Here is a 55,302-nt window from a genome sequence, read left to right on the forward strand (position 1 = left end):
CGAGCACACCAGGATCGCGCCGTCCATCTGGGCGGCACCGGTGATCATGTTCTTGACGTAGTCAGCGTGGCCCGGGCAGTCAACGTGGGCGTAGTGACGGATCGGGGATTCGTATTCGACGTGCGCGGTCGAGATCGTGATGCCACGCGCCTTTTCTTCCGGAGCGGCGTCGATCGAGGAGTAGTCCTTGAACTCGCCACCGAAGCGCTCGGCACCGATCTTGGTCAGTGCGGCGGTCAGCGTGGTCTTGCCGTGGTCGACGTGACCGATGGTGCCGACATTGACGTGCGGCTTGGTGCGCTCGAACTTACCCTTGGCCATGGCTGCTTATCTCGAATTCGTCTGAGAGGTGATGCTTGAGATGGTGCTCACGAAAGGAATCGAACCTTCGACCTCTTCCTTACCAAGGAAGTGCTCTACCGACTGAGCTACGTGAGCCGAGTTTTGCATTATGACATGAACTCGATAATATTCAAAGTTCATTCAATGGAGCGGGAGACGGGAATCGAACCCGCACCATCAGCTTGGAAGGCTGAGGTTCTACCATTGAACTACTCCCGCGCCGGGAATGTCACAACGTGAAACTGGTGGAGGGAGGTGGATTCGAACCACCGAAGGCGTAAGCCAGCAGATTTACAGTCTGCCCCCGTTGGCCGCTTGGGTATCCCTCCTTACCACCCCAACCCGTTGCCGCCGAAGCGTTGCGGTGTGTGGTGGTGAGCCGCTTATTCTGCTGATGGGACGGGGGGCTGTCAACGCTTTTTTCCATTTTTTTCACACGCTGTCGCAAACCCATTGATACGCAAGGTTATTGCCCGGGAACCGGCAGGGTCTCGTTGGCGAAAATTGCGACATGAGGGACGCCGTCGCCGCCGATCCAGCCCCGATACATGCCCTGGGTGTTGAACGGCGTGGCCATTTTTCCGTCTGCGCCGAGCACGATCGCACCGCCGTCGCCGCCCATCTGCGGAATCGTCTCGTTGATCACGCCCTTGCCGGCCTGCTCCGGGCTCTGCCCCTGGTAGCGCATGCGCGCACAGATCTCGTGCGCGGCCGCAGTGCGGATGTAGTACTCGCCCCACCCGGTGCCGGACACCGCGCAGCGTGCGTCGGCCCAGGTGCCGGCACCGATGATCGGCGAGTCACCGACCCGGCCGTAGCGCTTGTTGGTCATGCCCCCGGTGGAGGTGCCGGCGGCCAGATGCCCCTGCGCGTCCAATGCGACCGCACCAACGGTACCGAAGTGCTTTGCAGTCTCCAGGTCGGCATGTGCCTGGCCACTGGCCTCTTCCTTGAGGGCGCGCTGCAGCTGTTGCCAACGCTTCTCTGTACGGAAGTAGGAGGGATCGACCAGAGGAATGCCCTGCTCGGCCGCGAAGGCTTCGGCGCCCTGCCCGACCATCATCACGTGGCGGGATTTCTGCATCACGGTCTGCGCCAGCAGGATCGGGTTGCGCACCCGTTGCACGCCCGCCACCGCGCCCGCCGCCTGGTTCGCGCCATCCATGACCGCCGCATCCAGCTCGTTGCGGCCGTCGTGGGTGAACACTGCGCCCTTGCCAGCGTTGAAGGTGGGATCGTCCTCCAGCACGGTGATCGCCGCAGTGACCGCTGCGAGCGCAGGGCGACCGGCCACCAGTTCCGCATGACCCTTCAGCAGTGCTGCCCGCAGCGCGTCACGTGCGGCCTTTTCCTCGGCCGGCGACAGGTCCTTGCGCTCGACGCCGGCGCCGCCGTGGATGACCAGCAGCGGTGAAGCGGCCGGTGCGGCCTGGGCAAGCATGGGCAGGGACAGCAGCATAGACAGCGCCAGGCGCAGTTTCATCGGATACGTCTCCAGCAGGTGGGCAAGGGAGGCATCATCGTAGAGCCGAGCCCATGCTCGGCTGATGCCTCGATTGAAGAGCAGCCGAGCGCGGGCTCGGCTCTACAGCATCCCATGCGAGGCCACAGGATCGCCGGGTCACTGGCGGATGACTTCGATCTCGCCATCGCTGACGTCGGCCACGGCCTGATAGTCGGCCTCGGCCTGGAAGTCATCCAGGCGCATGCGGCTGCCGCTGGCGACCACCGTTACCGGCACCGCGTGGAAGCGCAGCGGCTCACCTTCGACCAGGCGGTCGGCATCGCGGCCGGGGCTGACCACCCAGACCTTGCCCTCGCCGTCAGCACTGTAGACCTGCGCCTGGCCATCAGGCTCCACGCACAGGGCGGTGTCCTCGTCGACGCCGATGCCGACGATGCCGGGGTCGCCACTGTCCTGGGCTGCGCGCGCCACGAACACGATCAGGCGACCGAGCCGGTCGCGCTTGTCGAAGTGGGTGTCGGTGACCACGCGCTGCAGGTAGGGCATCTGCAGGAAGCCACTGTCCATGGTCACCGCACTGCCCATCGGGTCGGCCAGCGCACCGGCGGAGGTGATGCTGCCGCCGTCCATCGCGCCGTATGCATAGCCACCGAGGATGGCGAGCCCAGCGCTGGTACCGGCAATCGGCTTGCCGGCGCGCACATGGGCGTTCAGCGCGCGGTTGAGCGCAGTGCCCTTCCAGAAGCGGATGTAGCGCGACTGGTCACCACCGGCAATGAAGATGGCATCGGCGGCGGCAACCACGCGCAGCACGGCCGGATCGTCGGCGCCGCGGCGGCTGTCGAAGACCAGCGTCTGCACTGCGGTGGTACCGCCGATCTCGCGGTACAGGCGGTCCTGCAGCTCATCACTGCCAGAAGCGCGCAGGATCAGCACGCGGCCATTGCCAGCCTGCTTCAGCCACCAGTGGAAGGCCTCCGGCACCCATTCGCCACCGCCCATCAGCATCATGGCCGGTGCGCGCGGACCGGGCCGGGGCGCGTCGAGATCGCCGGCTTCGTAGTAGGCGAAGCCCGGGCCCTGCAGGTCCTGCGCAAGGGCGACCAACGGCACGGCCAAGACCAGCAGCGCCAGCCAGGCGAAGGGGGCACGCACGGTCCGATGGAGGCGTCGCATCTTGATCTCCCTGAACAAAATCGACTTGCAAGCGTTTCCACTCTTTGCCAGATAGGGACCCAGTAGTCAAGGACATGAAAAAGGCGTTAAATGCGCGCGCCCGTTCCGGAAATCTGAATGGGGGACAGGGCCCCTCCTCTGCGGGCCGGCTTCATTTCCGAGAATTCCTCATGCGTAGACAGGCGATGGCGTGGTCGATCCAGCTGGCGTTGATGGGCGTGGCTGCTTCCGCGGCGGCCCAGGCACCGGCTTCCTCTTCGGTGCAACAGCTGGACGCGGTGCAGGTCACCGGCTCGCGCATTCCGCGCGCCCAGGTGGAAGGCCCCGCCCCGATCACGGTGATCAACGCCGAACAGATCCGCTCCAGCGGCTTCACCAGCGTGCCGGACGTGCTGCGTGCAATGACCCAGAACGGCGGTGAGACGCAGAGCCAGCAGTCCTCCAGCGGCGCCGACTTCTCGCCCGGCGCCCAGCAGGTGGACCTGCGTGGCCTCGGCCCGAACCACACGCTGGTACTGGTCAACGGCCGCCGCATCGCCGACTTCCCGATGCCGTTCAAGGGCCGCAGCAACTTCACCGACGTCTCCAACATCCCGCTGGGAATGATCGAGCGCATCGAAGTGCTGACCGGCAGTGCCTCGGCCATCTACGGCTCGGACGCGATCGCCGGCGTGGTCAACTTCATCCTGAAGAAAAAGGCCGACGGCACCACGATCGACATGCGCATGGGCACCACCAGCGAAGGCGGTGGCGAGTCGTTCGACATGAGCCTGGCCAGCGGCTTCAGCCGCGGCAACTTCAACGCCGTGTACAGCGTCGAGCTGCAGTCGCAGACCCCGCTGTGGGCCTATGAGCGCGACATCCAGGATTCGACCCAGGACGGCCCCACCGAGGGCTCGCGCATCGCCCGCCGCGCTTACCTGCGTACGGACTACAACGACGACTACCTGGATCCGGGCGCGGCCACCTGCGAAGCGCTGGCCGGGCAGAACCAGGGCAGCACCTACCGCGCCTACCGCCCGCGCTACGGTTACTACTGCGGCAGCGACAGCTCGATCGGCTACGGCACCATCCTCAGCAAGCGCCGCGGCGCCAATGGCTACGCCTCGCTGAGCTACGACTTCGACAACGGCCAGCAATGGTTCGCCGATGTGCAGCTGGGCTACCACACGATGTCGCTGATGCGCGACGTCACCAAGTGGGGCCGCATGGACGCCAATGGCGATGAGTCGGGCTACTTCAACAACCAGGCCACCGGCGAGATCGAGTTCTGGCAGCGCCAGTTCTCACCCGAGGAAATGGGGGGCCTGCGCAATGCGATGGTACGCAGCGCGCAGAAGACCTTCAGCGTGACCACCGGCTTCAAGGGCAATCTGGCCGGCAACTGGGACTACGAAGCGGCGCTGAGCCATTCGCAGTACCAGTCGCGGATCAGCTGGGCGCAGATCATCGCCGCCAAGGCCAATGACCTGTTCCTGGGCCCGCAGCTGGGCGTGGACGACGACGGTTTCCCGATCTACAACGCCGACCCGTCACGCCTGTACCGGCCGCTGACCCGCGCCGAGTACGATTCGATCGCAGCGCGCACCACCTACACCCCGAAGTCGCGCACCGAGACGGCTGCGTTCACGCTGACCAATTCCGCGCTGTTCGGCCTGCCGGGCGGTGATGCCGGGTTCGCCGCGACCGTGGAAGTGGGCCAGCAGGCCTATGCGCTGAATCCCGATCCGCTGGCCACCCAGTACTACTACTACAGCTGGAAGGATTCGGACGGCCAGGGCTCGCGCAACCGCTGGGCGACCGCCGCCGAGCTGCGCATGCCGCTGCACGAGACGGTCAACCTGAGCGTGGCCGGCCGCTACGACCAGTACCGCTATTCCGGCCACACCATCGGCAAGGCGACCTGGAGCGGCGGTCTGGAATGGCGCCCGATCGACACGCTGCTGGTGCGCGGTTCGTATGGCACCGCGTTCCGCGCGCCGGACCTGCACTACGTGTTCGCCGGACCGGGCAACGACGAGACCACCGCCGAAGACCTGTACAGCTGCCGCGCCGATGGCGCTAGCGACTGTTCCGACTACGAGCGCAACCTGATCCGCAGCCGCACCGGCAACCGCCAGCTCGACCCGGAAACCAGCACCTCGTGGAGTGCAGGCTTCGTCTGGTCGCCGGCGATCGGCCTGGACCTGTCCGTGGACTGGTTTGACATCGACATGCGCAAGCAGGTGCAGGACATGGACGTTCGCACGCTCCTGGCCAACGAAGCCAACTGCCGCCTGGGTACTGCCGACATCAACTCGCCGACCTGCGTGGACGCGCTCGACCGCATCACCCGCACCGGTGATGGCCGCCTATACGGCGTGCGCGTCGCTCCGATCAACGTCGCCCGCGAATCGACCTCCGGTATCGACGTCGGCCTGCGCTACCGCATGCAGACCGGCATCGGCGATTTCATCCTCAACGGCACCCACACCTGGGTGAAGAAGCACGATTTCCAGCGCTACCCCGGTGACCCGACCCTGGACCAGTTCGCGGTCAACAGCGGATTCGACATCCCGCGTACCAAGACCAGCCTGAGCGTGACCTGGGAGAAGGACGCGTGGTCGGCGACGGTCTATGGCTCGCGCCTGGGCAAGCTGCCAACTTCGGACAGCTACGACCAGTCGTTCGACTGGGACAGCGGCGACAGCCCGTACGTGAAGGCGACCTACCGCTACAACGCCTCGGTGCAGTACCGCTTCGACGACCACTCGCGCCTGTCGCTGTCGGTGGTCAATGTGTTCAACAAGATGCCGCCGAAGGACACCACGTATACCGCGTACCCGTACTACGACGTGTCCTGGTTCGATAGCGTCGGCCGCACCATCAACCTGCAGTACACCCACAAGTTTGGCGGCACCGCGCTGTAAGGCGCGCCGCCTTGCAGGACGTGGACGACAAGGCCCGCCATTGGCGGGCCTTGTCATTTGCGCTCTGGTAGATGCCCACCTTGGCGGGCACTGTCTCGCCGCGCGCCCACCAAGGTGGGCGTCTATCAGAGCGGGCCACCGGGGTTTTCCACACAATGCGTGGAGAGTGATGGGAACTTGATGTGGACAAGTGGGTTCGAGCGTTGCGATGCAGGCATTTCCGGGCGTGGTTATTTTTTATCCACGCCTCCCGTTGTTTTCCACACCACGCGTGGAAAGCGATGGGAACTTGGTGTGGACAAGTGGGTGCGAGCATTGCAGCGCAGGCGTTTCGAAGCGTGGTGAAAATCTGTCCAGGTCGCGCGGGCGAGCCCCTTGTAGAGCCGAGCCCACGCTCGGCTCCGGCTGGCATCAGCCGAGCATGGGCTCGGCTCTACATCGGCTCGCCGGTTTTCCACATGCGGCGTGGAAAGCGATGGGAGTTTGCTGTGGACAAGTGCCGGCGAACATCACGCCGCAAGCGTTTCGCAGCGTGGTGATTTTTTATCCATATTCAGAAACGCGAACGCCCCACACGAGGCGGGGCGCCCGGGGTCGATCCGATGCCGCTGGATCAGACGTTGAAGCGGAAGTGCAGGATGTCGCCTTCCTGCACGCGGTATTCCTTGCCTTCCAGGCGCAGGCGACCGGCTTCCTTGGCGCCGGCTTCGCCCTTGTACTTGATGAAGTCGTCATACGCGATGGTTTCGGCGCGGATGAAGCCCTTCTCGAAGTCTGTGTGGATGACTGCGGCAGCCTGCGGGGCGGTGGCACCCTTGCGCACCGTCCACGCACGGACTTCCTTCACGCCTGCGGTGAAGTAGGTCTGCAGGCCCAGCAGGCTGTAGGCCGCGTTGATCACGCGGTTCAGGCCCGGCTCGCTCAGGCCCAGGTCGGCCAGGAAGGTATCGCGGTCTTCGTCGTCGAGCTGGGACAGCTCTTCCTCGATCGCGGCCGACACCGGCACCACCTGCGCGCCTTCTGCGGCGGCATGCGCGCGCACAGCTTCCAGGTGCGGGTTGTTCTCGAAACCGTCTTCCAGCACGTTGGCGATGTACATCACCGGCTTCAGGGTCAGCAGGAACAGGTCGCGTACCAGCGCCTTCTCTTCATCATCCAGGCCGACCGAACGACCAGCCTTGCCGTCGGACAGTGCCGCCTGCAGCTTGGCCAGCACCGGCTTGCGCGCCGCTGCATCCTTGTCGCCGCCCTTGGCCGCGCGCTCGGCACGGTTCAGTGCCTTCTCTACGCTGTCCAGGTCGGCCAGCGCCAGCTCGGTATCGATGGTTTCGATGTCCGAGATCGGGTCGACCTTGCCGGCGACGTGCACGATGTCACCGTGCTCGAAGCAGCGCACCACGTGGGTGATGGCATCGACTTCGCGGATGTGCGCCAGGAACTTGTTGCCCAGGCCTTCACCGCTGGCGGCACCGGCGACCAGGCCGGCGATGTCGACGAACTCGACCGCGGTCGGGATGACCTTCTGCGGGTTGATGATGCCCGCCAGCTCGTTCAGGCGTGGATCCGGCACCGGCACGATGCCGACGTTCGGCTCGATGGTGCAGAACGGGAAGTTCGCCGCGGCGATACCCGCCTTGGTCAGCGCATTGAACAGGGTCGACTTGCCGACGTTGGGCAGGCCGACGATGCCGCATTTGATACCCATGGGTTGAATCCGGGTTTGAGTGTAAGTGGATGATTCGGGATTCAAGGCTCGCCTGCGGGCATGCCCTCAATCCCCAATCGTCCTTCCAGTAGCCCAAGCTAGAACGCAGCGTACAGCTTGTGCTTCTCAGCGTAGGTCTGCAGTGCAGCAGAAAGTCCTAGCCTCTCCTCAGTCTCACAAAATCTCTGGCTCAAGCGGTCCAGCAGAGCTTCGACACCGTCCGCCAACTCATTATGCTGACCGTACATTCTCTCCCACCGGACACTTTCATCCTTGGGCACGGCGTCGTCACCGAACAGCACCATCTTGGCTTCTTTGAGCACGTCGCCCAATTCGACCAGCCCCATTTCTTCAAGACCTGCGAGCGTCTCTTCGTAATAGGCACCCGAGTAACTGTCGAAGTACGTACCAATGCCGCCACGCCAGACTTCGCTACTTGTCACCGAGACCGCGAAGTAGCGCTGATCTGGCGTCAGCATTCCTGAGAATCCACAGCCCGAACCGCCTTCCTGTTCCACCAGCCAGTTCCAATGGCGCCCTGCAGCGGAATTCTCGTATCGGTCCAGCTCTTCGCGCATTTCCTTGTTTCGCACCCTCGCCTCTTCCATGCGTTGCCGCGTGCCATTCCGGCACGGCATGCAGAGCCCATCGTTCCGGGCCGCCGTCGCCAGCAGGATCATGGCGCCACACACGGTGCAGGGAGTACGCGGGTCGGTCATGGTCAGCGCGGGGTATGCAGCCGCTTCATCGCTTCGTTGAAATCGCCCTGCACCGCCAGCGGCAGCACGTCGATCGCATCGTCGATGGCGCGCGCGATCAGCACGTCATCGTCCTTCGACGGGCGGCCGAGCACCCAACCCACCACGCGGTCCTTGTGGCCGGGGTGGCCAATGCCCACGCGCAGGCGATGGAACTTGCCATGGCCGAGCAGGCGGATGGTGTCGCGCAGGCCGTTCTGACCGCCGTGGCCACCGTCGAACTTCAGCCGTGCCGCGCCGGGCGGCAGGTCCAGTTCGTCGTGGGCCAGCAGGGTTTCCTCCGGCTCGATCTTCCAGAACCGCTGCGCGGCGGTGACCGACTTGCCGCTGAGGTTCATGAAGGTGGCGGGCTTGAGGAGCCACACCGTCTGCCCGGCGATCTCGACCTTGGCGGTCTCACCGAACAGCTTGCTGTCCACATTCCATCGCGCACCGGCTTTCTCCGCCAGGGCCTCAACGAAATGAAACCCGGCATTGTGCCGGGTCCGGGCGTGTTCCGATCCGGGGTTGCCCAGACCGACGATCAGTCGCAGTCCTGCCATGGTTCCTTCCAGTACGGTGCCTGCCCGCAGGCAGGCACCGTAGCGGTATTACTCGGCGGCAGCCGCTTCTTCGTCGGCCGCGTCGGCCTTGCCGGCCTTGGCGGTGACGATGGCGTCGTCGTGGTCCTTGCCCAGCGCCAGGGCCGGGATTTCCACGCCCTTCGGCAGCTTGATGTCGGACAGGTACACCACGTCACCGGCCTTCAGCTCACCCAGGTCGACTTCGATCGACTCCGGCAGGTCCTTCGGCAGGCAGGTGATGGTCACTTCCTTCAGTTCGTGGGTGACCACGACGTCGGCAGCCTTGCCGGCCGGCGAGGTGTCTTCGTTGACGAAGTGCAGCGGGACCGAAGCGGTCAGGGCTTCGTTCTCGTTCACGCGCTGGAAGTCCAGGTGCATGATCAGCTGCTTGTACGGGTGGCGCTGCATGTCACGCAGCAGGACCTTCTGCACCTGACCATCCAGGTTCAGGTCCAGGATCGAGGCATAGAACCACTCGTTCTGCTGGGCCAGCCAGATTTCGTTGTGGTCCAGGCTGATGGCGACCGGCTCGGCGTTGCCACCGTACACGATGGCCGGGATCACACCGGCGTGACGCAGGCGGCGGCTCGCACCCTTACGCTGCAGTTCACGCTTGGTGACCTTGATTTCATGGGTCTTCGACATTTTCGACTACTCAGGTTGTTGCCGCGCCCTGCGGCGTGGCGGTTGAAGATGCTTCCGCGACCAGAAGCACCCGGGGTATGCCCCCGCCGTTGCCGGCAGGGGCGAAAACTCAGTCGACGTACAGCGAGCTGACCGACTCACCGAAGGCGATGCGGCGCATCGTTTCAGCCAGCATTTCCGCCACGCTCAGCTGGCGGATCTTGCTGCACACCCGCGCCGCGTCCTTCAGCGGGATGGTGTCGGTCACCACCAGCTCGTCGAGCTGGGAATTGGTGATGTTGTCCACCGCCGGGCCCGACAGCACCGCGTGGGTGCAGTAGGCGGCGACCTTGAGCGCACCGCGCGCCTTCAGGGCAGCGGCAGCGGCGCACAGGGTGCCGGCGGTGTCGACGATGTCATCGACCATCACGCAGGTCTTGCCTTCGACGTCACCGATGATGTTCATCACGGTGGAGACGTTGGCGCGCGGGCGGCGCTTGTCGATGATCGCCAGATCGGCGTCATCCAGGCGCTTGGCCACCGCACGGGCACGGACCACGCCGCCCACGTCCGGCGACACAACGATCAGGTTCTCGGTGCCGTAGGCGCGCCAGATGTCGGCCAGCAGCAGCGGGGACGCATACACGTTGTCCACCGGAATATCGAAGAAGCCCTGGATCTGGTCGGCGTGCAGGTCGACGGTCAGCACGCGATCAGCGCCCGCGGTGCTGAACATCTTGGCCGCCAGCTTGGCGGTGATCGGCACGCGCGAGGAGCGCATGCGGCGATCCTGGCGCGAGTAGCCGAAATACGGCACCACGGCGGTGACACTGGCCACCGATGCGCGCTTGAGCGCGTCGATCAGCACCAGCAGCTCCATCAGGTTTTCCGCGCTCGGCGCGCAGGTCGGCTGGATCACGAACACGTCCTGCTTGCGGACGTTCTCTTCGATCTCCACCTGCACTTCGCCATCGGAGAAGTGCGAGACCAGCGCCTTGCCCGGGCGAACCCCCAGTTCCTTGCAGATGTTCTGCGCCAGACGTTTGTTGGCGTTGCCGGAAAAGACCAGCAGGTTCGGGGACTCTTGCATCATGATTGTCTCGGGCGGGGACGAGTGGCGGGGATCCGGAGTCGGCAAGGACCCCGATGGACCCTTGCTGCTGACAACACCGCGGTTGTTTCCACGTCCCGCGCGGGCGATGCGCTGGAAGGCGCGGACACAGCCGCTATTGGCAGGGGCGGTAGGATTCGAACCTACGAATGCCAGGATCAAAACCTGGTGCCTTGGGCCTCTTGGCGACGCCCCTGCAGTGATAAATCAGTGTTGCTCGAGTGCATCCAGCAGTGGCGAACGCGCTACGCCCGCTGCCACCCTTGCCCGCAACTCCTTCGGCAACTTCGACCGTCCCTGCTCTGCGGCAGACTGCGATGCGAACTCGACGAAACAACCACTTCCCGAACCGGTCAGCCGCGCCGTGCCGATGTCGCTCAACGCGGCGAACGCTGCCTCGACGGCAGGCTCACGGCGGCGCAGCACCGGTTCGAACGCGTTCCCGACCAGGGTCCCGGAAGCGAAGTCCTCTATTTTCGCCACTGGGCTGTCGCGCGTCAAATCCGGGTCTGCAAACAGTGCTGGCGTAGGAACATGAACGCCCGGTTCGACCAGCACGTACCAGGCCGGGGCCAGGGTGATCGGCTGCAGGCGCTCGCCCACGCCTTCGGCCCAGGCGTTGCGCCCGCGCACGAATACCGGCACATCTGCGCCCAGGCGCAGGCCCAGCGCCGCCAAAGCCTCTTCATCCAGACCCGCCCGCCACAGCCGGTTCAGCACCACCAGCGCCGTGGCCGCGTCGGACGACCCCCCGCCAAACCCACCCCCGGCGGGAACGTGCTTTTCGACGATGATGTCTGCACCTTGCTCGACCTTTGCCGCTTCCTGGAGCAGGCGCGCGGCACGCACCGCCAGGTCATCAGCCTCGGCCACGCCGGCCAGGCCCTCGCCCTCACGGCGCACCTGGCCGTCTTCACGCAGGCGCAGGCCAATGCGATCGCCCCAGTCCAGCAGGCGGAACACGGTCTGCAGCTCGTGGTAGCCGTCGGCGCGGCGGCCGGTGATGTGCAGGAACAGGTTCAGCTTGGCCGGGGCCGGCCACCAGGACCAGCCCGCGTCATCGTGCCCGGCACTCATGGGGCGCCCTGCCCCCACTGGTCCACCAGCAGGCGCACCTTGGCGTCGCCATTGCTGGCCTCGATCCGGCGCGGCAGCGCCGGGCGTCCGGCCTCGGCCGGGTACCAGTCCAGATACTGCACCTGCCAGCCCATCTGCTGCATGCGGCGCGGCCGGCCGTCAGCGTCGCGCTCGACCTTCTCCGGACCGGCAGCATCGCCGGCCACCAAGCCACGGATCCACTGCGGCAGCTGGTTGACCGGTATGTCCCACCCGGTCGCTTCCAGCAGCAGCTGCTGGGCGTCCTCGCCGTCACGCGGCCCGCCGGCCAGTCCTTCCAGGCGGCCGGCTTCGGAATGGGTATCGCCGGCCAGCTTCCAGCTCTGCCGGGTCACCGGCGCGCTCAGCTCGACCACATAGCGGCGTCCTTCCTGCTTCCAGTCGATGCGTCCGCTGCCGCCGTCCTTGCCCTTGCTGACCGCGACCCGGCCCTGGAAAGCCCAGTCCGGCTGTGCCTGCAGCGCGGCCACGCGCGCCGCCTCGGCCTGCGCCGCTTCGGCTGAAACAACCTCGACCACCGCCGGCGCCGGGGTCTTCTGCGTGCCCACGCTGGTACAGGCGGTCACCGCCAGGGTCACGGCCGCCAACAGCAGCGGCCGGATCAGGGAAACACTCATGGATTGAATTTCTCGCGGGCGCGCAGCAGCGCGCGGTTTTCAGGATCGAGCTTGGCCGCTTCTTCGAAGAAGTGGCGGGCCTCGTCATGCTTGCCCAGCACCCACAGCACTTCGCCAACGTGGGAAGCGATCTCCGGGTCCTTGGCCAGGGTCCAGGCCCGGCGCAGCTGCACCAGTGCTTCTTCCTTGCGGCCCAGGCGATACAACACCCAGCCATAGCTGTCGACGATGGCGGCGTTGTCCGGTTCGGCCACACGGGCGCGGTCGATCAGCTCCAGCGCTTCCTGCAGGCGGCCGGTACGGTCGGCCAGGGTGTAGCCCAAGGCATTCAGGGCCGGCACGTTTTCCGGGTCGGTCACCAGGATCTTGCGCAGGTCGGCCTCGGCGCGCGGGATATCGTCGCGGCGCTCCCAGGCGAGTGCACGGGCGTACAGCAGGCCGTTGTCATCGGGGTAGGCGGCCAGGCCGCGGGCCAATGCATCCAGTTCGCCGGCACTGTCATCGCCACGCTGGCGCAGTTCAGCCTCCAGCAGATAGGCGTCGCGACGCACATCGTCATCGACCACCGCATCGGACTGGATCGCGTGCACTTCATCCAGGGCCTGCGGCAGGCGCCCGGCCAGGGCCTGGGCATTGGCCGCGCGCAGGCGTGCTTCGCTCAGCTCATCGCCGCCGGGCACGCTGTGGTACCACTGCACCGCCTCCGGATAGCGCTTCAGGTACTCGGCGATCTTGCCCAGCAGCAGGCGCTGCGCCGGGTCCGGCTTGGCCGCCTGCCGCGACAGTTCGTTGTAGAGATTGGACAGCGCTGCCTTGTCGCCCTGCTTGGCCAGCAGCGAGGCGCGCATGCCCCAGGTCTGCACGTCCTGCGGGCCGAACGCCAGCACGCGCTCGGCCGCAGCAGGCTGCCCCAGGCTGTCGTAGGCGATGGCCACCGCATTGCGCAGTTCCTGGTCCTGGCGCGTCTTCGGCTCCACATCGTGCAGCAGCGACAGCGCCTTGTCGGTCTCGCCCGCTTGTTGCAACTGGCTGGCGCGCAGCAGTGCCACACGTGGCTCTTCCGGGAAGCGCTTGACCACCTCATCGATCATCCGCCGCGCCAGCTCGGGCTTTTCCATGCGCAGGGCCAGGCGACCGAACTCCTGCCAGGCCTCGATCTTCGGCGGAATCGCATTGGCATCGACCAGCTCGCCGAGCACCTGCGCCGGCACCGCCGGGTCGCGGCCACCGCCGATCAGCGCGGCCAGAGCGAACTTCCAGCCGCGCTCGTCGGGGTCGGCCAGCAGCGCCTGCAGCTCGGTGCGGGCAGCCTTCACATCGCCCTGGCGCATGGCCAGCGCACCGGCGGCGCTGCGCATGGTCAACGAGCGCGGGGCGCGCTGCTGCCACAGGGCCAGGCCCTTGGCGGCGCTGGCATCATCGTTGGCCAGCATGGAGATACGGGTCGCGCGCTCGGCCAGGCCGGCGTCGCCGTCGGTCTGCTGGGCCGCCTGCAGGTACCAGCGCGCCGCCTCGGCCAGCTTGCCGGCCTGCAGCGCGAACTCACCGGCCATCACCGGTTCCAGCGCCAGTTCCTCAGTGGCCGGGGCCCTTACAGGGGCCTTGGCCGGCACCGCCGCCAGGGCCTGGCTGCAGGCCAGGGACAGCAGCAGAACACTGGGGATGCGAATCAATGCGGGCATCGTCGGCATCGGGGCCTTAAAATGTCGTCCAATGGCCAGCAGCTTATCGCAAGCAACTGAACAATGACCCTGTGGGTGCTCGGACTGAATCACCAGACCGCACCGGTGGAGCTGCGCGAGCGCGCGGCCTTCGCCGGTGAGGCGTTGCCGCGCGCGCTCGGTTCGCTGCGCGATACCCCGCAGATTGCCGAGGCGGTGCTGCTGTCCACCTGCAACCGCACCGAACTGTACGCCGTGGCCGAGTCGGCACAGGCGCTGGACCAGTGGCTGCGCAGCCAGGCCGGTGACCTGCAGGGCTATCTGTACCAGCATGCCGATGCCGAAGCTGTGCGCCACCTGTTCCGGGTCGCCACCGGGCTGGACTCGATGGTGCTGGGCGAACCGCAGATCCTCGGCCAGGTGAAGGACGCCTGGTCGACCGCGCGCGACCATGGCCTGCTCGGCCAGCGCCTGGACCGCCTGTTCCAGCAGACCTTCTCGGTGGCCAAGCGTGCGCGGACCGATACCCAGATCGGCACCAACCCGGTGTCGGTGGCCTCGGCGGCCGTGCGCCTGGCACAGAACGCGTTCGCCCGTCTGGACGATTCCACCGTGCTGCTGGTCGGTGCCGGCGAGACCATCGAACTGGCTGCACGGCACCTGAGTGAAGGCAAGGTGCGGCGGCTGCTGATCGCCAACCGCACCCTGGCCCACGCGCAGGAACTGGCCAGCCGCCATGGCGGCGTGGCCCTGCCGCTGACCGAACTGGACCGCCACCTGGGCGAGGCCGACGTGGTGTTCTCGGCCACCGCTGCGCGCGAGCCGGTGATCCATCGCGAGATGGTGGCCAAGGCCCTGCGTGCACGCCGGCACAAGCCGATGCTGCTGTTCGACCTGGCCGTGCCGCGCGACATCGAAGCCGAGGTCGGCACGCTCAACGACGCCTTCCTCTACACCGTCGATGACCTGGAACGCGCGGTGGAAGACAACCGTCGTGGCCGCCGCGAGGCCGCTGCCGAGGCCGAGGCGATCATCGACCTGCAGGTATCGCGCTTCATCGAGACCCAGCAGGCCAGCGCCCACCAGGCACCACTGCGGCAGCTGCGCGCGTTCGGCGAAGCCACCCGTGCCGAGCTGCTGGAGCGCGCGCGCCAGCAGCTGGCCAACGGCAAGCCCGCCGACGAAGTGCTGGAACTGCTGGCCCACGGCCTGACCAACCGCCTGCTGCACCCGCCGACCGCCGCACTGCGCGCCGCCGCGCTGAGTGGCGATGCCGACCTGACCCGCGCCGCCGAGCGCCTGTTCCCGGCCACGCCGGGTTACCGCCACCCACCCGTGAGACCCGATGACGCCGACCCTGCGCCGTAAGCTGGAAGCGCTGGCCGAGCGCCGCGAAGAACTGGAACGCCTGCTCGCCGAACCCGATGTGGTCGCCGACAACACCCGTTTCCGCGACCTTTCGCGCGAATTCGCCCAACTTGAACCGGTTGCCACTGCACTGGCCGATGAAGCCCGTGCCAAGGCCGACCTGGCCGCCGCCGAAGGCATGCGCGCCGATCCCGATCTGCGCGAGCTGGCCGACGAGGAGATCGCCGCCGCGCAGGCGCGCCTGCAGGCGCTGGAGCAGGAGCTCGCATTGCTGCTGGTGCCACGCGACCCGCGCGACGAAGGCAACCTGTTCCTGGAAGTGCGCGCCGGCACTGGCGGCGACGAAGCCGCGATCTTCGCTGGCGACCTGTTCCGCATGTACGCCCGCTATGCCGAGCGCCAGGGCTGGAAGGTCGAGATCGAATCGGACAGCCCGGGCGAGCACGGCGGCTACAAGGAGGTGGTGGCACGCGTGGTCGGCCGAGGAGCGTTCTCGTGGCTGAAGTTCGAATCGGGCACGCACCGCGTGCAGCGCGTGCCGGCCACCGAATCGCAGGGCCGCATCCACACCTCGGCGGCCACCGTGGCAATCATTCCGGAGGGCGACGAAGTCGATGACATCGTCATCAACCCCGCCGACCTGAAGGTGGATACGTTCCGCTCGTCCGGCGCCGGTGGCCAGCACGTCAACAAGACCGAGTCGGCGATCCGCATCACCCACCTGCCGACCGGCGTAGTGGTGGAATGCCAGACCGAACGCAGCCAGCACGCCAATCGCGACAAGGCGATGAAGCGCCTGAAGGCGCAGCTGCTCGATGCCGAACGCCAGCGCCAGGACGCGGCGCAGGCCGAATCGCGGCGCCTGCAGGTTGGCAGCGGCGACCGCAGCCAGCGCATCCGCACGTACAACTTCCCGCAGGGCCGGATCACCGACCACCGCGTGGAAGGCCTGACCCTGTACGACCTGCCCAACATCCTGGCCGGCGACCTCGACCCGCTGCTGCAGCGACTCAGCCACGAACACCAGGTCGACGCCCTGGCGCAGTTGTCGGCGGACTGATCACGATGACGGCCTGGCAGCAGCGACAGCACCTGCAGCAGGCGATCGCGCGCCAGCCCGGCGACTTCGTGGCCTGGGTGATGCTGGCCGACCTGGAACTGGAAGCCGGCGACATCGCTGCCGGCGAGCAGGCCGCACGACGCGCACTGCAACTGCGCCCCAACCACCCCGAAGCGCTGGCGCGGCTGGGCCGCGTGGCCTGGATGGCCGGCGCACATGGCGATGCAGCGAAGCTGCTGGGCCAGGCTTCGGCACTGGCCCCGCAGCACCCGGGCATCGCGTTGTGGCTGGGCCATGCGCTGGAAGATGCCGATGATGCCGAAGGGGCGGCGACGGCCTATCGCCGCGCGCATGCGCTTATGCCGGGCGAACCCTATATCGCCGCCCAGCGCCTGGCCTGGCAGCGCCGCCTGTGCGACTGGCAGGACGTGGACGCACTGGCCACACAAGTGCGTGGCGCACTGGCCAGCGGCCAAGGTGTGGTCGAACCGTTCGCGTTCCTCAGCGAGGATGCCACCGCAGCCGAACAGCTGGCCTGCGCGCGCGCGCGCGCCGCGGTGATTGCTTCGGGGGTACGTCCCCTTCCTGCCGTGAAGGTGCGCGCGCACGGCCCCCTGCGCGTCGGTTTCCTTTCCAATGGTTTTGGCGCCCATCCCACCGGGCTGCTGACCGTGGCCCTGTTCGAGCAGCTGCGTCATGACCCGGCGTTGCAGCTGCATCTGTTCGCGTTGAACCGCGACGACGGCAGCCGCATCCGCCAGCGCCTGCAGACGGCCACACAGCTGCATGATGTGGCTGGCCTGCGCCATGCAGACACTGCCGCACGCATCCGCGCACAGGGCATCGACCTGTTGTTCGACCTGCGCGGCTGGGGCGGCGGCGGCACGCCGGAGGTACTGGCGATGCGCCCTGCCCCGCTGCAGTTGAACTGGCTGGCTTACCCCGGCACGTCCGGGGCGCCGTGGATGGATGCCGTGATCGGCGACAGCTTCGTTTTGCCAGTTTCACTGGAGCCGCACTACAGCGAACGGGTGCTGCGCCTGCCGCGTGCCTTCCAGCCCTCGGACAACACCCGCATGCTGGAGCCGGCACCGTCCCGCGCCGAGTGCGGGTTGCCCGGAAACGGCGTCGTGTTCTGCTGCTTCAACAACAGCTACAAGCTCAACCCGCGCAGCATGGGCCGCGCCTTCGCAGTGCTGCAGGCGGTGCCCGGCAGCGTGCTGTGGCTGCTGTCCGGCCCCGGCCACGCCGACGCCCGCCTGCGCAGCGCCGCACAGGCCGCTGGGCTGGACCCAACGCGGCTGGTGTTCATGGCCAAACTGCCGCATCCGCAGTATCTGGCCCGCTATCAGCTGGCCGACCTGTTCCTCGACACGCATCCGTACAACGCCCACACCACCGCGTCCGACGCGCTGTGGGCCGGCTGCCCGGTGCTGACCTGCCCCGGCGACACGTTCGCCGCGCGCGTGGCCGGCAGCCTCAACCACCATCTGGGGCTGGCGCGGATGAATGTCGCCGACGATGCGGCGTTCATCACCACTGCCAGCGCGCTGGGCAATGACCCGGCGGCGCTGGCCGCGTTGCGCGCTGAACTGGCACAGGCGCGCGAGCGCAGCGGGCTGTTCGACATGGGCGGGTTTGCCCGCGATCTGTCAGCGTTGGTGCAGCAACTGGCACGTGAGAACGGCTGGACGGGCGCAGCAGGGTAAGCGCGACCAGGTAGCGTCGACATCGCCTGGGCAGCCCCTGCGCTACGCTCGGGCTTCCTCCCCGCGGGTGTGACGATGGCCAAGCTCAAGCGCAAGGACTACGACGAACTGCTGCTGCCTTTGCAGCTGGAGCTGACCGCCATGGCGCGCTGGGTGCAGCACAGCGGGCAACGCCTGCTGGTGCTGTTTGAAGGGCGCGACACGGCGGGCAAGGGCGGCGCGATCCAGGCCATCAGCCAGCACCTCAACCCGCGCCAGTGCCGCGTGGTGGCACTGCCCAAGCCCACCGACCGCGAAGCCACGCAGTGGTACTTCCAGCGCTACGCCTCGCACTTGCCCGCCGCCGGCGAGATCGTGCTGATGGACCGCAGCTGGTACAACCGCGCAGGCGTCGAACGGGTGATGGGCTACTGCAGCGAGACCGAGTACCAGCAGTTCCTGCGCCAGGCGCCGGTGTTCGAACAGCTGCTGGTGGACGACGGCATCCTGCTGTTCAAGTACTGGCTGTGCGTGGACCAGGAGCAGCAGGAGAAGCGCTTCGCCGAGCGCCATCTCGATCCGCTGAAGGGCTGGAAGCTCTCCCCGGTGGACCTGAAGTCGCGCAGCAAGTACAGCGCGTACACCGAGGCCCGCGAGGCGATGCTGCGCGCGACGCATCGGGAGGCGGCACCGTGGACGCTGGTGGATTTCAACGACCAGCGACTGGGGCGGCTGACGCTGGTGCGCAACCTGCTGGACCGGTTGCCGGACACGCGCGTGGATGCGCCGTTGCCGGAGCTGCCGAAGCTGAAGGGCAAGCTGCATCGCGAGCACTACGATGTGCTGAAGCCGATCGAGGACTTCCCGGTCGAGGAATAGGGTGGGTTGGCAGGGCCTGCGGCCCTGCACCTGCTCAAGCAACGGCAACAGCAACAGCCAGAGCGGGATTTCCGTGGAATGGCGGGGCGGTGTCGGAGTGCGGGGACGCCGCAAGTACGTCCTTGTAGGCTTGGCAGCCGCATCCATGCGGCTGACACCCCGCACTCCGACACCGCCCCACCTCTGACAGATTCCGGCGATCTGGTAGATCCACGCCATGCGTGGATGAATCTCGATTGAAATCGAATATTTCGACAATTGAACGAAGAGCATCCACGCATGGCGTGGATCTACGTGTCGACCAAGGTCTACACCCACCAAGAGCAGGCCATGCATTCCGACAGCTCGCGGAGAACTGTCGAAGGCGGGGTGGGTCCGGTGGCGGGGGCGTGAGCCGCATGGATGCGGCGACCGAGCTTACATGGACGTACTTGCAGCGCCCCCCGCCACCGGACCCACCCCGCCTACCCACAGGAAACCCCGCTTGGGCTGTTGCTGTTGCTGCCGGCCAGCGGCCGGCACTACCGCGGGTGCAGGGCCGCAGGCCCTGCCGCCCAACCCCATTACCTGGCAGCCGCGATCTGCTTTTCGATGTCGGCGGCCGTCACCGGGCCGAGGAAGGTGTGCGCCAGCTTGCCCTGCGGATCCAGCAGGTGCGTCAACGGCAAGCCGCGTGGCGTGGCGAAGTCCGCCGGCGGATCGAACGGGTCCACGATCACGATCGGATAGGTCACCGGATGCTTGGTCAGGAACGACTGCATCTCCGGCACCTCGATGTCTTCATAGGCCAGGCCGACCACTTCGATGTTGCTGCGCATCGCATGCAGCGCCGACAGCTCGGGCATCTCCTTGCGGCACGGGGCACACCAGGTCGCCCAGAAGTTCACCACCACCCACTTGCCGCGATGCGCGGCCAGGTCGTAGTCGCTGCCGTCCACCGCCTTCATCTTCAGCGTCGGGAACTCGGCGGTGGTACGTTCGGCCGGGGTCTCCTCCACCGCTGCGGGGGTGGCCGGGGTCGGTGCCTGTGCCGGTGGCTGGCTGCTGGCGGGGGTGGGCTCCTGGGCCGGCTTGCAGGCCGACAGCGCCAGCAACAGTGCCAGCGGCAGCAGCAACGGGGTCTTGCGGGTCATGGCATGTCTCCGGAATCGGTGTAGATATCGCTGACCTTGCGCTTCAGGCGTTCACGCAGGGGCAGTCGCAGATCGTCCAGCGCCGCCAATGCGGCACGTCCCAGGCTGTCATCACGGTACGGCAGGTGCTGCTCGGCCACCGGGATGCGCAGCTGGGTGCATTCGTAAAGATCGGCCAGGCTGACCTGGTCCAGATCGCGCGACAGCAGCCACTCGCCGCGCTCATCGCGGCGCAGCAGGTCGATGTCCTGCAGATTGCAGATCAGGTCCTGCAGCAGTGAATCGGTCAGCATCGGCTCCAGCCGCAGGATCTCGTCATCGGCCAGGCCCTTGCCCTTCGCCCGTGCATGCTGGAAGCGGCCGAGCAGGCGAAGCAGTCCATAGAACTCATACCCCTGCGGCAGGCGCAGTTCCACCGGCTGGTAGCGGAAGGCCGCCATCGACGAAGACAATGATGCGCCCAGCAGCACCGCCACCCAGCACAGGTAGATCCACAGCAGCAGGATCGGCACGAAGGCCACCGTGCCATACAGCTTCTGGTAGGACTGGAAGCTGCCCAGATAGGCCCCGATGCCCCACTTCACCAGCTCAAGGATCACCGCCGCCAGAATCGCGCCGGGTATCGCGTGCCGCCACTTCACGGTGTGGTGCGGCACCACCCGGAACATCAGCGTGATGCAGACGAACTCGATCAGGATCGGCGCCAGCCGCAGGGCCAGTTCGGCCAGCCAACGGCCTTCCTGGGTACCGAACAACGGCAACGCGAACACCCGCGCCGACACCGCCAGCGACGCAGCGGCGAGCATCGCGCCCAGGGTCAGCACGGTCCAGTAGACCAGGAAGCGGGTCAGCTTGGGCCGGGTGGAGCCAACCCGCCAGATCTGGTTGAAGGTCTCTTCCACGCTGTTGAGGGTGATCAGCAGCGATACCACCAGCGCGATGAAGCCGGCGGCGGTGAGCTGGCCGGCGCTGGCCGAGAACTGCCGCAGGTAGCCCTCGGCCGCGCGCGCGGCGTTGGGCACGAAGTTGGAGAAGACGTAGTCGCTGAGCTGGTCGCTCCAGCGGTCGAAAACGGGGAAGGCCGAGAGCACGCCGAACACCACGATGGCCAGCGGCACCAGCGCGAACACCGTGGTATAGGCCAGCGCCGCCGCTGCCTGGAACAGGCGGTCGTCGAGGAAGCGATGCCACAGGAAGCGGCCGAAACTGATGGCCCGTGCGCGATCCCGCGCGCGCTCCATCCACAGGTTGAGCGTATCCAAAGGTTCCATCGGCGAAAGGGTACCCGATGCGGAATGCTGGCAGGATAGCCATACTGGTGGCCACACGACGAGGAGAAGCGGGCACGATGGGCGAGATTCTGGTGCTGTACTACAGCCGGGGCGGTTCGGTGGCACGGCTGGCGCGCCAGATCGCGCGGGGCGTCGGCGAAGTGCCTGGCATGAGCGCGCGCCTGCGCACGGTGCCGCCGGTGGCTGCGGTGACCCAGACCGCACAGCCGCCGGTGCCCGACGATGGCGCCCCCTACGTGAGCGTGCAGGACCTGGCCGAATGCCAGGGCCTGCTGCTCGGCAGCCCGACCCGCTTCGGCAACATGGCCGCGCCGGTGAAGCATTTCCTCGACGGGCTCGGCGCCGAATGGGTCAACGGCACCCTGTCGGGCAAGCCGGCCGGGGTGTTCACCTCGACTGCTTCGATGCATGGCGGCCAGGAATCGACCCTGCTGTCGATGCAGGTACCACTGCTGCACCATGGCTGCGTGATCGTCGGCATCCCGTTCACCGAGCCGGCGCTGAGCCACACCACCAGTGGCGGCACGCCGTATGGCGCCAGCCACGTGGCCGGTGCCGCCGACGACCCGCAGCCGACCGACGATGAAGCCGTGCTTGCGCGCGCGCTTGGCCGCCGGGTGGCCGACATCGCGCAGCGGTTGGCCCGATGAGCACCGGGCAGCGCACGGTCCTGCTGCTGGCCCTGATGGGGCTGGCTGCGCTGTTCGCCGGCTGGTTCATCAATGACAAGCACTGGCTGGCCACCCAGCTGGTGTTTACCGCGCCACCGCTCGCGCTGGCCATTGCGCTGCGCCTGGGATGGCGCAGGACGGGTTTCTGGGCCTCGGTACTGGCCCTGGGCTGGTTCAGCCACGGCGTGATGAGCGCCTGGAGCCACCCGCAGACGCGCTGGCTGGCGCTGATCGAAATCACACTGGCCCTGCTGGTGATCTTCAGCGCCAGCCTGCCAGGGCTGCGCGCCCGCTTCGGCAAGCGACGCTGACGCTGCGCCCGCCGGGCCGTATCATCTGTGCTCCCGGCCCCGCGCCGCTGCACCTGTCCTGGTTTCGCGCATGCACATGATGGAAGAGCTCCTGGTCGTCACCACCGGTGGCACGATCGACAAGATCTACTTCGACGACAAGTCGGACTACCAGATCGGCGATCCGCAGATCGGCATGATCCTGCGCGAGCTGGGCGTGACGTTCCGCTTCAACGTGATTCCGATCCTGCGCAAGGATTCGCTGCACATCAACGATGAGGACCGCGAGCTGATCCGCGCCACCATCGCCGCGCAGCCGACCCGGCACGTGCTGGTGACCCACGGCACCGACTCGATGGTGCAGACCGGCAAGGTGCTGGCGACGATCCCGGACAAGACCATCGTGATGACCGGTGCACTGAGCCCGGCACGCTTCCGCGGCTCGGATGCGGAGTTCAACATCGGCTGTGCGATCGGTGCGGTGCAGTCGCTGCCGAGCGGCGTGTACATCGCGATGAACGGGCGGATCTTCGACCCGCAGCACGTGCGCAAGAACGTGGCCGCGAACCGCTTCGAATCGGTCTGAGGAACAGCGTGCCGACCAAGGTCGGCACTCACCATGGCGCGGCGGCACGTACCACCGCCGGCCCCATGCAAGAACGCCCCGGCCTGGGCCGGGGCGTGCCCATGGAGAGGGACTTGGGCTCAGTACTGGGCGTTGAGGGTCACGCCCGAGAAAGTGCTGTACGCCTTCACCCGCACATACCAGGTACCGGCGGCCGGATTGTTCACCGTGCAGGTCTCGCTGTTGCCGCTCAGGTACGGACGGCAGGTGTACACCGTGTCGGTCGGCGCGCTGCCCTGGCGGATGTAGAGGTCGGCGTCACCGGTGCCGCCGCTGATCGCCACGCGCAGCTGGCTGCTGCCGGCCGGGACATTGACGGTGTAGCTGAGCGATGAACCACTGCTGGCCGACAGGCCGGTGACCGGCACATTGTTCTGCAGGACGTTGCCGCCCGGATTCGGAGTGCCGCCCCCGTTGATGGCCGCGGACACCGCAGCGTTGGCGTCGATGATCCCGGCACCGCAGCCACCCGAGCATGACCCCGGCAGCGGGCGTGCGGTGCTCTTGATGATGCTCTCGACCTGCGCCGGGCTAAGCGGGCTTGGCGCGACCGATTGCATCAGCGCAACCACGCCGGCCACATGCGGCGCCGCCATCGAGGTGCCGTTGTACGACGCGTAGCTGGCGCTGCCCGGCGTGGTGGTGCCGGTGTTGAGCGTGGACAGGATGCTCTGGCCCGGTGCCGAGATGTCGATGCCGGTGCCGTAGTTGGAGAAGCTGGCACGCGCACCGGCCGAGGTTGTGGCCGCCACGGCAATCACGTTCGGGCAGTTGGCCGGCACCGACGAGGACACGTTGGTGTTGCTGTTGCCGGCGGCGACCACCACGGTGGTGCCACGGCCGACAGCGCCATTGATCGCATTCTGGTAGGTGGTGGAGCAACTGCCGCCACCACCCAGCGAGAGGTTGATGACTTCAGCCGGGTTGGCATTGGCCGGCACGCCACTGACGGTGCCGCCGGAAGCCCATACGATCGCGTCGGCGATGTCGGAGGTGTAACCGCCGCACTTGCCGAGCACGCGCACCGGCACAACCTTGGCGTTGAACGCGGTACCGGCCACGCCGGTGCTGTTGTTGGTCACTGCCGCCACGGTGCCGGCGACGTGGGTACCGTGCCAGCTGGAGTTGGAGGCCGGGATGCCCGAGCCGCACTCGTTGGCGCCGTACCAGTCGCCTTCATCGTTCGGGTTGTTGTCGCGACCGCCACCATCGCGCGCCATCGCGGCGTCGCTGATGAAGTCGTAGCCGGGCAGGATGTTGGCGTTGAGATCGGGGTGGTTGGTGATGCCGGTGTCGATCACCGCCACGACCACGCCGGTGCCGGTCGACTTGTCCCAGGCCGGCTGCACGTTGATCGACGCATTGGAGGTACCGAAGCCCCACTGTTCGCTGAAGCGGGTGTCGTTCGGGGTCAGCGTCGCGCGCATGATCTGGTCGACTTCGACGTACTCCACGTTCGGATCGGCGGCCAGCTTGCGCATCAGCAGCTCCGATTCAGCCTGGTCGAGCGGGCGATCGGTCCTGACCAGGGTCGGGCCGACGGCCAGCTTGCGGACCTGCTGCAGGCCCAGTGCGCGGCCCTGGCTGCTGGCCAGGCCGGCGGCGGCATTCTTCAGTGAAGAGGCCAGTGCGGTGGTGTTGGCCACCGGCGCACTGCCGTCGCGGTACTTCACGATGAAACGCTGGTGGGTCGGCGCGGACTGCAGGCCGCTGAGCTGGACATCGCCGGCCAGCGCAGGCGTGGCCAGCAGCAGCGATGACAGAACGGACGCACCAAGGACCACCCACACTCGACGCACACGCGGTTGCGTTACCTGGGACATCGTATTTCCCTTTCTTGTGGTGTGAATGCCGGAATCGGCAGAAGCACCGGCCCGAACCCTGGGCTGGCTTGCATTGGCGAGGTTCGAAGTCCGGCGAGCCAGCGGATCCCCCTAACGATCCGCCGTGCAGATGACGCTAATGGCCGAAACCGGACACCACAAGATTTTCAGCGTCTTTTCAGCTAGATGAAATGTTCGTTCTGAGACTTTTCGGGTCAAGGGTTTGTGAAGGTGAAGGAACTTTCTCGCGTCCTGCACAGACCTGACTGGGCCATCACATGTCCCGGAATGACTTTGCCGACATCGGCGTCCGCCGATCCGGAGTCAAATCCTTTTTCACGCGGAAAGGGATCTGACCCCCTTGGCCTGAAATGCAGAAAGCCCGTCGCGGGGACGGGCTTTCCAGAAGCGCAGCCGGGCGCGGGCCCGGCTCTACGATTCGATGTGGGCGATCAGCCCAGCTTGACCAGCCAGTTGTGGCGGTCCGGCAGGCGGCCGTACTGGATGTCGGTCAGTTCCTTGCGCAGCGACATGGTCACCTCGCCGGCCGGGGCGTTGATGTCGCCCACCGAGAAGCCCTCGCCCTTTAGCTGGCCGATCGGGGTGACCACCGCGGCGGTGCCACAGGCAAACACTTCGCTGATCGCACCGGAGGCGACGCCGTCCTTCCACTCGTCGATGCTGACCTTGCGTTCTTCGACCTTCATGCCGCGGTCGCGGGCCAGCTGCAGGATGCTCTCGCGGGTAATACCCTCGAGGATGCTGCCGGACAGTTCCGGAGTGACCAGCGTGCCGTCCTTGTAGACCAGGAACACGTTCATGCCGCCCAGTTCTTCCAGGTACTTGCCCTCGACCGGGTCGAGGAACAGCACCTGCGAGCAACCCTGTGCCTGCGCCTTCTGCTGAGGCAGCAGCGAGGCGGCGTAGTTGCCACCGCACTTGGCAGCACCGGTGCCGCCCTTGGCCGCACGTGCGTATTCGGTGGACAGCCAGATCGACACCGGGGCAACACCCTTGGCGAAGTACGGGCCGGCCGGGCTGGCGATGACGTAGTAGCCGGCCTTGTGCGCACCGCGCACGCCGAGGAAGGCTTCATCGCCGATCATGAACGGGCGGAAGTACAGGCTCGACTCGTCGGCCGACGGCACCCAGTCGCTGTCGACGGCGATCAGCTGCTTCAGCGATTCGACAAAGATCTCCACCGGCAGTTCCGGCAGCGCCAGGCGCTGCGCCGAACGCTGCAGGCGACGGCCGTTGGCATCCGGGCGGAAGGTCCAGATCGAGCCGTCAGCATGGCGGTAGGCCTTGATGCCTTCGAAGATCTCCTGGCCGTAGTGCAGCACGGCCGCGGCCGGGTCCAGCTGCAGCGGGCCGTAGGCACGCACGCTGGCGTTGTGCCAGCCGGTGTCCTTGTCCCAGCGCACTTCCACCATGTGATCGGTGAAGTGCAGGCCGAAGCCCGGCTTCTCCAGGATCTTGGCGCGCTCTTCAGCGCTGCGCGGGTGGTCCGAACGGGTGACGGCGAAGCTGGGAATGGACTGGGACACCGGAGATTTCCTGTTCTGGTTGCGGGTATTGCCGGGCCCGCGTCACTGCGGGCCGTGGGTCAAAGCATGCCGGTCTCGAGCCGGGCCGCCTCGGACATCATGTGCTGGTTCCACGGCGGGTCGAACACCAGGTCGACGTCGGCCTCGGCCACCGTCGGGATCATTTCGAGTTTGCTGCGCACGTCGTCGACCAGGATCTCGCCCATGCCGCAACCCGGTGCGGTCAGGGTCATCTTCACATCGATCTCGCGCTTGCCTTCGTCCAGGTGCTTGATCTCGACCTCGTAGACCAGGCCCAGTTCGACGATGTTCACCGGAATTTCGGGGTCGAAGCAGGTGCGCAGCTGCTGCCATACCAGCTGTTCCACCTGTTCATCGGTGGCGTCGGCCGGCAGTTCCAGCGGTGCCGGCGCTTCCTTGCCGATGGCGTCGCCGTCCTTGCCGGCGATGCGGAACAGGTTGCCCTCGACGAACACCGAATAACTGCCGCCCAGCGCCTGGGTGATGTACCCATAGCTGCCGGCGGGCAGGGTCACGGTGTCGCCCTGCGGGACCATCACGGCCTCGCAATCGCGTTCGAAGTGGACAGGTTCGCTGCTACGGGAATACATGGGGACCGATATGGGGCCGTGGCCGGGGCCACGCAAGACGGCATTCTAGCCCAGCCGCCCTGCCGCCGCCGGTGCACTGCGGCAAACCACAGTATCCTGTGGGTGATCTTCAGGGAGCTTCGATGTCCTCCAATGCCGCGCGTGCCAGGACCGTGACCTGGCTCTGGCCCATCATGCTGTTGCTGGGCCTGCTTGTTGCTCCCCTCGCCTGGATGGTGCTGGCGCTGATGACCGGCCGGCAGGTCGGCTGGATGGCGGTCGTGACCGCCCTGGAACTGGTGTTCATGCTGCGCATGGGTACGCTGGGCCCGGGCCGGCTGCGCATTGCACTGGTCGTGCTGGGCACCCTGCTGGTGACCGCCGTCGCCAACTGGACCATCGCCAGCGCCTGGATGGGCGGCTCGATCGGGCTGGACCTGTGGGACGCGACCCTGCGGATGGGCCCGCACCTGGCCTGGACCCTGATCGCCCTCGCCAATGGCGCGGTGGAATGGCTGTGGCTGGCGCTGGGCGTGGCCGTGGGCGCCTGGCTGGCGCGCTGACCGCGCAGATCCACGTCACGCGTGGATGAGGGTAGCGCCGGGCCATGCCCGGCGAGCGCAGCGGTCCGCACGAAACGCCGCCGGGCATGGCCCGGCGCTACCGGTACGGCCTCAATGCCCGCCGTCGAGCGCCTTCAACTCGCTGACCAGCGAGGCTGCCGCTTCGGCACCATCGCCGTACAGCATGCGGGCGTTGTCGGCGTAGAACAGCGCATTCTCGATGCCCGCAAAACCGGTGCCCTTGCCGCGCTTGATCACCACCACGTTGCGCGCATTGACCACGTCCAGCACCGGCATGCCGTAGATCGGGCTGGCCGGGTCGGTGCGTGCCACCGGATTGACCACGTCGTTGGCACCAATCACCAGCACCACGTCGGTGTTGGCGAACTCCGGGTTGATGTCGTCCATGTCGGCGATCAGGTCGTAGGGCACACCCGCTTCGGCCAGCAGCACGTTCATGTGCCCGGGCATGCGCCCGGCCACCGGATGGATGGCGAACTTCACCTTTACCCCGCGCTGGCCCAGCCGCTGCGCCAGCTCCCAGATCTTGTGCTGGGCCTGCGCCACGGCCATGCCGTAACCAGGCACGATCACCACGCGTTCTGCGTAGGCCATCATCGCCGCGACATCCGACGCGTCAATCGGCTTCTGCGCACCGCTGATCGCCTGCGCTTCCCCGCCGGCGCCACCACCGAAGTTGGAGAACAACACATTGCGGATCGGCCGGTTCATCGCCTTGGCCATCAGCCGGGTCAGCAGGATGCCGGCGGCGCCGACCATCATGCCCGCGATGATCAATGCCTCGTTGCCCAGCACGTAGCCTTCGAACGACACCGCCAGGCCGGTGAACGCGTTGTACAGCGAGATCACCACCGGCATGTCGGCGCCACCGATAGGCAGCGTCATCAGCACGCCCAGCGCCAGCGCCAGTACGAAGAAGGCGACGATCGCCCAGGTGCTGAGCGTGCTGGCGGCGATGATCGCCAGCACCACCACGGCCAGCGCCACCAGCAGGTTCATCACCTGCTGGCCGGGCCAGGTCACGCGCTTGTCCAGGCGCCCATCCAGCTTGGCCCAGGCAATCACCGAACCGGACAGCGACACGGCACCGATCGCCGCGCCGACCACCGCCAGCAGCAGCACCGTGCCCGACGGCTGGCGCCCGGCCAGGTCGGCCAGCGCCTGCGCGCTCCAGTGGCGGGTATCGCGATGGGCCAGGAAGGCGTAGCGCAGCAGTTCCACCGCACCGATCGCCGCCGCCGAGCCACCGCCCATGCCGTTGTACAGCGCCACCATCTGCGGCATGTCGGTGATGGCGACCTTGCCGGCCGACCACCAGGCAAGGCCGGCGCCGAGCAACAGCGCCACCAGGATCAGCGGCACGTTGTGCAGTTCGGGGAGCAAGAAGGTCGCCACCGTGGCCAGCAGCATGCCCAGCCCTGCCCAGCGGATGCCGCTGCGCGCGGTCAGCGGCGAGGCCATGCGCTGAAGGCCCAGAAGGAACAGCGTGGCGGCAGCGAGGTAACTGGCCTTGACCAGCCAATCGAGCAGTTCGACGGTGCTGATGTTCAAGCCTGCGGCTCCTTCGGTTCGTCCTGGCCACCCTTGGGCGCGCTCGGCTTGAACATTTCCAGCATGCGCGCGGTGACCACGTAGCCACCGGCGGCGTTGCCGGCACCGAGCACCACGGCGAGGAAGCCCAGGGCTTTCTCCAGCGGCGTCTGCGCATGCCCCAGCACCACCATCGCGCCGATCAGCACGATGCCGTGGATGAAGTTGGAGCCCGACATCAGCGGCGTATGCAGGATCACCGGCACCCGCGAAATGATCACGTGGCCGGCGATGGCCGCCAGCATGAAGATGTACAGCGCCACGAACCCGTCACTCACTGGCAACGCTCCTGCTCTGTCTTCGTCGTCCCATCATAACCATGGGCTGAACCCCGCGTGCACCCGGCGTCAACCGAAGCGGCGCTCACGCGTTGTCGATGGTGACCCCGAGCGAGGAACCGTACCCTGTGCTGGTGAGCAGCCCCGTCCCCCCGAGCGCCGAGACCGATGCCCCGCCGGCATCGCTGGAGGCGTTCCTGGCCAGCGTCGGCCCGCGTGCGTTCCGCTTCGCCGAGGCCGGCCTGCGCCAGCGCGAAGACGCCATGGATGCGGTGCAGGACGCGCTGATGCGCATGCTGGACTACGCCGACAAGCCGGCGGCCGAATGGGCGCCGCTGTTCTGGAGCATCCTGCGCCGGCGCGTGATCGACGTGCAGCGCCGGCGCCGCTTCCGCCTGCCGTTCTGGCGCGACAACCAGGACGCGGAAGGCGGCGGGATCGACTGGGCCGATCCCGGCCCCGACCCGGCACAGGCGCATGAACAGCGCCAGCAGTACCAGCAGCTGGTGGACGCGTTGCGCCGCCTGCCCGCCCGCCAGCGCGAGGCCTTCACCCTGCGCGTGCTGCAGGACCTGGACGGGGCCACCACTGCCCGCGCCATGGGCTGCAGCGAAGGCGCGGTAAAAACCCATCTGGCACGCGCCCGGCAGGCGCTGCAGGATTATCTGGAGATCCACCCGTGAAACGCTCCCTGCCTTCCGACGACACCCTGCGCAGCCTGCATGCGCAGTCGCTGCAGGCGCTGTCGCCTGCAACGTTGGCCCGGCTGCGCCACGCTCGCCACGGCGCCACGGCCGTCCACCGGGGGCGCTGGCGCTGGTGGCTGGCCAGTGCATGCTCGCTGGTGGTGGCGCTGGGGATAGGCCTGCAGTTCACCGGCCATGGCACGCTGACGGGCCCTGCGCCGGCACCTGTGCTTGCCGCGGTGGAAGACAACAGCGCGCTCTACGACGAAAATCCCGATCTGTACCTGTGGCTGGGCGATACCGACCTGGCGATGGAGTGAATCATGCCCCGACTGCACACCCTGCCCCTGCTGATGACCCTGTTGCTGCTGCCGGCCGTCCCGGCGGTGGCGCAGAGCGCCGCGCCCGCCCCTGCCGCACGCCCTGCGCCGGCCGCACCGCTGCCGGCCTGGGAACAGTTGAGTGAAGCGCAGCGGGAGTCCCTGCTGGCGCCGCTACGCGACCGCTGGAACAGCGCCGATGCCGGCCAGCGCCAGCGCATGCTCTCGCACGGCCAGCGCTGGCAATCGATGAGTCCGGAAGAGCGCGACAAGGCCCGCCGCGGCCTGCGCCGCTTCGAGCACATGAGCCCGGAACAGCGCGAGCAGGCCCGCGCCCTGTTCGGCCAGATGCGGGGGCTGCCCCCCGCGCAGCGCGATGCCCTGCGCGAGCGCTGGTCACAGATGACGCCGGAACAGCGCAAGGACTGGGTGCGCGACAACCCGCCGCCGGCGAAGCCCCGGTAAGGCCAGATTCAATCCTCTGTAGCGCCGAGCCCACGCCCGGCTGCTTCATCGGGTCTGCGCAAGCCGAGCATGGGCTCGGCTCTACAGCATGCAGGTCAGGTCACGCCTGCCAGCGCGTCTTGGCCAGCAACTCGTCTTCCCAGTCGAAACCGAGCTGCCCTTCGCGCACGAACAGCGCGACGAAGTTGAGCAGGTTGCGCGCATACATCTCGCTGGCCTGGGTCGCGCCGCGGCTGGCCAGGCCCAGTGGGCCATCAATGGTCACGCCCTGGTGTTCGATGCACTGCCCCGGCTGGGTCAGAGCGCAGTTGCCACCGCTCTCGGCAGCCAGATCCACGATCACGCTGCCAGCAGCCATGCCCTCCACCATTGCCGCAGTCACGATCGTCGGCGCCGGTCGCCCCGGCACCGCTGCGGTGCAGATCACCACATCCACGCTGCGCAGGTGGTCGGCCAGGCGGCGCTGCTGCTCGGCACGCTCTTCATCGGTCAACGCGCGCGCGTACCCGCCTTCGCCCGCCGCGCTCACCCCCAGGTCGAGGAAGCGCGCGCCCAGCGACTGGATCTGCTCGCGGGTTTCCGGACGCACGTCGAAACCTTCCACCTGTGCACCGAGACGCCGGGCAGTGGCAATGGCCTGCAGGCCCGCCACGCCGGCACCGATCACCAGCACCTTGGCCGGACGCACGGTGCCGGCAGCGGTGGTCAACATCGGGAAGAAACGTGGTGCGCGTTCGGCGGCGATCAGCGCGGCCTTGTAACCGGCCATGCCGGCCTGCGAACTAAGTACATCCATCGCCTGCGCACGGGTGGTGCGCGGCAGCTGCTGCAGCGGGAACAGCTGCAGGCGACCATCGGTCGCCAGCGCGGCCAGCGCCGGATCGCTGGCCGGGGCCAGCAGGCCGACCACGCTGGCGCCGGGCTTGAGCTGTTCCAGCACCGCCGCAGGGGGGGCCTGCACGCACAGCAGGATGTCGATCTCGGCCCAGCGGCCCGCGTCGAAGACGCGTGCACCGGCATCGTCATAGGCGGCGTCGGTGAAACCAGCGGCCAAACCCGCGCCCGCCTCATACCAGACGGCAATGCCCATGGCCCCGAGCTTGCGCGAGGTTTCCGGCGTCAGCGCCACGCGCCGTTCGCCCGGCGCGGTCTCCTTGATCCCCAGCAACGCCACGGCCATGCAGGTCCCCGCTGATCGGTGAGTTTTCCCGATCCTAGCAGGCGGCCACGGCTCAGTGCAGCGTTGCGCTGCCCGGGTCCAGCCGATCGATCACACCCTGCATCGCGCTGTCGAAGGCGCCATCGTCAACGTGGGCACGCAGGCGGCCCAGCCGCACCATCACCGCCAGTTCTTCCGGCGAGGCCACGCAGAAGCGCACGCCACGACGGTTGACGAACAACAGGCGCGAGGAAATCGGGCTGACCCAGGACAGCTTGCCGGCCTGGACCTTGCCGTCCTTGTCGACGAAATCCAGCCAGTTGCCGATTTCCATGCGGCGGAAGCGGTCGGCATCGGCGTTGTCGAAATCGTCGGCGTCGATCTGCCCGCCGAGCTCGACCGCTGGCGATTCAGCCACCGGCGGTACCGGCAACGCGACCTGCGGCAGCTCCGGCAGCGCGCGCTGCAGCTCCGGCCGCGATTCGGCAATGCCCTGCAAGGTGTCATGCAGGGCATCAATGGCGCCGGTGGCGGCATCACCGTGCACGCCAACGCTGCCGAACACCTTGGCCAGCGCCGGCTGCCAGGCCTGCAGCCATGGCTTGCCGACGATCTGGCGGCGCGCCTCGGCCACTTCCTCCAGCAGGCCGTCGGCCAGGCTCAGTGCCTCGGCCACCGACGCGCCCTCCTCGCCCTCGCGCAGCAGGGCCAGGGTCAGGTGGTGCTGCCACGGCTGGCGCAGGAACTCGGCGATGGCCGGCGGCAGGGAGGCATCGCCGATGCGACGGTCCAGTTCGGCACCTGCCCGGCTGCGGGCCATTTCCAGCTTTTCCTGGCCACGCTGCGTTTCGGCGGCGCGCCGCTCGGCGATTTCCACGCGGCGGCGGTGCTGCACGAGGAACTCGCGGAATTCCTCTTCCAGGGTCAGGAAGATCGCCAGGTTCTCGTTGAACTCGGCCACCAGCCGTTCGATGATCTCCTCGACCTTGGCCATCAGCATGCGCTCGGCCTGGCTCTCGCCGGTGTTGCCCTCGCAGGCCTCCGCCAGCGAGTTGAGCAGCTTGCGCGCCGGATGGGTCTTCTGCACGAACATCCGGCGGTCGAGCATCGCCACCTTGACGAAGGGCACCACCAGGCGGCCGATCAGCTCGCGCGAGCGGCCTTCCAGTTCGCGCTCGTCCAGCATCACGTCGAACAGCATGCCCACCAGGTCGATCGCATCCTCGTCCTGCGGGTCCAGCCGGGTCTGGCCCGGATCGACGCCCAGCCGGGTCGCGCTGGACAGTACTTCACTCTTCAACCGCTGCGCCAGGGATTCGCCGTCCTCGCCGATGGCCGCGCGCAGGGTGGCGCTGGGCGTGGCCTGCAGCAGTGACAGCACCGACATCATCTCGCGCTGGCTCAACGGGCGATGCTGGCCGACCGCGACCTGCGCGGCCGAGGTGGCATCCTCGCGAACGTGACGGGTCTGCTGCAGCAGCTCATGCAGGGCCTCCAGCAGCATGCCCTGCTGGCCGGCATACGCCTCGCCGTTGCCGGCATCGTCGCCCCCGAGATGCTGCTGCATGTGGCCACGGCGCTCGGACCAGCGCGCGGCGAAGCGCTGCGCCCAGGCCGGCGCGGCCTGCTCATCATCGCTGAACTCGGATTCCAAGCCCGCCGCGTGGCGCGGCTCGACCAGATCATCCGCCCCCGCCGCCATGCGCGGGTCGGGCGCGGCCGACAATGGACGCCGCGGGGCCCCCACCTGCGACATCACGCCAGCGGCGGCCAGCTGCTCGTCCAGCTTCTCGTAGATGCGGCCCACCGGCGCGCGCAGGTCGCGCTCGCATAGCTTGATCAGCACCAGGTGCACTTCCGGCGCCAGCTCGCAGCCGGCAAAGGCCTCGTGGATGGCCACGCCCAGGTGTTCGGGGCTGACCGGGTTGTGGTCGGCATCCAGCTCGGCGCCGCCGATCAGGCGGCCCAGGCGCCGGTCCAGCCGCGCCAGCACCGGCTTGAAGTCGCGCAGCAGCACGGTGGCGAAATTGCGCACCGCCAGCCGCGATTCCAGTACATGTTCGGCCAGCAGGCTCAGGCCATCTTCGGCAGGACCGGACAGGGTCGCCTCGGCCGACAGCGGCTCGCCGCTGGCGAGCGCGTCCCAAGCCCGCTGCAGATGGCCGGCGAAGGCACCGGCGATGTCCTCGCGGCGGCGGCGCAGTTCACGCATCGCATCCAGGAACAGCAGCTGCGACGAACCGGCATTGCCGGCGCGGTCGAACAGTGCGTCGTCGAAACGCGCCAGTGCGGCCCCGAAAACCTGGCACAGCGCGGGCAGGACCATGTCCCGGGCACGCTGCAACTGGACCGGGTCACGACCCGGCGATCCCATCGGTGTGGGCGCGCTCATCATTCGGGAAGGCTCCCCACCTTCTCTGGTACGACAGTCAGCATGGACATCGCGGCGGCCGGCACACCCCATGTACCGGTACGTCGATGGTAGGCCGGCCAGCCCGTCACGGACAGTGAAACAGTCCTCACTTCAAACCTCATGACCGGCGGCCCGGCAAGATGGATATCGTAAGCCGTGCAAGGCCCACGAGGCGAGAGCAGGCGGCCGTCCCTTTCCCGCCAGTGGCATGATGTTCATCACAGTTTGGTATTCAGGGGCTGGACGCGACCCAGACGGCGTCTTCGACCACCCCGACTATAATCAAATGCCCGTGATGACCGGTTCAGACTCCATGCCCGACCCCACTGCCCTGCTTGCCCTGGATGCCCGCCGCTCGGTGCCCTCGCGGCAATTGGGCGAGCCCGGCCCGGACCCGGCAACCCTGCAGCGCATGCTGGCCTCGGCCGTACGCGTGCCCGACCACGGCAAGCGGGTACCGTTCCGCTTCCTGAAGATCGCCGGCGATGCACGTCACACTCTGGGCAACTTCCTGGCCGAGCGCAGCCGCCAGCGCGACCCGCATGCCGGCGAGGCGGTATTCGAGAAGGACCGCCAGCGTTTCAGTCATGCCCCGCTGGTGATCGTGGTGGTGGCCAGCCCGCGACCGGACCCGAAGGTCCCCGAACAGGAGCAGCTGATGACCGCCGGCTGCGTCTGCTTCGCCCTGCTGCAGGCCGCACAGGCGCTGGGCTTCGGCGCGCAGTGGCTGACCGCCTGGATGGCCTTCGACCCCGCCGTGCACGCCTATCTGGGCCTGGCCGAGGGCGAGAGCGTCGCCGGTTTCATCCATATCGGTACGCCGAAGGCCGCCGTGCCCGAGCGCGAGCGTCCGGACCCGGCCGCGCTGCTGCGCGACTGGGCGCCGCCGGCATGAGCCTGCCGGCACCGCCGCCTTCGCTGTACCTGGTCGATGCCAGCATCTACGTGTTCCGCGCCTGGCACTCGCTGCCGGACCAGTTCCAGGACGCGCAGGGCTGGCCGACCAATGCCGTGCACGGTTTCGCCCGCTTCCTGCTGGACCTGCTCGAGCGCGAGCGCCCGCAGCACATCGCCATCGCCTTCGATGAAGCGCTCGACAGCGGCTTCCGCCACCGCCTGTACCCGGCCTACAAGGCCAACCGTGATCCGGCACCGGAAGCACTCAAGCGGCAGTTCGTGCACTGCAAGGCGTTATGCGCGGCGTTGGGCCTGGCGGTGCTGGCGCACCACGAATACGAGGCCGACGACCTGATCGGCAGCGCCCTGCACGTTCACCGCAGCAGCCATCGCGGCGTGATCATCTCCGCCGACAAGGACCTGTCGCAGCTGCTGGCCGACCATGACGAGCAGTGGGACTATGCGCGCAACCAGCGCTGGAACGTGGCCGGGGTGAAGGCGCGGCACGGCGTGCACGCGCACCAGATTGCCGACTACCTGGCGCTGTGCGGCGATGCGGTGGACAACATTCCCGGTATCAGTGGCGTGGGCAGCAAGTCCGCCGCCGTGCTGCTGGCCCATTTCGGCAGCATGGATGCACTGTACGAACGCCTGGACGAAGTGCCGTTCCTGCGCCTGCGCGGCGCGGCCCAGATGGCGGTGCGCCTGCGCGAGCAGCGCGAGCATGCCCGGCTCTGGCGCCAGCTGACCACCATCGCGCTGGACGCGCCGCTGGAAGGCAGCCAACCCGGCCTGCTGCGCCAGGCGGCCGACCCGGAACTGCTCGGTGGCCTGTGCCAGACCCTTCGATTCGGCCCGATGACCCGCCGCCGGCTGTTCGATGCCGCTGGCGTGGCCGACCCTCTTCCCACCCACAGCGAGCCCGCATGAGCCAGCGCAATACCGAAGCCCCGCGTGTCGTCTATGAAGGCAAGTACCAGCGCATGGTCGTGCGCGGTACCTGGGAATACAGCGAACGCACCCACGCCGGCGGCCTGGCGGCGATCATCATCGCCGTCACCCCGGAGGACAAGGTGCTGTTCGTCGAACAGTTCCGTGTACCGCTGCAGGCCCCCACCATCGAGATGCCGGCCGGCCTGGTCGGCGACATCCACGCCGGCGAATCGATTGAAGTCTCGGCCGTGCGCGAGCTCGAGGAAGAAACCGGCTGGACCGCTGATCACGCCGAAGTGCTGATGATCGGCCCGACCTCTTCCGGCGCCAGCAGCGAGAAGATCGCCTTCGTGCGCGCCACCGGCCTGCGCCGCATCGGCGAAGGGGGTGGCGACGACAGCGAGGACATCATCGTCCACGAGATTCCGCGCAGTGAGGCAGCGGCCTGGCTGGTGCAGAAGATGGGCGAAGGCTACGAGCTGGACGCCAAGCTCTGGGCCGGGCTGTGGATGATCGAGCATCACCTGGACGGACGCCCGCGTGGCTGACGCCGACCTGCATGCGCTGCCGGCGCTGCTCGGCGCCGACGACCCGGCGATCTACACCGTCCACCAGCCGCAGGGCGCGTCGCCGTACCTGCTGCTGGCCGACCACGCCGGCCAGCAGGTGCCGCGTGCCCTCGCAGGCCTGGGCTTGCCGCAGGCCGAACTGGACCGCCATATCGGCTGGGACATCGGCATTGCCGGCACCACTCGTGCACTGGCCGAACGGCTGGATGCCTGGGCGATCGAACAGACCTATTCGCGGCTGCTGATCGACTGCAACCGCCCACTGGCCTCGCCCACGCTGATTCCGGAGGTGAGCGACCACACCGTGGTGCCCGGCAATGCCGCGCTGTCGGCGGCGCAGCGGCAGCAGCGCATCACTGCGATCCACGCACCCTACCACGCCCGCATCGATGCGGAACTGGACGCGCGCCGCGCTGCCGGCCGCCCCACCCTGCTGGTGATGATGCACAGCTTCACCCCTGTGATGAACGGCGCGCAGCGACCGTGGCACGCCGGCGTGCTGTACCACCAGGACACGCGCTTTGCGCATGCCCTGCTGCAGGCACTGCGCGATGAAGGCGACCTGGTGGTCGGTGACAACGAACCGTATTCGGTCAGCAGTACCAGCGACTACGCGGTACCGGTGCATGGCGAAGGGCGCGGCCTGGTGCACGTGGAACTGGAGATCCGCCAGGACCTGATCGCCGATGCCGCCGGGCAGCAGGCGTGGGCAGAGCGGCTGGCGCGGATCTTCAGCGCGTTGCAGCCGCAGTTGCTGGCGCTGGGTTGAATGCGCGTGGATCCATTCCGGATCGGTAGTGCCGGCCGCTGGCCGGAAACCTCAGGGTAGTTGGATCAATGTGTTTGCCGGCCAGCGGCCGGCACTGCCCAGGCGCGGCACATCCACCCACGGCAGCGCCTTCAATCATGCCTCGTTGGCCGGGCAGACGGTGGCGGCCGATTCGGCCGGCGCCGGGCGCAGGCCCAGCGCGATCACCACGCCGAACAGTGAAAACAAGGCGGCACCGTATTCGGCGCGCACCAGCCCGGCCAGTGCACTCGGCGAACCGGCTGCACCCGCATGGGCATTGGCCACCATCACCAGCACCGCCAGGCCCAGCGCACCACCGATCTGCTGCGCGGTCGCCGCCATGCCAGATGCAACACCCTGCTGTGCGGACGGCACGCCCTGCCCGGCCACGATCCACATCGAGGTCCAGGTCATGCCCTGGCCGATGCTCAGCACTACCACGCCGGGCAGCAGCGGCCAGAAGTTCGAGGCGTGCGGGAGTGTTGCTGCGACCCAGGCGATGCCAACGGCACCGGCCAGCTGGCCGAGCACCAGCACCTTGCGTGCACTCCAGCGCTTCAGCGCCCACTCCGCCAGCTGGATGCCGACCGTGCACACCGCCGTCGCCGGCAGGAAAGCCAGGCCGGCCTGCAGCGGGCTCCAGCCGTAGCCGTCCTGGAAGTACAGCGCCATGAAGTAGTACTGCACTCCATAGCTGCTCATGAAGGCGAAGGTCAGGCCCAGTGCCGCGCGCAGTCCGGGCAGCCGCAGCAACGCGAACTGCATCAGCGGATCGCGGCTGCGCTGTTCGATCTGCACGAACGCCACCAGCAGCAGCACCGACAGCAGCAGGCAGCCCAGCGTGGCCGGCGCAGTCCAGCCCCACTCCGGCCCTTGCACGAGGGTAGTGACCAGCAGACTGCCGCCGGCAGTGACGGTGAGGCAACCGGCCAGATCGAAGGAACGGCCCTGCAGACGCGGGCCATCGGCCGGCAACCACGCGCCCGCAGCGACCGCGCAGGTGGTGGCCAGTGGCACGATCACTGCCAGCACCGCCGGCCAGCCGAACGCCTGGGTCAGCACGCCACCGAGCAGCGTGCCCAGCGCCAGGCCCACCGCGCTGGCCATGCTCCAGATCGCAAGTGCGCGGTTGCGCACCGGACCTTCCGCATACAACGTGTTGATCAGCGCCAGCGTGGCCGGGAACAGCAGTGCCGCGCCGATGCCCTGCGCCGCACGCGCGATGATCAGCAGGGTGGCGTTCGGCGCCAGCGCGCCGAGCAGCGACGCCAGTGCGAACAGCAGCATGCCCAGCCGGTAGAAGCGGCGACGGCCGATCAGGTCGGCGGCACGGCCCCCCAGCAGCAGGCTGCCGCCAAAGGCCACGGTGTAGGCACTGACCACCCATTGCAGCTGCTGCGCGTTGATCTGCAGCGCGCGGCCCATGTCGTGCAGGGCGACGAAGATGATGGTGGCGTCCAGGGCGATGATCAGCTGCGCGGTGGCCAGCAGGGTCAGCGCCCAGCGCGGGTATTTGAGGGGAGGCATCGACGCTCCGGTGCTGTGGGGGAGCGCAGTCTCATTGATGCAGAGCTATCAATAAACCCCTTTCCGTCCATATCTGTCATGATTTTCAGCATGAATGGAACCTCGATGGACCTCAATGCCGTGCGCATGCTGGTGCAGGTGGCCGAAGCACGCAGTTTCACCGTCGCCGCCGGGCAACTGGGCCTGAGCCAGTCAGGCCTGTCGCGCGCGATCAGTCGGCTGGAGGCCACGCTCGGGGTGAAGCTGCTGCAGCGAAACACCCGCAACGTGGCACTGACCCCGGATGGTCGTCAGTTCGTCGATCAGGTCGCTCCGCTGCTGTGCGGTCTCGAGGACGCCGAACGCCAGTTGGCCGACCGTCCGTGCACGCCCTCGGGCACCCTGAAGATCAGTGCGCCCTCGATGTTCGGGCGCAAGGTGCTGGTACCGCTGCTGGGGCCGATGCTGCAGCAGCACCCGCAACTGCAGGTGGAAGCCGTGCTCAACGACCGCCTGGTCGATCTGGTCGAGGAAGGTTTCGATGCCGCGCTGCGCACCGGCGTCATCGCCGACCAGCGCATCGTCGCGCGGCCACTGCGGCCGCTGCGCTGGGTGACGGTGGCCAGCCCGGACTACCTCGACCGCTGTGGCGCGCCCGACGATGTGGCCGCCTTGCGGGATCACGCCTGCCTGGCGGTGCGCAACCTGCGCAGTGGCCGGCTGGTGGACTGGCAGTTCCTGCAGGACGGGCAACTGCGTGAGGTCACACCACCGACGCGGATGGTGTTCGACAGCGGCGATCCGCTGGTGGAAGCGGCCATCGCCGGTATCGGCATCGTGCAGGTGATGGATTTCGCGGTGGCCGACGCGCTGGCCGACGGCCGGTTGCAACGCGTGCTGCAGCCGTTCGAGGGCCGCAGCCGTGCGCTGTCGCTGATCTACCCGCCGTCGCGCCAGCACTCGCCGAAGCTGCAGGTGCTGGCCGACGCGTTGCTGGCCGGGGACTGGTAAATCCACGCCATGCGTGGATGAGGCCGGTAGCGCCGGGCGATGCCCGGCGCTGATGGTGAAGCATTGCCGGCCAGCGGCCGGCACTACCGATCAGGCGAAGCTATCGGTGGCGCGCACCAGCGCATCCACGTTCTCGGCCTCGAACGCCGAATGGCCCGAGGCCGGGGTGATTTCCAGCTTCGCCTTCGGCCACACCTTGGTCAGGTCCCAGGCGTTGGCCAGCGGGCAGACCACGTCGTAGCGGCCGTGCACGATCACGCCCGGGATGTCGGCGATGCGGTGCGCGTCGCGCAGCAGCTGGTCTTCCACCTCGAAGAAACCACCGTTGACGAAGTAGTGGTTCTCGATGCGGGCAAACGCCAGCGCGAAATGCGGGTCTTCGTGGCTGTTGATGAAGTCATCATCGACATGCAGGAAGCTGGTCGCCCCTTCCCACACCGCCCAGGCCTTGGCCGCTTCCAGGCGGGTGGTTTCGTCGTCGCTGGTCAGGCGGCGGTGGAAGGCCGAGATCAGGTCATGGCGCTCCACCGGCGGAATCGGCTTGAGGTAATGCTCCCACGCATCCGGGAACAGGCGGTTGGCGCCTTCCTGGTAGAACCATTCCAGTTCCCAGCGACGCAGCATGAAGATGCCGCGCAGGACCAGTTCGGTCACGCGCTGCGGATGGGTTTCGGCATAGGCCAGCGCCAGGGTCGAACCCCAGCTGCCACCGAACACCTGCCAGCGATCGACCTTCAGGTGTTCGCGCAGCTTCTCGATATCAGCAACAAGGTCCCAGGTGGTGTTGTCCACCAGATCCGCGTGCGGGGTGGAACGGCCGGCACCGCGCTGGTCGAACAGGATGATGCGGTACTTGGACGGGTCGTGGAACTGGCGCATCTTGTCGCTGCAGCCGCCGCCCGGGCCACCGTGCAGCATCACCACCGGCTTGCCGTCCGGGTTGCCGCACTGTTCGAAGTACAGCGTGTGGCGGTCGTCGACCTTCAGGGTGCCGACGTCGTAGGGGGTGATGGCGGGGTACAGCGTACGCATGCTTGCAGCTCCAGGGTGATGCCCTGCCGGGGCAGGAGAACCTCCATTCTAGGCCGGACGCCGGCCCAGGGTGATGCGGTCGCGCTGCTCCAGGTCCTGTGCGGTCTGCACCTCGACAAATCCCGCCGCGTCGAACAGCGCACGGATCGCCGCGCCCTGGTCCCAACCGTGCTCGATCAACAGCCAGCCCTCGGGCCGCAGGTGGGCCTGGCCACCGTCGACGATACGGCGGATGTCATCCAGGCCATCCGGACCCGAGGCCAGTGCGGTGGCCGGCTCGAAGCGCAGGTCACCCTGCTCCAGATGCGGATCGTCGCTGGCGATGTACGGCGGGTTGCTGGCAATCAGATCAAAACGCGCGCCCTGCAGCGGCGCATACCAGTCGTGCCCGCCTTCGGCGAAGCGGACGTTGCGCAGATCATGGCGGGCGGCATTGCGCGCGGCCACGGCCAGCGCGCCCGGGCTGGCGTCGGTGGCCAGCACCTGCGCCTGCGGCCGTTCGCTGGCCAGTGCCAGTGCGATCGCACCGCTGCCGGTACCGAGGTCGGCCAGCTGCAACGCCTGGTCCGGCGGCAGTCGCTCCAGCGCCAACTCGACCAGCAGCTCGGTTTCCGGGCGCGGGATCAGCGTGGCCGGGTCGACCTCCAGGTCCAGCGTCCAGAAACCGCGGCGCCCGGTCAGGTAGGCAACCGGCTCACCGGCCACGCGGCGGGCCAGCAAAGCTTCGAAGGCGGCCTGGTCATTGGCGGCCAGCGGATCGGTGGCATGCGCGAACAGCCAGCTGCGCGGGCGGTCCAGTACATGCAGCAGCAGCAGTTCCGCCTCGTGGCGGGCGTCGCTGCTGCCCAAGCGAGCACTGGCGTCGGCTACGACCTGACGCAGGGTGGGTTGGGCTTGAAAGGACATGCTGCAATTGTAGAGCCGAGCCTGTGCTCGGCCGCTTCTGGAGCAGCCGAGCACAGGCTCGGCTCTACAAAACCGGAATCCGTTCAGGTTCCGCCGGGCGGGATAAGGAGGGACTATCGGCCCCAAGCAGCGGTCTGCCGAGATTTCCCTTGTCACACAGGCAATTGCAGGATGGCGATGGCGAGGTTCAGTGTCTGCTAAGGGCCATTCGATAGACTCCATCTATCGAATAGATGCAATCAATGGATTGTTCTTATCGCGAGCGAATGGGTAACCTAGCTCCTGTCGATTCACCCACTCCCCTTCACCAAGAGGAAAAATGATGTCCCTCATCAATACCCAGATCCAGCCGTTCGAAGCCAACGCCTACCACAACGGCGAGTTCATCAAGGTTTCCGACGCCAGCCTGAAGGGCCAGTGGTCCGTCCTGATCTTCATGCCGGCCGCCTTCACCTTCAACTGCCCGACCGAGATCGAAGACGCCGCTGACCATTACGCCGAGTTCAAGAAGGCCGGCGCCGAGGTCTACATCGTCACCACCGACACCCACTTCTCGCACAAGGTGTGGCACGAGACCTCGCCGGCCGTCGGCAAGGCCCAGTTCCCGCTGGTCGGCGACCCGACCCACCAGCTGACCCGCGCCTTCGGCGTGCACATTGAAGAAGAAGGCCTGGCCCTGCGCGGCACCTTCATCATCAACCCGGAAGGCGTGATCAAGACCCTGGAGATCCACTCCAACGAGATCGCCCGTGACGTGTCCGAGACCCTGCGCAAGCTCAAGGCTGCCCAGTTCACCGCCGCCAACCCGAACCAGGTCTGCCCGGCCAAGTGGAAGGAAGGCGAGAAGACCCTGACCCCGTCGCTGGACCTGGTCGGCAAGATCTAAGCCCTACCGGCCTGCCGTGGCCCCACGCCACGGCGCGCCCTTCATCCCCGTGCCGGTCCCCACGCCGGCGTGGGGGTGAACCCAAGACAGCCAACGCTCGCCCGCCTTGGCCAGCCAGCCCCTTCCACGGTCGCTGTCTTGGGTTCACCCCTACCCCCAGCTGGTCCGCTACCTTCTACAGCGGTGCCACGCCCCCTGTTTGCCTGAAGCCAGGAGATGACCCGATGTTGGACACCAACCTGCAGTCGCAGCTGAAGACCTATCTGGAACGCGTGACCCGCCCGATCCAGATCACCGCGCACGCCGACGATGGCGCCAAGTCGCAGGAAATGCTGGACCTGCTGCAGACCCTGGAGAGCCTGTCGGACAAGATCTCGCTGCAGGTGCTGCGCGATGGGCAGGGCCGCGTGCCGTCCTTCGACCTGGGCACCCCGGGCCAGGACATCCACCTGACCTTCGCCGGCCTGCCGATGGGTCACGAGTTCACCTCGCTGGTGCTGGCCCTGCTGCAGGTCGGCGGCCACCCGTCCAAGGCCACCGCCGAGCTGATCGAGCAGGTGCAGAACCTGGAAGGTGAATACAAGTTCGAAACCTACTTCTCGCTGTCCTGCCAGAACTGCCCGGACGTGGTGCAGGCGCTGAACCTGGCCGCGGTACTCAACCCGCGCATCCAGCACGTGGCCATCGATGGTGCGCTGTTCCAGGACGAAGTCGAGAAGCGCGAGATCATGTCGGTGCCGACCGTGTACCTCAACGGTGAAGTGTTCGACCAGGGCCGCATGACCCTGGAGCAGATCGTGGCCAAGCTGGACACCAATGCCAGCAAGCGCGATGCCGAGAAGATCGCCGCCAAGGATGCTTTCGACGTACTGGTGGTCGGTGGTGGCCCGGCTGGCGCCGCAGCGGCGATCTATGCCGCGCGCAAGGGCATCCGTACCGGCATCGCTGCCGAGCGCTTCGGTGGCCAGGTGCTGGACACCATGGCCATCGAGAACTTCATCTCGGTGAAGGAAACCGAAGGCCCGAAGCTGGCCACGGCGCTGGAACAGCACGTGCGCGAGTACGACGTGGACATCATGAACCTGCAGCGTGCCAGCGCGCTGGTGCCGGCCGGCGAAGACGGCCTGGTGCAGGTGCAGCTGGAGAACGGTGCGGTGCTCAAGTCCCGTTCGGTGATCCTGTCCACCGGCGCACGCTGGCGGCAGATGAACGTGCCGGGCGAAGACCAGTACCGCAACAAGGGCGTGGCTTACTGCCCGCACTGCGATGGCCCACTGTTCAAGGGCAAGCGCGTGGCGGTGATCGGCGGCGGCAATTCCGGCGTGGAAGCGGCCATCGATCTGGCCGGCATCGTGTCGCATGTAACCCTTCTGGAGTTCGATTCCAGCCTGCGTGCCGACGAAGTGCTGCAGAAGAAGCTGCGCAGCCTGGCCAACGTGACGGTGCTGACCAGCGCACAGACCACCGAAGTGCTGGGCGACGGCAGCAAGGTCACCGGCCTGGTGTACAAGGACCGCATCGGCGGCGATGCCCACCGCGTCGAGCTGGAAGGCATCTTCGTGCAGATCGGCCTGCTGCCCAACACCGAGTGGCTGAAGGATGTGGTGGCGCTTTCGCCGCGTGGCGAGATCGTCATCGATGACCGCGGCCAGACCAACCTGCCGGGTGTGTTCGCTGCTGGCGATTGCACGACGGTGCCCTACAAGCAGATCATCATCGCCATGGGCGCCGGTTCCACCGCCGCACTGAGCGCGTTCGACCACCTGATCCGCTCGTCGGTGAGCAACAGCAGCGGTGCCGTTGCTGAAGCGGCCTGATCCACCGTTCCCAGATCACCGGGAACATTGTCTGCCTGTCGGGTAACCACGCCGTCAGCCGGTCCGTTACCCCTGGGGTGTAAGGATGAACCTACGTGATCTGAAGTACCTGGTAGCCCTGGCCGACCACAAGCATTTCGGCCGGGCTGCCGCCGCCTGCTTCGTCAGCCAGCCCACGCTGTCGACGCAGATCCGCAAGCTGGAAGAAGAGCTGGGCCTGCCGCTGGTGGAACGCGCACCGCGCAAGGTGATGCTGACCCCGGCCGGTCAGGAAGCGGCGGCACGGGCGCGGGTGATCGTGTCCGAAGTGGAACAGCTGAAGGAAGCCGCGCGACGCAGCCGCGATCCGGAAGCCGGCACGGTGCGCCTGGGCATCTTCCCGACCCTCGGCCCGTACCTGCTGCCGCATGTGATCCCGCGCATCCGCGAGCGCTTCCCGGAGCTGGAACTGCTGCTGGTCGAGGAAAAGAGCGACGTGCTGCTGGACCGCCTGCGCGAAGGCAAGCTCGACGCCGCACTGCTGGCCCTGCCGGTGATCGACGACCAGCTGCATGCCGAATTCCTGTTCGAGGAGCCGTTCCTGCTGGCTGTCTCCGGGCGCCACCCGTTGGCCCGTCGCGAACATCTGGACGTGCAGGAACTGGCGACGCAGAAGCTGCTGCTGCTGGAAGACGGGCATTGCCTGCGCGACCAGGCGCTGGAAGTGTGCCGCCTGTTCGGCGCCAATGAGAAGTCCGAATTCCGCGCCACCAGCCTGGAAACCCTGCGGCAGATGGTCGCCGCCGACGTCGGCATCACCCTGCTGCCAAGTCTGTCGGTGCAGCCGCCGGTGCCGCGCTCGAACAACATCCGCCTGCTCGATTTCACCGGCGAGGGCCGTCCCAGCCGCCGCATCGCCATGATCTGGCGCCGCAGCTCGGCCATGAACGACTTCCTGATGGAGCTGGCCGACCAGTTCAAGCGCCTGCCGCAGGCGCTGTTCACCTTGGATGCGCTGAACGCCACGTCCGATGCGGCATCCCTGCCCGGCCCCGCGCTGAACGGCTGAGCCCCCGCAGTACCGGCCTGGAATTGGCAGGAGTCGATTCCGGCCGCATTTGTCCCCACAATACAGACAGGCGGCGCCAGCAGGTGCCGCCTTTTGCATGGCCTTCAACCAAGGAGCTTCACCATGAGTACCGCCAGCGGCCTGCCGCCGTCGATCACCGTTTCTACTTTCGACATGGACCGCCTGGACGCCATGCTCGAATCCCCCGCGCTGAGCCAGACGCCTGCCGCGCTCGCGCTTGCTGAAGAACTCAACCGGGCCACCGTGATGGCACCGGACCAGATTCCCGAAGGCATCGTCATGATGCATTCGCGCGTGGAATGCGAAGATGAAGTGTCGGGCGAAAAGCACGTCCTGACCCTGGTCTTCCCCCGCGAAGCCAACGTCGATGAAGGCAAGGTCTCCGTGCTGGCCCCGGTCGGCAGTGCCCTGCTCGGCCTTTCGATCGGCCAGAGCATCGACTGGAACGCGCCCGGTGGCCGGAAGCTGCGCCTGCGCGTGACCGCGGTCCATAACGACCGCCCCTGATTACCGCTGCGCACCGCGCGCGATTCGATTCCCTTGCACCAGGAGCCGCAATGAGTACCCCGTCCAAACTGTCCCAGCTGCGTGAACTGTCCGTGGTCGTCGCCGATACCGGTGACTACGAGGCGATCAAGCGCCTGCAGCCGGTGGACTGCACCACCAACCCGACCCTGGTGAAGAAGGCGCTGGACCTGCCGGTCTACGCCGAGCTGATCGAACGCGAACTGGCCTGGGGCCGCCAGCAGGGTGGCGACCGCGAAGCCGTGGTGCACGCGGTGGCCGACCGCCTGACCATCGGCGTCGGCGCGCTGCTGAGCACGCTGGTGCCGGGCCGGGTGTCCACCGAGGTGGATGCCGACCTGGCTCACGACACCGCTGCCACCGTGGCCAAGGCCCGCCAGTTCATCCAGATGTACGCCGATGCCGGCGTGCCGCGCGAGAAGATCCTGATCAAGATCGCCGCGACCTGGGAAGGCGTGGAAGCCGCACGCATCCTGCAGGCCGAGGGCATCGACTGCAACCTGACCCTGATCTTCAACCCGACCCAGGCGCTGGCCTGCAGCGAAGCCGGGGCGTTCCTGATCTCGCCGTTCGTCGGCCGCATCCTCGACTGGTACGTGGCCAACGGCCAGACCCCGGCCACCATCGACGAAGACCCGGGCGTGAAGTTCGTGCGCGGCGTGTACGCCGAATTCAAGCGTCGCGGTTCGCCGACGGTGGTGATGGGCGCCTCGTTCCGTTCGACCGCGCAGATCGAAGCACTGGCCGGCTGCGACCGCCTGACGATCTCGCCGGACCTGCTGGAGAAGCTGGACGCCGACCACGGCGAGCTGCCGCGCAAGCTGGTAGCCGGTGCAGCCGATGGCACGGCGGTGACGCCGATCGATGCGGCGAAGTTCGCGGCGGATCTGGCGGCCGATCCGATGGCCACCGAGAAGCTGGCGACCGGCATCGAGGCGTTTGCCAAGGATCTGGAAGCACTGCGCGATCGGATCCGCGCGGCACTGTGATTCCGGCCAACGGCTGAGCCCCTCGTGGCGGGTCGGTTGGTCGCGAAAGGCATGAAGCAACAGCCGTGCTGGGTCGGGCGGGTTGGGTTCGCGGGAGACGCCGTGAATCCATCCCTGGAGGCTTGGCCGCCGCATCCATGCGGCGGACACTCCCGCGAACCCAACCCGCCCGCCCTCTGACAGTTTTCTGTGGCCGCCCGCCACGGAAGAAAGAAAGAAGAGCAAAAGCGGGTCGCGCGCTTCGCTTGCTCGGAGCCGAGCATGGCTCGGCTCTACAAGGGCAATGCAGAACCAAACAAAAAGGACGCGGCGAACGCCGCGTCCTTTTTGTTTTCCATCAGTTCGTCAGTAACCCAATGCTTTTTCCCACTGTCACCGGGAAACTGTCGGGGGTGGGGCGGTGTGGGTTGGCAGGACCGTTGGCGCCATGGATGGCGCCATCGAGCCCCCAGGGGTGAGGGCGCTTTGCTTGCGAAGCACTGCTTCGCAAGCGCCCGAACGCACAGCCGCCAGCGGCTGGGCCGGACCGCGGAGCGGGGTTCACGGCGTGTCCTGCCAACCCACACCGCCCCACCCAACAAGCAGCAACCCAGAGCCGCTTTGGCTTTGGCTTTGGCTTTCAGCCGTTGACGTTGCCCGCCGCAGGCGGACCACCGCGCGTCAGCGCGGCGCCTCCACATCCAATCCGATCGGGCAGCTCACACCGGTGCCGCCGATGCCGCAATAGCCGTTCGGATTCTTCGCCAGGTACTGCTGGTGGTAGTCCTCGGCGTAGTAGTACGCCGGTGCCGGGTACACGATCTCGGTGGTGATCGGGCCGTAGCCGGCCGCATCCAGCTGCGCCTGGTAGGCCTCGCGACTGGCCAGCGCGGCCTTGTACTGGCCCTCGTCGGTGGCATGGATCGCCGAACGGTACTGGGTGCCGGTGTCGTTTCCCTGGCGCATGCCCTGCGTCGGGTCATGGCTTTCCCAGAACAGCTGCAGCAGCCGTTCCAGGCTCACCACCGCCGGGTCGAACACCACCTGCACCACTTCGGTGTGGCCGGTCAGGCCCGAGCAGACCTCTTCATAGGTCGGGTTCGGGGTAATGCCGCCGGCATAGCCGACCGAGGTGCTGTACACGCCCGGTTCGGTCCAGAACTTGCGCTCGGCGCCCCAGAAGCAGCCCAGCGCGAAACGGATCTGCTGCAGGCCGGCGAAACGGTCCTTCAGCGGATGGCTGTTCACGAAGTGCTGGTTGCTGTGCAGCGGCAGCGGTTGGTCACGCCCCGGCAGTGCTTCTTCCGGGCGCGGCAGGCGCTGCTTGAAGGCGCCGATGCCGAGGATGCCCTGGCCAATTCCCAACATGATGCGCTCCTACGCCGGAAGGCCGGCAATGTCGTCTGCATCGGAAATGGGGTCGGACGGGGCCTGGCCCAAGTCCAGCGCCGCTACGATGTCCTCGGCCTGCGGCCGCGCCGCATCGGGGATGCCGACCCGCAACACGCCAAACAGCGGCAGCTCGCCCATCCCGCCCAGCAACTGCTCTCCGAACACAAACGCGGGGATACCGGCGTCTTCCAGGGCGTGCTTGACCAGATGGGCGTCGAACAGATTGTCGGCCTTGTACACGATGTGCATGCGGCGGCTCCTCGGGACAAGGGTCCAGCATACGCCTGGGGGCTGAATGGTGGAGAGGGCGGGATCCGAGAGTTGCCGGCCAGCGGCCGGCACTACCGGAAGACGCCTGGTAGTGCCGGCCGCTGGCCGGCAACCCCGGCAGTTCTGCCCGGTACGCGCTAGACTGTTGGTCTTTCTGCCTTTCTTTTCGCCGACTCATGTCCGAGCACACACCCGCCAGCCCCGAGACCCCCGCCGACAGCCACGAAAAGCGCGATTTCATCCGCCAGATCGTGCGCGAGGACCTGGCCAGCGGAAAGCACCAGGCGATCAAGACCCGCTTCCCGCCGGAACCGAACGGCTACCTGCACATCGGCCATGCCAAGTCGATCTGCCTGAACTTCGGCATCGCCGGCGAATTCAGCGGCGTCTGCAACCTGCGCTTCGACGACACCAACCCGGCCAAGGAAGATCCGGAGTACGTGGCCGCGATCCAGGACGACGTGCGCTGGCTGGGCTTCGAGTGGAACGAGCTGCGCCATGCTTCGGACTACTTCCAGGCCTATTACCTGGCCGCCGAGAAGCTGATCGAACAGGGCAAGGCCTATGTCTGCGACCTGTCGGCCGAGGAAGTGCGCGCCTACCGCGGCACTCTCACCGAGCCGGGCCGCCCGTCGCCGTGGCGCGACCGCAGCGTCGAGGAGAACCTCGACCTGTTCCGCCGCATGCGCGCCGGTGAATTCCCGGATGGCGCACGCACCCTGCGCGCGAAGATCGACATGGCCAGCGGCAACATCAACCTGCGCGATCCGGCGCTGTACCGCATCAAGCACGTCGAGCACCAGAACACCGGCAGCGCGTGGCCGATCTACCCGATGTACGACTTCGCCCACGCGCTGGGTGATTCGATCGAGGGCATCACCCACTCGCTGTGCACGCTGGAGTTCGAAGACCACCGCCCGCTGTACGACTGGTGCGTGGACAACGTCGATTTCGCCCATGACGATGCGCTGACCCAGCCGCTGGTCGATGCCGGCCTGCCGCGCGAAGCTGCCAAGCCGCGCCAGATCGAGTTCTCGCGCCTGAACATCAACTACACGGTGATGAGCAAGCGCAAGCTGATGGCGCTGGTCACCGAACAGCTGGTGGACGGCTGGGACGACCCGCGCATGCCGACCTTGCAGGGCCTGCGCCGCCGTGGTTATACCCCGTCTGCAATGCGCCTGTTTGCCGAGCGCGTAGGCATCAGCAAGCAGAATTCGCTGATCGACTTCAGCGTGCTGGAAGGCGCACTGCGCGAGGACCTCGACAGCGCCGCCCCACGCCGCATGGCGGTGGTCGATCCGGTCAAGCTGGTGCTGACCAACCTGCCGGAAGGCCACGAAGAGCTGCTGACCTTCAGCAACCACCCGAAGGACGAGAGCTTCGGCAGCCGCGAAGTGCCGTTCGCACGCGAGGTGTGGATCGACCGCGAGGACTTCGCCGAAGTGCCGCCGAAGGGCTGGAAGCGCCTGGTGCCGGGTGGCGAAGTGCGCCTGCGCGGCGCCGGCATCATCCGCTGCGACGAAGTGATCAAGGATGCCGATGGCACCATCACCGAGCTGCGCGGCTGGCTGGATCCGGAATCGCGTCCGGGCATGGAAGGCGCCAACCGCAAGGTCAAGGGCACCATCCACTGGGTCAGCGCCGTGCATGGCGTGCCGGCCGAGATCCGCCTGTACGACCGCCTGTTCTCGGTGCCGAACCCGGATGATGACTCGGAAGGCAAGACCTACCGCGATTACCTCAATCCGGAATCGCGCCGCACCGTCACCGGCTATGTCGAGCCGGCCGCGGCCAGCGCCGCACCGGAGCAGTCGTTCCAGTTCGAACGTACCGGCTACTTCGTCGCCGACCGCCGCGACCACACCGAAGCCAAGCCGGTGTTCAACCGCAGCGTGACCCTGCGCGATACCTGGTCGGCCTGAGGACCTGCGCGGGCGCCAGCATGGCGCCCGCACGCCATCGACAATGATCACCGCCCTCTCCGTCCTGTTCTGGTTCATCTCGCAGCATCCGCTGCTGACGTTCTTTGCAGCGATGGTGCTGGCCGGACTGGTCTCGTGGTGGCGGCGCTTTCCGGGCTACGCCATCGTGGTGTTCCCGCTGGCGATGCTCAACATGTTCCTCGGCCACTTCCTCAACGCCACCTTCCTCAACGTGGTGGGCGAGCGTGGTGAAGCGGTGATCGTCAAGGCCGAGCGAACCAGTTCCACGCTCAACGAACAGTACATCTGGCGCTACGAAGGGGTGCTGCATACCGCCGAGGGCCGCGACGTGGACGTGGTGTTCTACACCAACACCGCTTCGCTGTGGCCGCTGGAAAACGCCATCCGCATCCCGGCGCGCGACCAGCCGTTCGTGGTCAAGTACACGCCGGGCTTCCCACGCAACTTCGTCATCCTCACCAACGAATCCCCGCACGGCATCGCCCAGGCCCGTGCCAGCGCGCGCGAGCGCGTGGAAGTGGCGGCGCGCAAGCTGCATTTCAGCCCCGGCAATGCCGATTTCCGCGCGGACTATCGCCGCGAGCTGGAAACCTGGCTGCGCGACCACGGCAACGATCCGCAGCAGCAGCCCGACGCGCAGCGATATCGCGCCGACCTCGACGCGCTCGACCATTAGATTTTCCAGGCCCTGCCTGGATGTTCCACCCCATCCACCGACAGGCCTGACATGACCACGACCTCCGCTGCCCTCCTCCCGCTGCTGCAGCAGGTCCTTCAGGACGCCGGCACCGCCAGCCGCGTCGACGGCAACGCGCTGCTGCTGGACAGCGGCCTGCGCCTGACCCCGCATGCAATGGCCGCACACGCGCGCGACAACGGTGGTTGGCAGACCTCCACCGTCATTGAAAGCCAGCATCCGCAGTTGTTCGCCGATGGCCTGTTCGAGTACCAGCACGCAAATGGTGCCGATGAGCAGGCATCGCTGTTGTCCGGCTTCCAGGCCTGGGCCCGGGTGGACCTGGTGACCCTGCAGACCGCGATCGGCGCCCAAGACGCGCAGGGCCTGCCGATGATGGGCCTGACCTATCCGGCCGGCGCTGACGGCCAGGAACTCGAACGCACCGTGGTGCTCGGTCCACTGGCGCATTACCGCGAGCATGAGATGGACACCGGCCCCCGCAGCGAAGACGATCATGGCTCCTGCCCCTGCTGCCTGTTCACGCGCAGCATCGATGCATTCGATGCGCTGCTGAAGACGCGTTCTTTCCTGGCCATCCGCCTGTTCGCCTCGCGCGATGCCGATGGCCTGTGCGAGGCTGATTGCCGGGTCAACGGCCACGACTTCGCCGCCGCCCTGCCCCTGCTGCGCGCCTACGCGGCCAGCTGGCCGCAGGCAGGGCTGGAATTCCGCAAGCAGTACGTGGTGGTCCGCACCGGCTCGCCAGGCTGACCCACGCCCACACCCGATACAGGCCGGTGCGGCTACACTGCGCGCCGGTTCCCCAAGCAACCGCACTTTTTTCCATCCCACACGAGGCACCCCCGCGATGCTGTACGCGCAAGTCCACCTGACCCTTCCCGCCTGGATCCACGACCAGATCGACCTGGATCGTCGATATCCGGGCGACGAGGCCAAGGTCGCGCTGGCGATCGAGCTGTCGCGGCTGAACGTCGAGCACGCCAGTGGCGGCCCGTTCGGTGCGGTGGTGTTCGGCCCGGACGACAAGGTCATCGCCGCTGGCGTGAACCGGGTGATGCCGCACGCGACTTCGCTGGCGCACGCCGAGAACATGGCCTACATGCTGGCCCAGCAGCGCCTGCAGACCCCGCGCCTGAACGCGGTGCTGTCGCCGGTCACCCTGGCCACCAGTTCGCAGCCATGCTGCCAGTGCTATGGCGCTACCGTGTGGGCCGGCATCGACCGCCTGCTGATCGGTGCCAGTGCGGCCGACGTCGAGGAACTGACCCCGTTCGATGAAGGCCCGCTGCCGGCCGACTGGGTCGGCGAGCTCAACAAGCGTGGCATCGAAGTGGTGCAGGGCTTGGACCGCGACGCCGCGCGCAGCGTGCTGCGAACCTATGGGGAAAGCGATGGCGCCCGTTACTGAGACCGGCATCGGCCTGCTGTGCCTGTGCCGGCAGGGCTTTGAACCCGAGCTGGCCGGCGAGCTGCAGTTCCGCGCCGGTGAAGCCGGTTTCGCTGGCTATGCGCGCACCCAGCGCAATGACGGCTATGTGCTTTTCATGTGCGACGACGCTGCAGCACTGGCGCCACGCCTGCGCTGGCGAGAACTGATCTTCGCGCGGCAGAAGCTGGTCGTGCTGGCCGAGCTGCCGCAGCTGGACCCGAGCGATCGCATCACCCCGATGCTGGAGGTGCTGGCCGATGCGCCGCGCTTCGGCGACCTGTGGGTGGAGCACCCCGATTCGGACGCTGGCAAGCCACTGTCCGGGCTGGCGCGAGCCTTCGGCAATGCACTGCGCCCGGCGCTGCGCAAGGCCGGCAAGCTCACTGATAAGCCAAACAACCGCCTGCCGCGCCTGCACGTGGTGTTCGTCGACGGCACCCATGCCTTCGTCTGCGTGGCCGACCCGGCCGACAGCGCGCCGTGGGCACTGGGCATCCCGCGCCTGAAGCTGCTGCCCGAGGCGCCTTCGCGTTCGGCACTGAAGCTGGACGAAGCACTGCTGACCCTGCTGACGCCGGAAGAACGCGAAGCACTGGCCAAGCCCGGCATGCGTGCGGCCGACCTGGGCGCCGCCCCCGGCGGCTGGACCTGGGTACTGACCCGCCAGCACATGCACGTGCTGAGCATCGACAACGGCCCGCTGCGCCAGCACGTGCTGGACACCGGTCTGGTCGAGCACCTGCGCGCCGATGGTTTCCACTGGCACCCCGAACAGCCGCTGGACTGGATGGTCTGCGACATGGTCGAGCAGCCGCGCCGCGTGGCCGAACGCATGGCCACCTGGTTCCGCGAAGGCTGGTGCAGGCACGCCATCTTCAATCTGAAGCTGCCGATGAAGAAGCGCTGGGACGAAACCCGCCTGTGCCTGGACCTGTTCCAGGACCAGGCCGGCAAGCCGCTGGTGGTACGCGCCAAGCAGCTCTATCACGACCGTGAGGAGATCACGGTATTGGCCTCGCCGCTGCGCTGAGGAACATGCCCGCCGGGCATGGGCCCGGCGCTACCGAGGAAGGGAACCATGCGATACCACTCGCTCACCATGTTGATCACCCTGCTGGCCGCCGCACCTGCCATTGCCCAGCAGCTGCCGCCCCCCCCTGCGCAGAGCCAGCCGCTGGGCCCCACCGGCGGCGCGATCCGCCAGCAACCGCTGGATGCTGGCCGGGTCAGCGGCAGCGTCGAGATTGCACGACCGGCCGGCGAGGCACAGGTGACCGTGCGTTCGCTGGAACCGAGCAGCGTGGTCGGCCAGTACCGCATCCACTTCGCCGCGCTGGATGTGAACGGCGATGGTTTCATCAGCCGCGAGGAAGCACAGGCCAACCCGGCGCTGGCCGACGAATTCAATTCGCTGGACCGCAGGCACCGCGGCAAGCTGGACCGCACCGACCTGGCCGGCTGGCTGGTGGATTGAAAAAGGGGACGGAGGGGATTAAGTCGTATGTGCACAAACGACTTAATCCCCTCCGTCCCCTTTTTGCTTCAGACCCCGGCGGCGCGCTTCCAGAACGCCTGCACCAGCGGCGGCCATCGGCCGACGCAGCCCAGCGCACGGCCCCGGGCCAGAGTCAGGTGCATTTCGTCGTTGGAGAACAGGCGGTTGATCGCATCGAAGCTGTAGGCGGCGATGTGGTTGTCGCTGCGCCGTTCGCGTGCCCAGCGCTGCAGGCGCTGCGGCGACAGCCGCGGCTGGCCGCGGCGCTCGGCCGACGGCACCAGCCACTGCTGCAGGGCAGCGACATCGCGCAACCCCAGGTTCACGCCCTGCCCGGCCAGCGGATGCACCACATGTGCGGCATCGCCCAGCGCCAGCACGCGGCCGGCGACATAGTGACGGGCCAGCTGGCGGCGCAGCGGGAACGCCGCACGCGGCGAGGCCAGACGCAGTTCGCCCAGGCGCGCCGCGAAGGCGCGGGTCAGTTCGCGGTTGAAGCTGTCCTCGTCCAACGCCAGCACGCGAGCCGCTTCATCCTCGGGCAGGGTCCAGACGATGGAGCTGCGGCGCTCGGCCACCGGCAGCAGCGCCAGCGGCCCGCCCGGCAGGAAACGCTGCCAGGCCGTGGCCTGGTTGGAAAGATCGCTGTCCAC

The 55,302-nt window shown here is 67.3% G+C and carries 54 protein-coding genes and 4 tRNA genes (1 of these 58 only partly in view); 28 read left to right on the forward strand and 30 right to left on the reverse strand.

What is annotated here, in order from left to right; genetic code table 11:
• The 6 genes from AC5P6A_RS10230 to AC5P6A_RS10255 all read right to left on the reverse strand — a co-directional run.
• Positions 1–321: GTP-binding protein (locus tag AC5P6A_RS10230; protein ID WP_495201811.1), on the reverse strand; the 321-nt coding region annotated here is incomplete at its 3' end.
• Positions 322–362: 41 nt separating this feature from the next.
• Positions 363–438: transfer RNA gene (locus tag AC5P6A_RS10235), tRNA-Thr, on the reverse strand.
• Positions 439–487: 49 nt separating this feature from the next.
• Positions 488–561: transfer RNA gene (locus AC5P6A_RS10240), tRNA-Gly, on the reverse strand.
• 24 nt (positions 562–585) lie between these two features.
• Positions 586–671, reverse strand: a tRNA-Tyr gene (locus AC5P6A_RS10245).
• Between the two features lie 137 nt (positions 672–808).
• Complete coding sequence (locus AC5P6A_RS10250) at positions 809–1,825, reverse strand: isoaspartyl peptidase/L-asparaginase family protein (protein WP_021204466.1); 1,017 nt, start codon at positions 1,823–1,825, stop codon at positions 809–811.
• Positions 1,826–1,963: 138 nt separating this feature from the next.
• Positions 1,964–2,983: a Type 1 glutamine amidotransferase-like domain-containing protein gene (locus AC5P6A_RS10255; protein WP_164143860.1), complete on the reverse strand. Its 1,020-nt coding sequence runs from the start codon at positions 2,981–2,983 to the stop codon at positions 1,964–1,966.
• 170 nt (positions 2,984–3,153) lie between these two features.
• Here AC5P6A_RS10255 and AC5P6A_RS10260 point away from each other — a divergent pair, with 170 nt between their 5' ends.
• A complete protein-coding gene (locus tag AC5P6A_RS10260; RefSeq protein WP_207050129.1) occupies positions 3,154–5,892 on the forward strand; it encodes a TonB-dependent receptor domain-containing protein in 2,739 nt (912 codons plus the stop codon).
• A 613-nt stretch (positions 5,893–6,505) separates the two neighbouring features.
• Here AC5P6A_RS10260 and ychF read toward each other — a convergent pair.
• The 9 genes from ychF to AC5P6A_RS10305 all read right to left on the reverse strand — a co-directional run bounded on the left by ychF (position 6,506) and on the right by AC5P6A_RS10305 (position 14,068).
• Positions 6,506–7,597, reverse strand: a complete 1,092-nt coding sequence (ychF, locus tag AC5P6A_RS10265) for a redox-regulated ATPase YchF (protein ID WP_057502606.1) — start codon at positions 7,595–7,597, stop codon at positions 6,506–6,508.
• A 98-nt stretch (positions 7,598–7,695) separates the two neighbouring features.
• Positions 7,696–8,277, reverse strand: coding sequence for a DMP19 family protein (locus tag AC5P6A_RS10270; protein WP_206621778.1), 582 nt, complete (start codon positions 8,275–8,277; stop codon positions 7,696–7,698).
• A 41-nt stretch (positions 8,278–8,318) separates the two neighbouring features.
• Entirely contained in the window at positions 8,319–8,897 is a 579-nt protein-coding gene (gene pth / locus AC5P6A_RS10275; protein ID WP_049419247.1) for an aminoacyl-tRNA hydrolase, read from the reverse strand.
• Between the two features lie 48 nt (positions 8,898–8,945).
• Positions 8,946–9,563 carry a 50S ribosomal protein L25/general stress protein Ctc gene (locus AC5P6A_RS10280; protein WP_005415401.1) on the reverse strand — a complete coding sequence of 206 codons (618 nt, stop codon included), beginning with the start codon at positions 9,561–9,563 and terminating at the stop codon, positions 8,946–8,948.
• 109 nt (positions 9,564–9,672) lie between these two features.
• Complete coding sequence (locus tag AC5P6A_RS10285; RefSeq protein ID WP_005415400.1) at positions 9,673–10,632, reverse strand: ribose-phosphate diphosphokinase; 960 nt, start codon at positions 10,630–10,632, stop codon at positions 9,673–9,675.
• A 140-nt stretch (positions 10,633–10,772) separates the two neighbouring features.
• Positions 10,773–10,849: transfer RNA gene (locus tag AC5P6A_RS10290), tRNA-Gln, on the reverse strand.
• 11 nt (positions 10,850–10,860) lie between these two features.
• A complete protein-coding gene (gene ispE / locus AC5P6A_RS10295; protein ID WP_021202247.1) occupies positions 10,861–11,730 on the reverse strand; it encodes a 4-(cytidine 5'-diphospho)-2-C-methyl-D-erythritol kinase in 870 nt (289 codons plus the stop codon).
• Complete coding sequence (gene lolB, locus AC5P6A_RS10300) at positions 11,727–12,386, reverse strand: lipoprotein insertase outer membrane protein LolB (protein WP_019661165.1); 660 nt, start codon at positions 12,384–12,386, stop codon at positions 11,727–11,729. The genes ispE and lolB overlap by 4 nt, the downstream gene beginning before the upstream one ends.
• Positions 12,383–14,068, reverse strand: coding sequence for a tetratricopeptide repeat protein (locus tag AC5P6A_RS10305; RefSeq protein ID WP_204323374.1), 1,686 nt, complete (start codon positions 14,066–14,068; stop codon positions 12,383–12,385). The genes lolB and AC5P6A_RS10305 overlap by 4 nt, the downstream gene beginning before the upstream one ends.
• A 63-nt stretch (positions 14,069–14,131) precedes the next feature.
• Here AC5P6A_RS10305 and hemA point away from each other — a divergent pair, with 63 nt between their 5' ends.
• From hemA to ppk2, 4 genes are all read left to right on the forward strand, one after another.
• Complete coding sequence (gene hemA / locus AC5P6A_RS10310) at positions 14,132–15,415, forward strand: glutamyl-tRNA reductase (RefSeq protein WP_021202249.1); 1,284 nt, start codon at positions 14,132–14,134, stop codon at positions 15,413–15,415.
• Complete coding sequence (gene prfA / locus AC5P6A_RS10315; protein WP_346714905.1) at positions 15,393–16,475, forward strand: peptide chain release factor 1; 1,083 nt, start codon at positions 15,393–15,395, stop codon at positions 16,473–16,475. Before hemA ends, prfA begins: the two co-directional genes overlap by 23 nt.
• Positions 16,476–16,480: 5 nt before the next feature.
• Positions 16,481–18,184: an O-linked N-acetylglucosamine transferase, SPINDLY family protein gene (locus tag AC5P6A_RS10320; protein ID WP_111099049.1), complete on the forward strand. Its 1,704-nt coding sequence runs from the start codon at positions 16,481–16,483 to the stop codon at positions 18,182–18,184.
• 75 nt (positions 18,185–18,259) lie between these two features.
• A complete protein-coding gene (gene ppk2 / locus AC5P6A_RS10325) occupies positions 18,260–19,042 on the forward strand; it encodes a polyphosphate kinase 2 (protein ID WP_019661160.1) in 783 nt (260 codons plus the stop codon).
• A 563-nt stretch (positions 19,043–19,605) separates the two neighbouring features.
• On the opposite strand, the gene AC5P6A_RS10330 is transcribed toward ppk2, so the two are convergent.
• Both AC5P6A_RS10330 and AC5P6A_RS10335 read right to left on the reverse strand, forming a co-directional pair.
• The gene (locus AC5P6A_RS10330; RefSeq protein WP_019661158.1) at positions 19,606–20,175 is read right to left on the reverse strand and encodes a TlpA family protein disulfide reductase; all 570 of its coding nucleotides are present in this window, start codon (positions 20,173–20,175) and stop codon (positions 19,606–19,608) included.
• Complete coding sequence (locus tag AC5P6A_RS10335; protein ID WP_019661157.1) at positions 20,172–21,446, reverse strand: YihY family inner membrane protein; 1,275 nt, start codon at positions 21,444–21,446, stop codon at positions 20,172–20,174. The genes AC5P6A_RS10330 and AC5P6A_RS10335 overlap by 4 nt, the downstream gene beginning before the upstream one ends.
• Positions 21,447–21,523: 77 nt before the next feature.
• Between AC5P6A_RS10335 and wrbA the strand changes: the two genes are divergently transcribed.
• The 3 genes from wrbA to AC5P6A_RS10350 all read left to right on the forward strand — a co-directional run bounded on the left by wrbA (position 21,524) and on the right by AC5P6A_RS10350 (position 23,014).
• A complete protein-coding gene (wrbA, locus tag AC5P6A_RS10340) occupies positions 21,524–22,117 on the forward strand; it encodes an NAD(P)H:quinone oxidoreductase (protein WP_021203211.1) in 594 nt (197 codons plus the stop codon).
• Entirely contained in the window at positions 22,114–22,449 is a 336-nt protein-coding gene (locus tag AC5P6A_RS10345; RefSeq protein WP_019661155.1) for a DUF2069 domain-containing protein, read from the forward strand. Before wrbA ends, AC5P6A_RS10345 begins: the two co-directional genes overlap by 4 nt.
• Positions 22,450–22,528: 79 nt before the next feature.
• Positions 22,529–23,014: an asparaginase domain-containing protein gene (locus AC5P6A_RS10350; protein ID WP_010481766.1), complete on the forward strand. Its 486-nt coding sequence runs from the start codon at positions 22,529–22,531 to the stop codon at positions 23,012–23,014.
• Between the two features lie 119 nt (positions 23,015–23,133).
• Here the strand turns inward: AC5P6A_RS10350 and AC5P6A_RS10355 are convergent, their stop codons facing one another.
• The 3 genes from AC5P6A_RS10355 to sufT all read right to left on the reverse strand — a co-directional run bounded on the left by AC5P6A_RS10355 (position 23,134) and on the right by sufT (position 27,034).
• Complete coding sequence (locus AC5P6A_RS10355; protein ID WP_134732189.1) at positions 23,134–24,876, reverse strand: S8 family serine peptidase; 1,743 nt, start codon at positions 24,874–24,876, stop codon at positions 23,134–23,136.
• Positions 24,877–25,328: 452 nt separating this feature from the next.
• Positions 25,329–26,423: a branched-chain amino acid aminotransferase gene (locus tag AC5P6A_RS10360; protein ID WP_134735892.1), complete on the reverse strand. Its 1,095-nt coding sequence runs from the start codon at positions 26,421–26,423 to the stop codon at positions 25,329–25,331.
• Between the two features lie 59 nt (positions 26,424–26,482).
• Positions 26,483–27,034, reverse strand: a complete 552-nt coding sequence (sufT, locus tag AC5P6A_RS10365; RefSeq protein ID WP_005415385.1) for a putative Fe-S cluster assembly protein SufT — start codon at positions 27,032–27,034, stop codon at positions 26,483–26,485.
• A gap of 122 nt (positions 27,035–27,156) precedes the next feature.
• On the opposite strand from sufT, the gene AC5P6A_RS10370 reads away from it, so the two are divergent.
• A complete protein-coding gene (locus AC5P6A_RS10370; protein ID WP_019661152.1) occupies positions 27,157–27,576 on the forward strand; it encodes a hypothetical protein in 420 nt (139 codons plus the stop codon).
• 111 nt (positions 27,577–27,687) lie between these two features.
• Here the strand turns inward: AC5P6A_RS10370 and AC5P6A_RS10375 are convergent, their stop codons facing one another.
• Both AC5P6A_RS10375 and AC5P6A_RS10380 read right to left on the reverse strand, forming a co-directional pair.
• Entirely contained in the window at positions 27,688–29,148 is a 1,461-nt protein-coding gene (locus AC5P6A_RS10375) for an NAD(P)(+) transhydrogenase (Re/Si-specific) subunit beta (RefSeq protein ID WP_346714906.1), read from the reverse strand.
• Complete coding sequence (locus AC5P6A_RS10380; protein ID WP_019661150.1) at positions 29,145–29,465, reverse strand: NAD(P) transhydrogenase subunit alpha part 2; 321 nt, start codon at positions 29,463–29,465, stop codon at positions 29,145–29,147. Before AC5P6A_RS10380 ends, AC5P6A_RS10375 begins: the two co-directional genes overlap by 4 nt.
• Positions 29,466–29,563: 98 nt before the next feature.
• Between AC5P6A_RS10380 and AC5P6A_RS10385 the strand changes: the two genes are divergently transcribed.
• Genes AC5P6A_RS10385 through AC5P6A_RS10395 form a run of 3 tightly spaced genes read left to right on the forward strand, consistent with a single transcriptional unit; the run spans position 29,564 to position 30,936 of the window.
• Positions 29,564–30,148, forward strand: a complete 585-nt coding sequence (locus AC5P6A_RS10385; RefSeq protein WP_019661149.1) for an RNA polymerase sigma factor — start codon at positions 29,564–29,566, stop codon at positions 30,146–30,148.
• Entirely contained in the window at positions 30,145–30,471 is a 327-nt protein-coding gene (locus tag AC5P6A_RS10390; protein ID WP_346714907.1) for a hypothetical protein, read from the forward strand. The genes AC5P6A_RS10385 and AC5P6A_RS10390 overlap by 4 nt, the downstream gene beginning before the upstream one ends.
• Before the next feature lie 3 nt (positions 30,472–30,474).
• Positions 30,475–30,936, forward strand: a complete 462-nt coding sequence (locus AC5P6A_RS10395) for a DUF3106 domain-containing protein (protein WP_019661147.1) — start codon at positions 30,475–30,477, stop codon at positions 30,934–30,936.
• Between the two features lie 100 nt (positions 30,937–31,036).
• Here the strand turns inward: AC5P6A_RS10395 and AC5P6A_RS10400 are convergent, their stop codons facing one another.
• Together AC5P6A_RS10400 and pacR are read right to left on the reverse strand one after the other, a co-directional pair.
• Positions 31,037–32,116 (reverse strand): NAD(P) transhydrogenase subunit alpha, encoded by a 1,080-nt coding sequence (locus tag AC5P6A_RS10400; protein WP_346714908.1) that lies wholly within the window; start codon positions 32,114–32,116, stop codon positions 31,037–31,039.
• 52 nt (positions 32,117–32,168) lie between these two features.
• Positions 32,169–34,490, reverse strand: a complete 2,322-nt coding sequence (gene pacR / locus AC5P6A_RS10405) for a PacR family protein (RefSeq protein ID WP_021203205.1) — start codon at positions 34,488–34,490, stop codon at positions 32,169–32,171.
• A gap of 331 nt (positions 34,491–34,821) precedes the next feature.
• Between pacR and AC5P6A_RS10410 the strand changes: the two genes are divergently transcribed.
• Genes AC5P6A_RS10410 through AC5P6A_RS10425 form a run of 4 tightly spaced genes read left to right on the forward strand, consistent with a single transcriptional unit; the run spans position 34,822 to position 37,676 of the window.
• Positions 34,822–35,403, forward strand: a complete 582-nt coding sequence (locus tag AC5P6A_RS10410) for a nitroreductase family protein (protein ID WP_155028991.1) — start codon at positions 34,822–34,824, stop codon at positions 35,401–35,403.
• Positions 35,400–36,335: a 5'-3' exonuclease gene (locus AC5P6A_RS10415; RefSeq protein ID WP_019661143.1), complete on the forward strand. Its 936-nt coding sequence runs from the start codon at positions 35,400–35,402 to the stop codon at positions 36,333–36,335. The genes AC5P6A_RS10410 and AC5P6A_RS10415 overlap by 4 nt, the downstream gene beginning before the upstream one ends.
• Positions 36,332–36,886, forward strand: coding sequence for an NUDIX hydrolase (locus tag AC5P6A_RS10420; RefSeq protein ID WP_155028990.1), 555 nt, complete (start codon positions 36,332–36,334; stop codon positions 36,884–36,886). Before AC5P6A_RS10415 ends, AC5P6A_RS10420 begins: the two co-directional genes overlap by 4 nt.
• The gene (locus tag AC5P6A_RS10425; protein WP_346714909.1) at positions 36,879–37,676 is read left to right on the forward strand and encodes an N-formylglutamate amidohydrolase; all 798 of its coding nucleotides are present in this window, start codon (positions 36,879–36,881) and stop codon (positions 37,674–37,676) included. Before AC5P6A_RS10420 ends, AC5P6A_RS10425 begins: the two co-directional genes overlap by 8 nt.
• A gap of 135 nt (positions 37,677–37,811) precedes the next feature.
• On the opposite strand, the gene AC5P6A_RS10430 is transcribed toward AC5P6A_RS10425, so the two are convergent.
• Complete coding sequence (locus AC5P6A_RS10430; RefSeq protein ID WP_346714910.1) at positions 37,812–39,224, reverse strand: MFS transporter; 1,413 nt, start codon at positions 39,222–39,224, stop codon at positions 37,812–37,814.
• A gap of 105 nt (positions 39,225–39,329) precedes the next feature.
• Here AC5P6A_RS10430 and AC5P6A_RS10435 point away from each other — a divergent pair, with 105 nt between their 5' ends.
• Positions 39,330–40,214, forward strand: a complete 885-nt coding sequence (locus AC5P6A_RS10435) for a LysR family transcriptional regulator (protein WP_346714986.1) — start codon at positions 39,330–39,332, stop codon at positions 40,212–40,214.
• Between the two features lie 90 nt (positions 40,215–40,304).
• Here the strand turns inward: AC5P6A_RS10435 and pip are convergent, their stop codons facing one another.
• Together pip and prmC are read right to left on the reverse strand one after the other, a co-directional pair.
• Positions 40,305–41,246 (reverse strand): prolyl aminopeptidase, encoded by a 942-nt coding sequence (gene pip / locus AC5P6A_RS10440; protein ID WP_021203202.1) that lies wholly within the window; start codon positions 41,244–41,246, stop codon positions 40,305–40,307.
• Positions 41,247–41,294: 48 nt separating this feature from the next.
• Positions 41,295–42,152, reverse strand: a complete 858-nt coding sequence (gene prmC, locus AC5P6A_RS10445) for a peptide chain release factor N(5)-glutamine methyltransferase (protein ID WP_134735887.1) — start codon at positions 42,150–42,152, stop codon at positions 41,295–41,297.
• A gap of 322 nt (positions 42,153–42,474) precedes the next feature.
• On the opposite strand from prmC, the gene ahpC reads away from it, so the two are divergent.
• The 5 genes from ahpC to AC5P6A_RS10470 all read left to right on the forward strand — a co-directional run bounded on the left by ahpC (position 42,475) and on the right by AC5P6A_RS10470 (position 47,438).
• The gene (ahpC, locus tag AC5P6A_RS10450; RefSeq protein WP_005415368.1) at positions 42,475–43,038 is read left to right on the forward strand and encodes an alkyl hydroperoxide reductase subunit C; all 564 of its coding nucleotides are present in this window, start codon (positions 42,475–42,477) and stop codon (positions 43,036–43,038) included.
• 224 nt (positions 43,039–43,262) lie between these two features.
• Positions 43,263–44,855, forward strand: coding sequence for an alkyl hydroperoxide reductase subunit F (gene ahpF / locus AC5P6A_RS10455; RefSeq protein ID WP_171952426.1), 1,593 nt, complete (start codon positions 43,263–43,265; stop codon positions 44,853–44,855).
• A gap of 85 nt (positions 44,856–44,940) precedes the next feature.
• Positions 44,941–45,903, forward strand: a complete 963-nt coding sequence (locus AC5P6A_RS10460; RefSeq protein ID WP_019661135.1) for a LysR substrate-binding domain-containing protein — start codon at positions 44,941–44,943, stop codon at positions 45,901–45,903.
• 123 nt (positions 45,904–46,026) lie between these two features.
• Positions 46,027–46,431, forward strand: a complete 405-nt coding sequence (gene rnk, locus AC5P6A_RS10465) for a nucleoside diphosphate kinase regulator (protein WP_019661134.1) — start codon at positions 46,027–46,029, stop codon at positions 46,429–46,431.
• A gap of 50 nt (positions 46,432–46,481) precedes the next feature.
• Entirely contained in the window at positions 46,482–47,438 is a 957-nt protein-coding gene (locus tag AC5P6A_RS10470; protein WP_346714911.1) for a transaldolase, read from the forward strand.
• A 660-nt stretch (positions 47,439–48,098) separates the two neighbouring features.
• Here the strand turns inward: AC5P6A_RS10470 and msrA are convergent.
• Both msrA and AC5P6A_RS10480 read right to left on the reverse strand, forming a co-directional pair.
• A complete protein-coding gene (msrA, locus tag AC5P6A_RS10475; protein ID WP_332328839.1) occupies positions 48,099–48,764 on the reverse strand; it encodes a peptide-methionine (S)-S-oxide reductase MsrA in 666 nt (221 codons plus the stop codon).
• Between the two features lie 30 nt (positions 48,765–48,794).
• Positions 48,795–49,058 carry a putative signal transducing protein gene (locus tag AC5P6A_RS10480; RefSeq protein ID WP_005415362.1) on the reverse strand — a complete coding sequence of 88 codons (264 nt, stop codon included), beginning with the start codon at positions 49,056–49,058 and terminating at the stop codon, positions 48,795–48,797.
• A 197-nt stretch (positions 49,059–49,255) separates the two neighbouring features.
• Between AC5P6A_RS10480 and AC5P6A_RS10485 the strand changes: the two genes are divergently transcribed.
• The 6 genes from AC5P6A_RS10485 (at position 49,256) to AC5P6A_RS10510 (ending at position 54,628) form a co-directional block, all read left to right on the forward strand.
• Positions 49,256–51,004, forward strand: coding sequence for a glutamine--tRNA ligase/YqeY domain fusion protein (locus AC5P6A_RS10485; protein ID WP_111102383.1), 1,749 nt, complete (start codon positions 49,256–49,258; stop codon positions 51,002–51,004).
• Between the two features lie 43 nt (positions 51,005–51,047).
• The gene (locus tag AC5P6A_RS10490; RefSeq protein WP_346714912.1) at positions 51,048–51,701 is read left to right on the forward strand and encodes a hypothetical protein; all 654 of its coding nucleotides are present in this window, start codon (positions 51,048–51,050) and stop codon (positions 51,699–51,701) included.
• Between the two features lie 51 nt (positions 51,702–51,752).
• Positions 51,753–52,475 carry a DUF6348 family protein gene (locus AC5P6A_RS10495; RefSeq protein WP_021203194.1) on the forward strand — a complete coding sequence of 241 codons (723 nt, stop codon included), beginning with the start codon at positions 51,753–51,755 and terminating at the stop codon, positions 52,473–52,475.
• 97 nt (positions 52,476–52,572) lie between these two features.
• On the forward strand, positions 52,573–53,133 hold the full coding sequence (locus AC5P6A_RS10500; protein WP_019661129.1) for a nucleoside deaminase: 561 nt from the start codon (positions 52,573–52,575) through the stop codon (positions 53,131–53,133).
• Positions 53,117–54,184 (forward strand): 23S rRNA (cytidine(2498)-2'-O)-methyltransferase RlmM, encoded by a 1,068-nt coding sequence (gene rlmM, locus AC5P6A_RS10505; protein ID WP_019661128.1) that lies wholly within the window; start codon positions 53,117–53,119, stop codon positions 54,182–54,184. Before AC5P6A_RS10500 ends, rlmM begins: the two co-directional genes overlap by 17 nt.
• A 48-nt stretch (positions 54,185–54,232) precedes the next feature.
• A complete protein-coding gene (locus AC5P6A_RS10510) occupies positions 54,233–54,628 on the forward strand; it encodes an EF-hand domain-containing protein (RefSeq protein WP_346714913.1) in 396 nt (131 codons plus the stop codon).
• Positions 54,629–54,696: 68 nt separating this feature from the next.
• Here the strand turns inward: AC5P6A_RS10510 and AC5P6A_RS10515 are convergent, their stop codons facing one another.
• On the reverse strand, positions 54,697–55,302 hold the 3' portion of the coding sequence (locus AC5P6A_RS10515; RefSeq protein ID WP_346714914.1) for a UbiH/UbiF family hydroxylase. The gene runs 576 nt beyond the window's last position; the window shows 606 of its 1,182 coding nt (coding positions 577–1,182); the start codon falls outside the window, past its right edge — the gene reads right to left on this strand; it ends in the stop codon at positions 54,697–54,699.

The sequence above is a fragment of the Stenotrophomonas sp. YJH_SMC_20 genome (assembly GCF_059367845.1).

Bases quoted from the DNA above. Each gene is read 5' to 3' on its own strand.
- AC5P6A_RS10250 (WP_021204466.1), bottom strand. From the start codon at position 1,825: ATGAAACTGCGCCTGGCGCTGTCTATGCTGCTGTCCCTGCCCATGCTT.
- AC5P6A_RS10255 (WP_164143860.1), bottom strand. From the start codon at position 2,983: ATGCGACGCCTCCATCGGACCGTGCGTGCCCCCTTCGCCTGGCTGGCG.
- AC5P6A_RS10260 (WP_207050129.1), top strand. From the start codon at position 3,154: ATGCGTAGACAGGCGATGGCGTGGTCGATCCAGCTGGCGTTGATGGGC.
- ychF (WP_057502606.1), bottom strand. From the start codon at position 7,597: ATGGGTATCAAATGCGGCATCGTCGGCCTGCCCAACGTCGGCAAGTCG.
- AC5P6A_RS10270 (WP_206621778.1), bottom strand. From the start codon at position 8,277: ATGATCCTGCTGGCGACGGCGGCCCGGAACGATGGGCTCTGCATGCCG.
- pth (WP_049419247.1), bottom strand. From the start codon at position 8,897: ATGGCAGGACTGCGACTGATCGTCGGTCTGGGCAACCCCGGATCGGAA.
- AC5P6A_RS10280 (WP_005415401.1), bottom strand. From the start codon at position 9,563: ATGTCGAAGACCCATGAAATCAAGGTCACCAAGCGTGAACTGCAGCGT.
- AC5P6A_RS10285 (WP_005415400.1), bottom strand. From the start codon at position 10,632: ATGCAAGAGTCCCCGAACCTGCTGGTCTTTTCCGGCAACGCCAACAAA.
- ispE (WP_021202247.1), bottom strand. From the start codon at position 11,730: ATGAGTGCCGGGCACGATGACGCGGGCTGGTCCTGGTGGCCGGCCCCG.
- lolB (WP_019661165.1), bottom strand. From the start codon at position 12,386: ATGAGTGTTTCCCTGATCCGGCCGCTGCTGTTGGCGGCCGTGACCCTG.
- AC5P6A_RS10305 (WP_204323374.1), bottom strand. From the start codon at position 14,068: ATGCCCGCATTGATTCGCATCCCCAGTGTTCTGCTGCTGTCCCTGGCC.
- hemA (WP_021202249.1), top strand. From the start codon at position 14,132: ATGACCCTGTGGGTGCTCGGACTGAATCACCAGACCGCACCGGTGGAG.
- prfA (WP_346714905.1), top strand. From the start codon at position 15,393: ATGACGCCGACCCTGCGCCGTAAGCTGGAAGCGCTGGCCGAGCGCCGC.
- AC5P6A_RS10320 (WP_111099049.1), top strand. From the start codon at position 16,481: ATGACGGCCTGGCAGCAGCGACAGCACCTGCAGCAGGCGATCGCGCGC.
- ppk2 (WP_019661160.1), top strand. From the start codon at position 18,260: ATGGCCAAGCTCAAGCGCAAGGACTACGACGAACTGCTGCTGCCTTTG.
- AC5P6A_RS10330 (WP_019661158.1), bottom strand. From the start codon at position 20,175: ATGACCCGCAAGACCCCGTTGCTGCTGCCGCTGGCACTGTTGCTGGCG.
- AC5P6A_RS10335 (WP_019661157.1), bottom strand. From the start codon at position 21,446: ATGGAACCTTTGGATACGCTCAACCTGTGGATGGAGCGCGCGCGGGAT.
- wrbA (WP_021203211.1), top strand. From the start codon at position 21,524: ATGGGCGAGATTCTGGTGCTGTACTACAGCCGGGGCGGTTCGGTGGCA.
- AC5P6A_RS10345 (WP_019661155.1), top strand. From the start codon at position 22,114: ATGAGCACCGGGCAGCGCACGGTCCTGCTGCTGGCCCTGATGGGGCTG.
- AC5P6A_RS10350 (WP_010481766.1), top strand. From the start codon at position 22,529: ATGGAAGAGCTCCTGGTCGTCACCACCGGTGGCACGATCGACAAGATC.
- AC5P6A_RS10355 (WP_134732189.1), bottom strand. From the start codon at position 24,876: ATGTCCCAGGTAACGCAACCGCGTGTGCGTCGAGTGTGGGTGGTCCTT.
- sufT (WP_005415385.1), bottom strand. From the start codon at position 27,034: ATGTATTCCCGTAGCAGCGAACCTGTCCACTTCGAACGCGATTGCGAG.
- AC5P6A_RS10370 (WP_019661152.1), top strand. From the start codon at position 27,157: ATGTCCTCCAATGCCGCGCGTGCCAGGACCGTGACCTGGCTCTGGCCC.
- AC5P6A_RS10385 (WP_019661149.1), top strand. From the start codon at position 29,564: ATGGTGACCCCGAGCGAGGAACCGTACCCTGTGCTGGTGAGCAGCCCC.
- AC5P6A_RS10395 (WP_019661147.1), top strand. From the start codon at position 30,475: ATGCCCCGACTGCACACCCTGCCCCTGCTGATGACCCTGTTGCTGCTG.
- AC5P6A_RS10400 (WP_346714908.1), bottom strand. From the start codon at position 32,116: ATGGCCGTGGCGTTGCTGGGGATCAAGGAGACCGCGCCGGGCGAACGG.
- pacR (WP_021203205.1), bottom strand. From the start codon at position 34,490: ATGATGAGCGCGCCCACACCGATGGGATCGCCGGGTCGTGACCCGGTC.
- AC5P6A_RS10410 (WP_155028991.1), top strand. From the start codon at position 34,822: ATGCCCGACCCCACTGCCCTGCTTGCCCTGGATGCCCGCCGCTCGGTG.
- AC5P6A_RS10415 (WP_019661143.1), top strand. From the start codon at position 35,400: ATGAGCCTGCCGGCACCGCCGCCTTCGCTGTACCTGGTCGATGCCAGC.
- AC5P6A_RS10420 (WP_155028990.1), top strand. From the start codon at position 36,332: ATGAGCCAGCGCAATACCGAAGCCCCGCGTGTCGTCTATGAAGGCAAG.
- AC5P6A_RS10430 (WP_346714910.1), bottom strand. From the start codon at position 39,224: ATGCCTCCCCTCAAATACCCGCGCTGGGCGCTGACCCTGCTGGCCACC.
- AC5P6A_RS10435 (WP_346714986.1), top strand. From the start codon at position 39,330: ATGGACCTCAATGCCGTGCGCATGCTGGTGCAGGTGGCCGAAGCACGC.
- pip (WP_021203202.1), bottom strand. From the start codon at position 41,246: ATGCGTACGCTGTACCCCGCCATCACCCCCTACGACGTCGGCACCCTG.
- prmC (WP_134735887.1), bottom strand. From the start codon at position 42,152: ATGTCCTTTCAAGCCCAACCCACCCTGCGTCAGGTCGTAGCCGACGCC.
- ahpC (WP_005415368.1), top strand. From the start codon at position 42,475: ATGTCCCTCATCAATACCCAGATCCAGCCGTTCGAAGCCAACGCCTAC.
- ahpF (WP_171952426.1), top strand. From the start codon at position 43,263: ATGTTGGACACCAACCTGCAGTCGCAGCTGAAGACCTATCTGGAACGC.
- AC5P6A_RS10460 (WP_019661135.1), top strand. From the start codon at position 44,941: ATGAACCTACGTGATCTGAAGTACCTGGTAGCCCTGGCCGACCACAAG.
- rnk (WP_019661134.1), top strand. From the start codon at position 46,027: ATGAGTACCGCCAGCGGCCTGCCGCCGTCGATCACCGTTTCTACTTTC.
- AC5P6A_RS10470 (WP_346714911.1), top strand. From the start codon at position 46,482: ATGAGTACCCCGTCCAAACTGTCCCAGCTGCGTGAACTGTCCGTGGTC.
- AC5P6A_RS10480 (WP_005415362.1), bottom strand. From the start codon at position 49,058: ATGCACATCGTGTACAAGGCCGACAATCTGTTCGACGCCCATCTGGTC.
- AC5P6A_RS10485 (WP_111102383.1), top strand. From the start codon at position 49,256: ATGTCCGAGCACACACCCGCCAGCCCCGAGACCCCCGCCGACAGCCAC.
- AC5P6A_RS10490 (WP_346714912.1), top strand. From the start codon at position 51,048: ATGATCACCGCCCTCTCCGTCCTGTTCTGGTTCATCTCGCAGCATCCG.
- AC5P6A_RS10495 (WP_021203194.1), top strand. From the start codon at position 51,753: ATGACCACGACCTCCGCTGCCCTCCTCCCGCTGCTGCAGCAGGTCCTT.
- AC5P6A_RS10500 (WP_019661129.1), top strand. From the start codon at position 52,573: ATGCTGTACGCGCAAGTCCACCTGACCCTTCCCGCCTGGATCCACGAC.
- rlmM (WP_019661128.1), top strand. From the start codon at position 53,117: ATGGCGCCCGTTACTGAGACCGGCATCGGCCTGCTGTGCCTGTGCCGG.
- AC5P6A_RS10510 (WP_346714913.1), top strand. From the start codon at position 54,233: ATGCGATACCACTCGCTCACCATGTTGATCACCCTGCTGGCCGCCGCA.